The 57,671-nt window shown below is 64.5% G+C and carries 56 protein-coding genes and 1 pseudogene (1 of these 57 cut by a window edge); 44 read left to right on the top strand and 13 right to left on the bottom strand.

Annotated elements, in window-relative coordinates:
- Nucleotides 1–4: 4 nt before the first annotated feature.
- The gene (locus IU452_RS28370) at nt 5–1,210 is read right to left on the bottom strand and encodes a hypothetical protein (RefSeq protein ID WP_195112250.1); all 1,206 of its coding nucleotides are present in this window, start codon (nt 1,208–1,210) and stop codon (nt 5–7) included.
- 1,094 nt (nt 1,211–2,304) lie between these two features.
- Between IU452_RS28370 and IU452_RS28365 the strand changes: the two genes are divergently transcribed.
- From IU452_RS28365 to IU452_RS28345, 5 genes are all read left to right on the top strand, one after another.
- Nucleotides 2,305–3,990 (top strand): long-chain-fatty-acid--CoA ligase, encoded by a 1,686-nt coding sequence (locus IU452_RS28365; RefSeq protein WP_195112249.1) that lies wholly within the window; start codon nt 2,305–2,307, stop codon nt 3,988–3,990.
- A 284-nt stretch (nt 3,991–4,274) separates the two neighbouring features.
- Nucleotides 4,275–6,149, top strand: coding sequence for an acyl-CoA dehydrogenase family protein (locus IU452_RS28360; RefSeq protein WP_195112248.1), 1,875 nt, complete (start codon nt 4,275–4,277; stop codon nt 6,147–6,149).
- 47 nt (nt 6,150–6,196) lie between these two features.
- Complete coding sequence (locus tag IU452_RS28355) at nt 6,197–6,484, top strand: acyl carrier protein (RefSeq protein WP_195112247.1); 288 nt, start codon at nt 6,197–6,199, stop codon at nt 6,482–6,484.
- Between the two features lie 170 nt (nt 6,485–6,654).
- Complete coding sequence (locus IU452_RS28350; protein ID WP_195112246.1) at nt 6,655–8,049, top strand: ISNCY family transposase; 1,395 nt, start codon at nt 6,655–6,657, stop codon at nt 8,047–8,049.
- A gap of 157 nt (nt 8,050–8,206) precedes the next feature.
- Nucleotides 8,207–9,850, top strand: a complete 1,644-nt coding sequence (locus IU452_RS28345) for an MFS transporter (protein WP_195112245.1) — start codon at nt 8,207–8,209, stop codon at nt 9,848–9,850.
- A gap of 496 nt (nt 9,851–10,346) precedes the next feature.
- Here IU452_RS28345 and IU452_RS28340 read toward each other — a convergent pair whose 3' ends face one another.
- The 3 genes and pseudogenes from IU452_RS28340 to IU452_RS38520 all read right to left on the bottom strand — a co-directional run bounded on the left by IU452_RS28340 (nt 10,347) and on the right by IU452_RS38520 (nt 14,739).
- Nucleotides 10,347–12,815, bottom strand: coding sequence for a UvrD-helicase domain-containing protein (locus IU452_RS28340; RefSeq protein WP_324192867.1), 2,469 nt, complete (start codon nt 12,813–12,815; stop codon nt 10,347–10,349).
- Complete coding sequence (locus IU452_RS28335; RefSeq protein ID WP_195112244.1) at nt 12,815–14,095, bottom strand: competence protein CoiA family protein; 1,281 nt, start codon at nt 14,093–14,095, stop codon at nt 12,815–12,817. The genes IU452_RS28340 and IU452_RS28335 overlap by 1 nt, the downstream gene beginning before the upstream one ends.
- A 279-nt stretch (nt 14,096–14,374) precedes the next feature.
- Nucleotides 14,375–14,739, bottom strand: a pseudogene (locus IU452_RS38520) (restriction endonuclease).
- Between IU452_RS38520 and IU452_RS38515 the strand changes: the two are divergent.
- From IU452_RS38515 to IU452_RS28305, 6 genes are all read left to right on the top strand, one after another.
- Complete coding sequence (locus IU452_RS38515) at nt 14,647–14,856, top strand: hypothetical protein (protein ID WP_228818955.1); 210 nt, start codon at nt 14,647–14,649, stop codon at nt 14,854–14,856. The pseudogene IU452_RS38520 and the gene IU452_RS38515 sit on opposite strands and share 93 nt — an antisense overlap.
- Nucleotides 14,857–15,804: 948 nt before the next feature.
- Nucleotides 15,805–16,146: a helix-turn-helix domain-containing protein gene (locus tag IU452_RS39645; RefSeq protein WP_416382378.1), complete on the top strand. Its 342-nt coding sequence runs from the start codon at nt 15,805–15,807 to the stop codon at nt 16,144–16,146.
- 92 nt (nt 16,147–16,238) lie between these two features.
- Entirely contained in the window at nt 16,239–17,546 is a 1,308-nt protein-coding gene (gene cas7u / locus IU452_RS28320; RefSeq protein WP_324192866.1) for a type I-U CRISPR-associated RAMP protein Csb1/Cas7u, read from the top strand.
- A 3-nt stretch (nt 17,547–17,549) separates the two neighbouring features.
- Nucleotides 17,550–19,130, top strand: coding sequence for a type I-U CRISPR-associated protein Csb2 (gene csb2, locus IU452_RS28315; protein ID WP_195112241.1), 1,581 nt, complete (start codon nt 17,550–17,552; stop codon nt 19,128–19,130).
- Nucleotides 19,127–21,904 carry a type I-U CRISPR-associated helicase/endonuclease Cas3 gene (gene cas3u / locus IU452_RS28310; RefSeq protein WP_195112240.1) on the top strand — a complete coding sequence of 926 codons (2,778 nt, stop codon included), beginning with the start codon at nt 19,127–19,129 and terminating at the stop codon, nt 21,902–21,904. The genes csb2 and cas3u overlap by 4 nt, the downstream gene beginning before the upstream one ends.
- The gene (locus tag IU452_RS28305; RefSeq protein WP_195112239.1) at nt 21,901–22,929 is read left to right on the top strand and encodes a hypothetical protein; all 1,029 of its coding nucleotides are present in this window, start codon (nt 21,901–21,903) and stop codon (nt 22,927–22,929) included. The genes cas3u and IU452_RS28305 overlap by 4 nt, the downstream gene beginning before the upstream one ends.
- Before the next feature lie 2,484 nt (nt 22,930–25,413).
- Here IU452_RS28305 and IU452_RS28300 read toward each other — a convergent pair.
- A complete protein-coding gene (locus IU452_RS28300; protein ID WP_195112238.1) occupies nt 25,414–26,481 on the bottom strand; it encodes a dTDP-glucose 4,6-dehydratase in 1,068 nt (355 codons plus the stop codon).
- A gap of 129 nt (nt 26,482–26,610) precedes the next feature.
- Between IU452_RS28300 and IU452_RS28295 the strand changes: the two genes are divergently transcribed.
- From IU452_RS28295 to IU452_RS28255, 9 genes are all read left to right on the top strand, one after another.
- Nucleotides 26,611–26,871, top strand: coding sequence for a hypothetical protein (locus IU452_RS28295; RefSeq protein ID WP_195112237.1), 261 nt, complete (start codon nt 26,611–26,613; stop codon nt 26,869–26,871).
- A gap of 34 nt (nt 26,872–26,905) precedes the next feature.
- Nucleotides 26,906–27,517 carry a hypothetical protein gene (locus IU452_RS28290; protein ID WP_195112236.1) on the top strand — a complete coding sequence of 204 codons (612 nt, stop codon included), beginning with the start codon at nt 26,906–26,908 and terminating at the stop codon, nt 27,515–27,517.
- A complete protein-coding gene (locus tag IU452_RS28285) occupies nt 27,514–28,602 on the top strand; it encodes a hypothetical protein (RefSeq protein ID WP_195112235.1) in 1,089 nt (362 codons plus the stop codon). The genes IU452_RS28290 and IU452_RS28285 overlap by 4 nt, the downstream gene beginning before the upstream one ends.
- Nucleotides 28,599–29,288, top strand: coding sequence for a 7-cyano-7-deazaguanine synthase QueC (gene queC / locus IU452_RS28280; protein ID WP_195112234.1), 690 nt, complete (start codon nt 28,599–28,601; stop codon nt 29,286–29,288). The genes IU452_RS28285 and queC overlap by 4 nt, the downstream gene beginning before the upstream one ends.
- Nucleotides 29,285–29,737 carry a DUF6884 domain-containing protein gene (locus IU452_RS28275; RefSeq protein WP_195112233.1) on the top strand — a complete coding sequence of 151 codons (453 nt, stop codon included), beginning with the start codon at nt 29,285–29,287 and terminating at the stop codon, nt 29,735–29,737. Before queC ends, IU452_RS28275 begins: the two co-directional genes overlap by 4 nt.
- Complete coding sequence (locus tag IU452_RS28270; protein ID WP_195112232.1) at nt 29,734–30,153, top strand: 6-pyruvoyl trahydropterin synthase family protein; 420 nt, start codon at nt 29,734–29,736, stop codon at nt 30,151–30,153. Before IU452_RS28275 ends, IU452_RS28270 begins: the two co-directional genes overlap by 4 nt.
- Nucleotides 30,150–30,893, top strand: a complete 744-nt coding sequence (locus IU452_RS28265; protein WP_324192865.1) for a 7-carboxy-7-deazaguanine synthase QueE — start codon at nt 30,150–30,152, stop codon at nt 30,891–30,893. The genes IU452_RS28270 and IU452_RS28265 overlap by 4 nt, the downstream gene beginning before the upstream one ends.
- Before the next feature lie 7 nt (nt 30,894–30,900).
- The gene (folE, locus tag IU452_RS28260) at nt 30,901–31,551 is read left to right on the top strand and encodes a GTP cyclohydrolase I (protein ID WP_195112231.1); all 651 of its coding nucleotides are present in this window, start codon (nt 30,901–30,903) and stop codon (nt 31,549–31,551) included.
- Between the two features lie 110 nt (nt 31,552–31,661).
- On the top strand, nt 31,662–32,375 hold the full coding sequence (locus IU452_RS28255; protein WP_195112230.1) for a hypothetical protein: 714 nt from the start codon (nt 31,662–31,664) through the stop codon (nt 32,373–32,375).
- Between the two features lie 53 nt (nt 32,376–32,428).
- On the opposite strand, the gene IU452_RS28250 is transcribed toward IU452_RS28255, so the two are convergent.
- From IU452_RS28250 to IU452_RS28215, 8 genes are all read right to left on the bottom strand, one after another.
- Nucleotides 32,429–32,770, bottom strand: coding sequence for a DUF6221 family protein (locus tag IU452_RS28250; RefSeq protein ID WP_195112229.1), 342 nt, complete (start codon nt 32,768–32,770; stop codon nt 32,429–32,431).
- Nucleotides 32,771–32,786: 16 nt separating this feature from the next.
- Nucleotides 32,787–33,200, bottom strand: coding sequence for a hypothetical protein (locus tag IU452_RS28245; protein WP_195112228.1), 414 nt, complete (start codon nt 33,198–33,200; stop codon nt 32,787–32,789).
- Nucleotides 33,201–33,474: 274 nt separating this feature from the next.
- The gene (locus IU452_RS28240; RefSeq protein ID WP_195112227.1) at nt 33,475–33,855 is read right to left on the bottom strand and encodes a hypothetical protein; all 381 of its coding nucleotides are present in this window, start codon (nt 33,853–33,855) and stop codon (nt 33,475–33,477) included.
- A gap of 83 nt (nt 33,856–33,938) precedes the next feature.
- On the bottom strand, nt 33,939–34,268 hold the full coding sequence (locus tag IU452_RS28235; RefSeq protein WP_195112226.1) for a hypothetical protein: 330 nt from the start codon (nt 34,266–34,268) through the stop codon (nt 33,939–33,941).
- A gap of 118 nt (nt 34,269–34,386) precedes the next feature.
- Nucleotides 34,387–34,803: a hypothetical protein gene (locus IU452_RS28230; RefSeq protein ID WP_195112225.1), complete on the bottom strand. Its 417-nt coding sequence runs from the start codon at nt 34,801–34,803 to the stop codon at nt 34,387–34,389.
- Between the two features lie 28 nt (nt 34,804–34,831).
- On the bottom strand, nt 34,832–35,371 hold the full coding sequence (locus IU452_RS28225) for a hypothetical protein (protein WP_195112224.1): 540 nt from the start codon (nt 35,369–35,371) through the stop codon (nt 34,832–34,834).
- Between the two features lie 52 nt (nt 35,372–35,423).
- Nucleotides 35,424–35,831: a hypothetical protein gene (locus tag IU452_RS28220; protein ID WP_195112223.1), complete on the bottom strand. Its 408-nt coding sequence runs from the start codon at nt 35,829–35,831 to the stop codon at nt 35,424–35,426.
- Nucleotides 35,832–35,891: 60 nt separating this feature from the next.
- Nucleotides 35,892–36,074: a hypothetical protein gene (locus tag IU452_RS28215; protein WP_195112222.1), complete on the bottom strand. Its 183-nt coding sequence runs from the start codon at nt 36,072–36,074 to the stop codon at nt 35,892–35,894.
- 238 nt (nt 36,075–36,312) lie between these two features.
- Here IU452_RS28215 and IU452_RS28210 point away from each other — a divergent pair, with 238 nt between their 5' ends.
- From IU452_RS28210 to IU452_RS28095, 24 genes are all read left to right on the top strand, one after another.
- On the top strand, nt 36,313–36,522 hold the full coding sequence (locus IU452_RS28210) for a hypothetical protein (RefSeq protein ID WP_195112221.1): 210 nt from the start codon (nt 36,313–36,315) through the stop codon (nt 36,520–36,522).
- Nucleotides 36,519–36,692: a DUF7427 family protein gene (locus tag IU452_RS28205; RefSeq protein ID WP_195112220.1), complete on the top strand. Its 174-nt coding sequence runs from the start codon at nt 36,519–36,521 to the stop codon at nt 36,690–36,692. Before IU452_RS28210 ends, IU452_RS28205 begins: the two co-directional genes overlap by 4 nt.
- A 657-nt stretch (nt 36,693–37,349) precedes the next feature.
- A complete protein-coding gene (locus tag IU452_RS28200) occupies nt 37,350–37,709 on the top strand; it encodes a sporulation transcriptional regulator SpoIIID (protein ID WP_195112219.1) in 360 nt (119 codons plus the stop codon).
- Between the two features lie 17 nt (nt 37,710–37,726).
- Nucleotides 37,727–39,013 carry a PBSX family phage terminase large subunit gene (locus IU452_RS28195; protein WP_195112218.1) on the top strand — a complete coding sequence of 429 codons (1,287 nt, stop codon included), beginning with the start codon at nt 37,727–37,729 and terminating at the stop codon, nt 39,011–39,013.
- Between the two features lie 305 nt (nt 39,014–39,318).
- Complete coding sequence (locus IU452_RS28190; protein WP_195112217.1) at nt 39,319–39,585, top strand: hypothetical protein; 267 nt, start codon at nt 39,319–39,321, stop codon at nt 39,583–39,585.
- A 10-nt stretch (nt 39,586–39,595) separates the two neighbouring features.
- On the top strand, nt 39,596–41,218 hold the full coding sequence (locus IU452_RS28185; protein WP_195112216.1) for a phage portal protein: 1,623 nt from the start codon (nt 39,596–39,598) through the stop codon (nt 41,216–41,218).
- Nucleotides 41,219–41,229: 11 nt separating this feature from the next.
- Nucleotides 41,230–42,351 carry a phage minor capsid protein gene (locus tag IU452_RS28180; protein WP_195112215.1) on the top strand — a complete coding sequence of 374 codons (1,122 nt, stop codon included), beginning with the start codon at nt 41,230–41,232 and terminating at the stop codon, nt 42,349–42,351.
- A 150-nt stretch (nt 42,352–42,501) separates the two neighbouring features.
- On the top strand, nt 42,502–43,269 hold the full coding sequence (locus tag IU452_RS28175; protein ID WP_195112214.1) for a hypothetical protein: 768 nt from the start codon (nt 42,502–42,504) through the stop codon (nt 43,267–43,269).
- Nucleotides 43,270–43,330: 61 nt separating this feature from the next.
- Nucleotides 43,331–44,263 (top strand): P22 phage major capsid protein family protein, encoded by a 933-nt coding sequence (locus IU452_RS28170; RefSeq protein ID WP_195112213.1) that lies wholly within the window; start codon nt 43,331–43,333, stop codon nt 44,261–44,263.
- Entirely contained in the window at nt 44,263–44,490 is a 228-nt protein-coding gene (locus IU452_RS28165) for a hypothetical protein (protein WP_195112212.1), read from the top strand. Before IU452_RS28170 ends, IU452_RS28165 begins: the two co-directional genes overlap by 1 nt.
- 322 nt (nt 44,491–44,812) lie before the next feature.
- The gene (locus IU452_RS28160) at nt 44,813–45,226 is read left to right on the top strand and encodes a hypothetical protein (protein WP_195112211.1); all 414 of its coding nucleotides are present in this window, start codon (nt 44,813–44,815) and stop codon (nt 45,224–45,226) included.
- Nucleotides 45,223–45,552: a hypothetical protein gene (locus tag IU452_RS28155; protein WP_195112210.1), complete on the top strand. Its 330-nt coding sequence runs from the start codon at nt 45,223–45,225 to the stop codon at nt 45,550–45,552. The genes IU452_RS28160 and IU452_RS28155 overlap by 4 nt, the downstream gene beginning before the upstream one ends.
- A 3-nt stretch (nt 45,553–45,555) precedes the next feature.
- Nucleotides 45,556–45,855 carry a hypothetical protein gene (locus IU452_RS28150; RefSeq protein ID WP_195112209.1) on the top strand — a complete coding sequence of 100 codons (300 nt, stop codon included), beginning with the start codon at nt 45,556–45,558 and terminating at the stop codon, nt 45,853–45,855.
- Complete coding sequence (locus tag IU452_RS28145; protein WP_195112208.1) at nt 45,852–46,313, top strand: XF1762 family protein; 462 nt, start codon at nt 45,852–45,854, stop codon at nt 46,311–46,313. Before IU452_RS28150 ends, IU452_RS28145 begins: the two co-directional genes overlap by 4 nt.
- Nucleotides 46,310–46,726 (top strand): hypothetical protein, encoded by a 417-nt coding sequence (locus tag IU452_RS28140; RefSeq protein ID WP_195112207.1) that lies wholly within the window; start codon nt 46,310–46,312, stop codon nt 46,724–46,726. The genes IU452_RS28145 and IU452_RS28140 overlap by 4 nt, the downstream gene beginning before the upstream one ends.
- A gap of 81 nt (nt 46,727–46,807) precedes the next feature.
- The gene (locus IU452_RS28135) at nt 46,808–47,698 is read left to right on the top strand and encodes an Ig-like domain-containing protein (RefSeq protein WP_195112206.1); all 891 of its coding nucleotides are present in this window, start codon (nt 46,808–46,810) and stop codon (nt 47,696–47,698) included.
- A 37-nt stretch (nt 47,699–47,735) separates the two neighbouring features.
- On the top strand, nt 47,736–48,068 hold the full coding sequence (locus tag IU452_RS28130; RefSeq protein WP_195112205.1) for a hypothetical protein: 333 nt from the start codon (nt 47,736–47,738) through the stop codon (nt 48,066–48,068).
- A gap of 26 nt (nt 48,069–48,094) precedes the next feature.
- The gene (locus IU452_RS28125) at nt 48,095–48,520 is read left to right on the top strand and encodes a hypothetical protein (RefSeq protein ID WP_195112204.1); all 426 of its coding nucleotides are present in this window, start codon (nt 48,095–48,097) and stop codon (nt 48,518–48,520) included.
- Between the two features lie 42 nt (nt 48,521–48,562).
- Nucleotides 48,563–53,206 (top strand): transglycosylase SLT domain-containing protein, encoded by a 4,644-nt coding sequence (locus IU452_RS39305; RefSeq protein ID WP_195112203.1) that lies wholly within the window; start codon nt 48,563–48,565, stop codon nt 53,204–53,206.
- 149 nt (nt 53,207–53,355) lie between these two features.
- The gene (locus IU452_RS28115) at nt 53,356–53,754 is read left to right on the top strand and encodes a hypothetical protein (RefSeq protein WP_195112202.1); all 399 of its coding nucleotides are present in this window, start codon (nt 53,356–53,358) and stop codon (nt 53,752–53,754) included.
- A gap of 92 nt (nt 53,755–53,846) precedes the next feature.
- Complete coding sequence (locus tag IU452_RS28110) at nt 53,847–54,725, top strand: phage tail protein (RefSeq protein WP_195112201.1); 879 nt, start codon at nt 53,847–53,849, stop codon at nt 54,723–54,725.
- Entirely contained in the window at nt 54,722–56,401 is a 1,680-nt protein-coding gene (locus IU452_RS28105; protein ID WP_195112200.1) for a phage tail protein, read from the top strand. Before IU452_RS28110 ends, IU452_RS28105 begins: the two co-directional genes overlap by 4 nt.
- A 45-nt stretch (nt 56,402–56,446) precedes the next feature.
- The gene (locus IU452_RS28100) at nt 56,447–56,893 is read left to right on the top strand and encodes a phage gene 29 protein family protein (RefSeq protein WP_195112199.1); all 447 of its coding nucleotides are present in this window, start codon (nt 56,447–56,449) and stop codon (nt 56,891–56,893) included.
- Nucleotides 56,890–57,671, top strand: partial view of a glycine-rich domain-containing protein gene (locus IU452_RS28095; protein WP_195112198.1) — the 5' portion only. 235 nt of this gene lie beyond the right edge of the window; only the first 782 of its 1,017 coding nucleotides appear in the window; it begins with the start codon at nt 56,890–56,892; the stop codon falls past the right edge of the window. Before IU452_RS28100 ends, IU452_RS28095 begins: the two co-directional genes overlap by 4 nt.

Genomic DNA, 57,671 nt, shown 5'->3' with positions numbered 1-57,671 from the left:
CACTTCAATTGGAGTTGAACGTCGATTCGACACTAGTGCCGTGAGATTGGAGCAGGTCACGTATGGCGCGTACTTCGCGTGTCGCGGTGTCGGCGGGATTGACGCCGTTGAGAATTTGAAGGGCACGCCGTGAGAGCCATCCGATGCGGTACTCCGATGGCAGGCGGTCCCATACGTCCGCGATCACCTGGCAAGCGGAATCCAGTTCCCCGGCTGCCACCTTTGAGGCAGCGTCATCGAGATGCAACAACGCTTGCCCGACCTGATCTTGTCGACTGAACGGCAGCTCAAGAGCCCTGGTCCGCAGCTCGTCGGCCTCCGTATGCGCGCCGACTGCGGTCAAAGCATTGGACTGATGCCAACGCAGTAGATACTCGGTGACGTGGTATCCGTCAGCCACGGTCTCGGGCTCAGGGAGCGCCGTAAACATGCGGTCGGCATGTCGGATAGCTTCCTGGGTCTCGCGGAGGCGCCCCATTCTGGCCTGCACGTCTGCCTCAGCCAGATAGCCGAACACCGCCGCGGCGCTCGGATGCCTACCGTTCGCCGCTTGAGCAATGTGCGCGGCCTCGAGGCCGTCGCTGAAGGAGCCACCAGCACAGGCGCATCCGCTACCGATGTGTCCGGCGATCCACGCCTCCATCGTCGCGTCGTCCGCTCGGCGAGCCGCGCGGCGAGCAACACTGCACCACCAAAGGGCGTCATCCGTCCTCGCCACATCCATGACTCGGATTGCAACGAACTCGGCGTTCTTGGCGAACATCCTGTGCAGCCGACGCAGCAGGTCCGTCGTCCGGATGGAGAGCAAGCCCGCCTCTATGTGCGCGAGATCGACCATGCGCGAAGGTATGAACTCTGTTGGCGCATCGGTGTACAACGAGTATCCGGCCTGCTCGGTGCGCTCTTCGATTCCATTCACGTACGCCAGCGCCGCTCGTCCTCGGTCAGGAACGCAACCGTCATCGGTCAACGGCTCGGTCCTCGCCAACGGTTCGGATGCGCAGCCGATGTTCGCCATTGCAGAGCTCACGAATTCGCCCTGGCCAACGGTTTCCTCAGATCTCGACCAGGGGAATGACTCCGAATCCGAGTAGTCATGCCCGAAGCCGAGTCGGTCGGGTCTGGTGCCGTACAAGGCGCACAGTGCATCGAGAAGACCAGGTGTAGGTACGCCCCAGCCGTTCTCCCACCGCAACAGTTGTTTGTGCACCCGTCCTCGGTATGGCACTCGACGAGATCGCAGTATCTCCTTCAGCTTCTCGGTGGCTTCCATGAGGGTGTAGCCGCAGGCGATACGGTGTGCGCGCAGTAGCGAAACACCACAGTGATGGTGTACGGCAAGAGCTGCATCATAAGTAGAGCCACCGGCTGCCATCACGCCCCGGGCCAAGCGACGTCCGCATCCACTACTGTGCTGAAAGGTCATTGCCTGCTGGCCTTCCTTACCGGATCATGGGACCGTCCGGATCACGATCGATCACCTCGCGGCCACGGTGAACCCGAGCGTATCGTCAGATCTTGAGAAGGTCGACGGCACCGCAATACAATGCAAGCAGCGCTTGCAAAATTTGACGGTACGTAGGGATCGCCCTGATCGTGGCATGTGCGAGCAGGCGTTGGAGCGGTGCCGTCCTTGTCTGCGACGGCTGGTTGGGTCGAAGCTACTCTGTCTTATTGAAATCGACCTTGGCGCAGGTGGCTCGGCCTGAAGTTCTTGCAGGTCGGCACCGTCGGCAGGCATCTTGTAGCCGTCAGGCCGACGATCGCGACACCGGTTCGCGTGCACTGGCAGCGGAGACGACCAATACTGGGAGCTACCGGATTGATTGTATTGATCGTACTGCGGCACAGGCGGCCAGATGATTGCGATCGGTTTTATCCTGATACGGCTCAGTGTTCGGAGTCACGGAATTTGAGCACCGCTGAGGCCGTCTTCGGCGGCGAGTTACGCAGGCACGAAAATATATTCGATGCCATTGATCTTCCTACGCGGAACGGCTGACTACGCCGCACCGAGGGCTCGGCACCGACGCGAGCCCTGGGTGCGAGCGCCCGGCGCAGCACTGACTAATGAGCCCGTCCCATGGTACTGTTGCTAAGTCGAAATTGGCTTAGTTTTGTTCGTGCAATTTGATATCGACAGGGCCTATCCCGTAGGAAACGAGGGTGTAGGTAAAGAACGCCGTGTTTTAAGAAAATCTGTTCGCACCTAAAAGTAGCTTGAATAATTCATCAAGTTGATGCCACTTTCGGCCACCGCGTGAGCCGGTTCAAGCCGGCGATTCAAACAATAAAGGAAGCCGTATGAGTCGCCTGACGCAAATGATATTCGAGAATGTGCAGAGCGGAAGTGGAGAATTTATCACCTGGTGCTCCGGCCGTGAGGTCGTAAAGACTTGGCTGGAGGTGCATAATGAGGCGCGCATAGTCGCGGGGGCACTGAAGGCTCGAGGTATTGGTCCAGGCGCGGCGATCGGGGTGCTTTCGACGTCACCCGTGGAGATGGTGCCAGTAATACAGGGCGCCTGGATGCGGGGTGCAGCAGTGTGTCTAATTCAGCAGCCCACACCAAGAGCTGATCGGGCCGTATGGGCGGAGAACCTTGCTCGGGTGTCGAGAACGATTCGGTTCGCGGCCATCGCGGTCGGCGACACGTTCCGGGATATCAATGACAGACTTCATACTCCACTAATTCCGATTGAGGATCTCGAGAACGGTCCTGACTGTGAACCGGTCACTAGCGGTGAAAGCGACACGGCCTTGTACCAGCTGACAAGCGGATCGACCGGGAATCCGAAGGCTGTTGTCATAAGCCATGAAAATATCTACGAAAACGTAAAATCTATCATCGAAGTATTCAGGATCGACCCACGTCAAGATGTGATCGGCAGCTGGCTTCCACTCTATCATGATATGGGGATGATCGGTGCGCTGACATTGGCAATGTGCACTGGCACTCCATTGGTTAAAGCGACGCCACCTGATTTCATTGCCAATCCCGGCATGTGGCCTGAACTTATATCAAAGTACTCTGTCACGTACACGCTAGGTCCAAACTTTGGGTACGATCTTTTAGTACGGGTTTTGTCTCGGGCGCAAGAGAAATCTTTCGACCTCTCATCGCTCAGATGTGCTATCAATGGAGCTGAGCCTATTAACCCTGCAACTATTACGAAGCTGGTCGAAGCGGGGAAGAGATTCGGTTTGACACCTACTGCCATCCTGCCCTGTTATGGATTAGCTGAAGCTACGGTGCTGGTTTCGGCAAGCTGCCCCGGAGAGGGTGCAAAAGTCGATACTGTTGACATCGCCCAGCTCGAACAAGATTTGTGGGCTGTGTCTACCTATCGAAGTGACGGACGCACATTGTGTACCGTAGGAAGGATAGTGAAAGGATTCGAAGCGCGAATTGTCGATTCTGACGATCACGTAGTTCCAACACGGTATGTGGGGCGATTGAAGATTCGAGGAAGATCGATAGCGCAACACTACTTGACAAAGGATGGCTTCGAGCGGACAGCTGGGAGTGACGGATGGCTCGACACAGGTGATCTCGCGTACTTCACAAGCGACAACAGGCTTGTCGTCTGCGGCCGTAGCAAAGACCTGATTATCGTGGCGGGACGGAACATATTTCCCAGCGATGTAGAGCGCGTAGCGGAGCTGGTCGATGGTGTCCGGCCCGGTAATGTGGCAGCTGTGCCCTATTACGACGAGCACCGAGGTGAGCAGCTCGCAATTATAGCAGAATCTGACAATATCGCCGACGTGGCTGCCGGTGAAGCATTGAAAGACGAGATTGCTAAGAAAGTGATAGACGCACTTGCGATCCGGCCGGCCATTGTCCAGATCGTTGGACGGGGCGTCCTTCCCAAGACTACCTCGGGAAAGCTTCGAAGGAGCGAGGCAGTAAATCTTTGCCGTACCTCGAAAGTAGGCATTGTGGAGCTAGCTGCACTGACGCCGAGTATTGATGAAGATACTGAGTAGACCGATTGGAACAAACCATGTGTCATGATGCCGCAATATGTTCGCTTCGTGGTCTCGACGTACAGGGTCAGCACCGAGCGGTAGCGAATGAAGCACTTGAAGGAAACCTGAGCCCTGCTCTACAGAGAATCTACTGGTGCGCCTACGTTCAGCCGTTGATGAGCTCGCTAGCGAAAGAATCTCACGATTCCAGACAATCGGTTGGATTTGCTTTGCATCCGGATCACAGCCAAGGACTGTTTGGCTCGGACGTCTCAGTCGATTTTTCCCGAAGCTCCGGTGGCATGAGGATAGCAGGCCGTATCACATGTACAGGCCCTGTTGAAGAGTTTTCAAGCCTTTGCATAACCGTGAAGGACGATGATCGAGTCCTGGTCATCCACTTGCCTATAAGTCGAGATGGCCTACAGATTAGGGATAGGCGTGCCTGCCCAATTTCCGGGTTTGTAACCACTGAGGTAGCCCTCAATGACGTCATCCTAGAGGAAACCGACGTACTTCTCGAGGCGCTGCAGGTCCCCGAGTGGATTACCGAGCTGGTCGAGACTACGAGGCTTCTCGTCTGCACAGCGATAGTGGTGTACCTAGAGTCGGCTGTTAGGGCAACAGTAGACTATATGGCTCAAAGAGAGATGGATGGCGTCACGTTAATTGACCATCAAGCTCCTAGGCATCGTCTTGCAGACGTGTCGGCGGATCTGCTCGCGACTTATGCCACGGCCGAGGTAATAGCTTCGTCGACGGACATGAAGGGTAAGTACGGTTCAGTCCTGCTGGCTTACGCATTGACAAGGATAGCACCCAAGGCTGTTTCTGAATGCGCTCAGTTCTATGGCGGTCGGGGCTTTCTAAATGCATACAAAATAGCTTCGGACTATGCAGCAGTCAACGGTGTATCGGGACTGATGGGCAGAAGGGATCTGCTAGCGGCGAAGATATCAGTGGAGCATGCTAAGCTATTCGATTTACACCGATTGCCTCGGGCCGAGTCATTACCGATCGGGATCGAAGAGTTTCGACGAAAGTTGCGGAATCTCCTGGCAAACGAGGTGGCACCTAATTACGCCAACTGGGACAGGGCGCAGGAAATACCGCGGCAGATCTTCAAATTGTTCGGCACTGCTGGTATCACTGGATTGATGATACCGCCGGAATCCGGCGGCTTTGGTGGCACTTTTCTCCATTCGGAGGTCCTGGTTGAAGAGCTAATGCGGTATCCCATACAGGGATTGGCAACAAGCCTGTTCGCTCAATCGCACTCCGTTCTACCTCTTATTGCAAAGCTTGGGACTGCTGCGCAAAAGACTAAGTATCTCATACCATCGATATCAGGAGATCTTGTTTCTAGTATTGCTATAACCGAGCCGGCTGGTGGTTCTGATTTGATAAGAGCTGTTCGGCTGCGAGCAGAACGCGTATCCGGCGGGTGGAGATTGAATGGCGAGAAGCTCTTTATCACCAATGGGCCAATCTCGGATTTTATGATTGTGCTTGCGCGAACAGATGTCGACAGGGGAGCGTTGGGAATGACGCTTTTCATCGTTGACAAAGGTGCGTCAGGTTTGTCTCGATTTGTATTGAACAAATTTGGAATGCCTGCTTCATCTACTGGGTGGCTCAGGTTCGATAACTGCATTGTCTCCGACGGTGCAGTGCTCGGTGAAATTGGTGATGGTTTCAGGCAAGCCATCGACACCCTGGTGGATGAAAGATTAATGGTGTCCCTGATGGCTTCTGAAATGACTTCAACGTGTATCAGATCGTGCTTGGAGCGTTATGGCAATCGCTTTAGAAACCTGCCCGATACTCTCGCCGACATGATGGCAATGACCTATGTTGTGAGCTGCTTTGTCAGGAGTCTTACACGGCAGCGAGAATCCGACGAATTGGCGCCCCATGAAGTAAGCTGCGCAAAATTTAGGGCAGCCGAGTTGCTACTCGAGGTGTTACGCATGTGTGGAGCTGTAGTTGGCTCGGACTACCCGGGTGAATACATAGAGATATGTAATCGCGATGCCCGAATGCTAGGGGTTTTCGCAGGAAGTTCTGAGACCATGCGTGAATCATTCGCCAGTAACCTCGCAATCGGAGCAGGTATTGGAACGGGTGGAACGTTCCCGGGGCTGACTGAACTGGTTTCCCTTATTCCAGAATGCTAGTCGAGAGTTATAGCTCGAAGTAATCAATTCGAAAATGGTGGCTGAAGATGTACCGTGAACATGAAATTCTAGAAGAAATCCGCAACTTACTTGCAGGGCAGCGCGGCGGTGAGCGTAGTGGGATCGACTGGAAGTCGATTGACAAATCGACCCCATTGCGATCACTGCCACTGGATTCAATCATGCTCATTGAACTTATTGATCGGCTAGAGTCCTCATTTGGAGTGAGAATTACTCCCGATGATGTTTACCGTGCTTCATCGCTGTCGGATGTCATTTTTGCGGTGCTTCAGAAGGACTCTGAGGTAAAGTCGGTAACCGAGGGTAGCCAGTAGTTGGGCGCCGGCTGGCGCTGTGGGTGCTGGGCCCAGTAGAGGTTGCTGCGCTGGCAGCAGGCTAACTACTTCGACCTGAAAAAGTGATGTCGGCGTGGCGGCCTCTGGCAGTGCTTCGGGTGCGGGATAATCAGTGAATCCCGTTGTGGTGTACGAGAATTGGGTACCTGATGTTGCGTACGATGGCTGATCAGCCGACGTTGTGGGAGTCGATGCTGCCGCCGGAGGTGCTGCGGCTACCGGCCGAGCTGGCACGGGTGAATGCCCTGTTGGATGATCCGGCGTTCTTCGCGCCGTTTATGGCGCATTTCGATCCGCGGTTCGGGCGCCCGTCGATCCCGATGGAGACCTACCTGCGGTTGATGTTCCTGAAGTACCGCTACCGGCTGGGTTATGAATCGCTGTGCCGGGAGGTGGCCGACTCGATCTCGTGGCGGCGGTTCGCCAGGATCGGACTCGACGGTGCCGTACCGCATCCGACCACGCTGATGAAGATCACTACCCGATGCGGGGATTCGGCGGTGGCGGCGCTGAACGAGGCGTTGTGGGCCAAGGCCTCGGAGGCGAAACTGCTGCGAACCCACAAGGTGCGCGCCGACACGACGGTGGTTCCGGCGAACGTGGTGTATCCGACCGATTCGGGGTTGCTGGCCAAGGCGGTGGGCAAGCTGGCCCGCATCGTGGCGCGCGTGCACGCCGCCGGTGGCGCGGTCCGGACCAAGGCCCAGGACCGACGCCGAGCCGCTGGCAGGAGGATGCGCCAGCTCACCGGTAACCTGCGCACTCGCGCCAAACTCTCCCGAGAGGAGAACACTGCCGCGGTTCACCGGATCGCCGGTGAGCTGGCCGGGCTCGCGGAGAAGGCCGCGACCGAGGCATCGGCAGTGCTGCGCAACGGTTGCCGCGCCGCGGACAAGGTCACCGATGGACGGATGCGCGGCCGACTGGAGCGAGCCCTGGACGAGCTGGCGGTGACCATCGTGCGCACCGGGAGGCTGGTCGGCCAGACCCGCCTGCTGTTGGCGGGACAGACTCCCGCCGGTGCGGATAGGCTGGTCAGCCTGCACGACCCGGATGCGCGGCCGATCCGCAAGGGCCGCATCGACCGTCCGGTCGAGTTCGGATACAAGGCCCAGGTGGTCGACAACGCCGACGGTATCGTGCTCGATTACAACGTCGAGATCGGCAACCCTGCTGATGCCCCACAACTGGCGCCGGCGGTCGACCGCATCACCCGGCGCGTCGGCCGCCCACCGCGCGCGGTCACTGCCGACCGCGGCTATGGCGAACCCGTCGTCGACCGTGACCTGCAGGCATTGGGCGTGCACACCATCGCCATCCCACGCAAAGCCAAAATCGCACCACCGCGACGAAGAGTCGAACACAGCCCCGGCTTCCGGCGACTGGTCAAGTGGCGCACCGGATCCGAAGGCAGAATCAGCCACCTCAAACACGCCTACGGATGGGACCGCAGCCGCTTGGACGGCCGCACCGGAGCCGCCATCTGGTGCGGCTATGGCGTCTTCGCCCACAACCTCACCAAGATCGGCGCCCTCGCCGGGTGACCCGCCACACCGGCGGTGCCACGCCCCCAACAGAATTCAGCTCCCAGCCACCTCGAACTACCCGTCACCCGTTTTTCAGGTCGAAGTAACTAGTGCGGACCGAAGAGATTGTCGTGCGGACCAGTCGGTGGGGTGGCTGTGGGAGGGCGGGACGAGAATGACGACCGAAGACAGCTTTCCTCGCCGTCGTGAACAGAATACCGCTGGATGGACGCTGGTCATTGTATGTATCGCGGCGTTCATGCTCGTCCTCGATATCACGGTCGTTCTCGTAGCGCTGCCGAGCATGGCCGACAGCCTGCACGCAGACCTGCCAGGGTTGCAGTGGGTGGTCGATGCTTACACCCTGGTCCTGGCGGCGCTGTTGCTCACGGCAGGGACGCTGGGAGATCGTCTCGGACATCGAAGGTTGTTCATCGTCGGCACGGCACTGTTTACCCTGGGTTCGCTGACCTGTGGGCTTGCCACAGGAACCGGAAGTCTGATTGCATTCCGTGCGCTGCAGGGGGTCGGAGCGGTGGCGTTGCTGGGGGCTGGGCTTCCGCTGATCGCTGCCGAGTATCCGGTCGGTCGAGCCCGAAATACGGCGATAGCACTTCTTGGTGCCGCCGCGGGGGTCGGCGAAGTTATGGGACCGCTTGCCGGGGGACTGCTCACCGAGGGACTTGGATGGCGTTCAATCTTTTTCGCCAACGTCCCCGTGGGGATGGTTCTGATGGTGGTAGCGCTGTGGCGCGTCAGGGAGACTCGGAACCCAATGGCCGGCCGTGTGGATTGGCCCGGAACGGTCACCGTGTCGATCGGCTGCTTCCTCGTTGTGTACGCAATGATCCGAGGTAACTGGGACGGATGGACAAGCCCGCGGGTTCTTTCTGCGGCAGGGCTCGGAGTTGCTGCGCTTATAGCATTCATTATCGTTGAGCGGCGGCGAGAACATCCGATGCTAGATCTGGCGCTGTTTGCCAACCCCATGTTCTCCGCCAACGCATTTGTCGCCTTCGTTGTGCAAGGGACGCTGCTGGCCGCGCTGGTCTACCTCTCGCTATTCGTACAAAACACCCTCGGGTCCGGCCCGATCGCAACCGGAACGAAGATTCTGCCGCTGAGCATTATGACAGTGGTAGCCGCTGTGACGGCGGGGTGGCTGCTCAACCGCGTGGTGGTGCGAGAACTAGTCGCCGCCAGTGCCGCTTTTTCTGGTGTGGGTCTGCTGGCGATGGCACATTTGGATGCCGAATCCTCTTGGAGCACGTTGATTCCCGGCTTACTGCTCGCCGCGGTCGGTTTGGGCTTTGCATCAACGGTCAACAATGAGGTTGCACTGTCGGCAGTACCAGCCGGGCGAAGCGGGATGGCTGCTGGTGCGCTCAACTCGATCAAACAGGCCGGTGTCGCCGCTGGGGTAGCGGCTTTCGGGGCGCTGTTTTCCGCCTCTGCTACCAGGGCCACCGCTGACCAGCTCCAGCGCAGCGGGCCCCTCGACCCTGCGGCGGTCCAGGCCATCGCGGCCGAGACCGGCAGCGGATCGGGCCTCCGTGCCGCCTCATATGTCTCGCCTGACCTGCAGCCGCTCGTTGCTAACGCAATACGAGTCGGCACCACTTACGGTTTGAACGTATTGCTGATGACAGCCGCAGCATTGGCGGGAGTCGCGACTGTCGTCGGGTACGTCTTTGCGGATCGTCGCCGAACGTTTGCCTCGAACACCACCTGTCCGCTGCCAGGGGAACCGACCACTGGCCGCATCAAAACCCTGCGATACCACGCACTCAGGCGGCGGAGCGACCGCAGGAGCCAGTGAGAAGGGCAGTGTTCCCATGGAACGGCCACTGTGAACCCGCCGCGACGAGGGCGCTGTTGTCGCGGGAGTCGCCGATGAGGTCCGGCGCGAGCACGACCGAATCCGGCGTGAACAGGAGAAGAACAAATCAGGGGGGAGGAGATTGCTGTCACCGCTGTGGATGCGCCACGGGCATTGATGATCCTCAGCAGTCGGCACACTACCGACGTGCCGTTGGCATCGTTGCGGACCGAAAGGGTAAGCGGCCGAGTCGGTTTGGTCCATCCGCGCCCCAGGTATGCGGTGGTCAGGTTGGCATCGAACACGTCACTGACCACCGCAGGCGGCAGTCCGGCGGCGGTTTCGATCGTTGCGGCGTCGTGCGGCGATGGTCGCAGGCCCACGGCGGCACATCATCTGGTGGATACCGCTCACCCTGCGGGGTTGGGTGCGGGGCCGCCAGACGGCCGGTGCCAACGCCGTGAGCGGACGCTTTGCGAACCCGCTGGTAACGTAGCTATATTGCGCTGGGGCGGGATAGGTCGGGAAGTCGTGTCGCATGATTCCGCCATAGAGCGCTCAATTCGTGGTGACCGAACTTGCGTACGTATTCCACCTCGCCGCCCACGAGGGGCAGCAGTGTGATCAGCCGGATGAGTTGGTGACCGGATGGCCCGCGCACGATGCCGAAGTCTGCTCCGAAGTACGGGTGCTCGTCGGCGACGATCCCGTAGACGTCGGTGCCGGCCACTAACGGTGTCTGGCTGACCATCCTGTGACCGGTATCGAGGGTGCGGGACTGGACGAGGATCGTTCTCGCCGTGATATCCAGCAGAGCACGCGCCCAGTCGACCTGGTCATCGTAGACGGTGACCGCGATCTCCGTATCGGGCGAAGATGCGCAGAACCGCAGTCCTGTCGTCGCGACGGTCACCACGGGATACGTCGTGTGACTGCAGACGAGAGTGGTGTAGCCGCTGGTGTTTCCGGAGATATCGCGCGACTCGATGCGATCGATGATGGGACCCGCGTACTGATACAGATGATCGGCCAGATCCTGCGCGGAGGGAAGAGTGTCGTGGACAATTGTTGCGGGAGTGTGCCTCGAGCTTGGCGGAGCTGACGAATGGACCCGCGTTGTCGCGAGTGTGGGGCTGCGGTGGTGGGGTGCGGTCGTCCGGCTGCGGGTGAGGTAGTTGTCGATCCAGCCGAGTCCTGCGCGGTCGAGACGGTGTTTGACGCGGGTGACCGCGACATACGCCAACATGGCGTCGCCGGGTGGTATCGGTCCGGGGGTTCCGTCGTCGTCTTTCGGTGGTTCGCGGTAGTCCTCGGCGATCGTAACCGTATCCCACTCTCGCCCTTTGCTTTTGTGGGCGGTGGAGATCACGACGTCGGCGGTGTCTTCGTCTGCGGCGAGGTTGTCGACGGTGTGCAGGACTGCGTCGACGCCGTGCTCGTCAATGAGATCGACGAAGGGCTTGAGGTCTCGCCCACTGTCCTCGTTCTCGACGTAGTCCTGCACTTCGCCCCAGTTCTTGAAGGCGAACAGTTCCCGGTGACTGGTGCGGCGGCCGCTCTTGAGATGTTGTGCCGCCTCGGCGAGGTTCTTGATCGCACCCCCGCCTCCGACCAGTGCTGGGCGACGCCCGGAGTCGAGGATCTGCATCACCTGCCTGACGGCCTCGGCGTTGGTTCGGCACAGGATCGCGTCCGGGTGCCGGACCGGACCGATCGTCGACTTCAGGTTCGGGTTGCCGATAACCCGTAGCTCCGCATGGAGCACGGTCAACCATCGGTTGGCTTCATCGGCGATGGCTTGCCCGAAGCGCCAGGACTGGCGCAGGGTCAAGCGGACGACGTCGCCTTCCCAGGTTTCGAGTGCGTCGACCGCTCCTCGCCACGAATACAACTGCTGATTGGAATCCCCGACGAGGATCTGCTGCGCATCCTGGGCAGCGATCACCGCGGCGAGGGCGGGATTGGTGTCCTGGGCTTCGTCGAGCATGATGACGTCGAAGGGCAGGCGCGGTTTCGTCAGTGCCCACATCTTGAAGTAGTGGTCGTGCTCGAACTTCAACCGGCCGTTGACATTTCGGATGTCTGCCCAGGCCCGTTGCGCGTACGGGAGCACAATGTCGGCGAGGTAGGCGAGTTCATGCTCGTCGAATCCTGTTTGCCGGGGGACGTGGTGGCGGCCGATCTCCTCGTGCTCGGAGTGGCAGTATCTGGTCACCGTTTCCATCGCGATTCTGGCGAGGTCGGGGGGAAACAGCACCGTGGAGGCCACCGTCGAGGTGAGGGCGGCATTCCCGCGGATGCCGAGGATCTGGGCCTGTTCGTAAGCGCGTTGCCGCTGTGTGTTTTTCAGCCGATCGCGGTAACGCTGAATGTAGTCGCGGGCGAGTGCGTGAGAGGTGGAGCACTGCACATGGATGGGGAAGCGCCCCTTCGCCTCACGTGCGGTGACGCGGTTGTAGGCGATGTAGGCGACCTTCTTGCCGGTGAGGGCGTGGCCGACCATTTCCAGGGTGCTGGTCTTTCCCGCACCGGCGCCAGCCTGGACGATCATGTTCTGCTCGCCTCGGGCGGCGTCGATGACCTGTTGTTGCTCTTGTGTTGGTTCGTGCTTCGGGCGTGAGCGGCCTGTACATGCCGCAGCGACCGGCTTGTTTGTTGTTGATGGACAAGGGCTGTTGCCCGATGGCTGAGAATCCTTGCGCAACTGCGGGTACGACTTGTATCCGAGGTCGCGCATCTCGTAAGCATGACCGCAACCGGCGCAGATCAGTGCGGTGTACTGGAAGGTTTTCCCGTTGCTCTCATAGGGTTTGCGGACTGCATGCAGCGATGTATGCCCTTGCGGGCATGCGACCGTCAGGGTTTCCTCGAATGACCAGCCGGGCTCGGTGAACCTGTCTGCGGCCACAGTGCAGTCGCGAATCCCCCACGCCAACGCCAGATCCGGAACCGTGTCCGCGGCCACTACGCACCCCTCCTTATCGCTCCACCCTTCGACAAGTCGGTCGGACCTGCCGAAATCCCAAGATAGCCCGCACGACCGACACGAACGGCGGGTTCGACTGCGCGTAAGTCCCTGTCAGCCTCGTGATGACCGCACCTCGCAACCGAGCCAGGGCTGAGGTTCGGCGTAAACACCACGCTGCAGAGGGTGCAGCGAACCGCTCGCGGTCGTGCCGGCGGTAATGGCAGGCTGGGAGCGTCGTGGCAGTCGATGACATGTCCGGCAGCCATCACCGCATTCTGGAGCGTGAGCCAATCGAGCTGGGCCCGCGCGGCCGGATCGAGAGGCTTCGGCCCCGGGACCGGCTTCTCGTCAGCACGCGGCGTGGGCCTGGAGGGGGTGGACACGATCGAGAGCCCTGGGGGCGGGCTCGGCAAAAGAAGGGCCCGATTACGTTCGTTCTCTATAGCTTTGGCGCAACGTTGCTCCTGCTCCAGCGCCACTTCCAGACGTGTCTGCAAGCCGGTGGGTATCTCGATACCGGTCGGTGTCAGGGTGAGGTCGGGCAACGAGAACCGGTACGGGTGAAGCTCGTCTCCGATGCACGGTGGCAGGTGTTCGACGCGATGGAAGATGTTGCACTCGGTCGAGATGCCTTGTCGCTGATGCGGGGCACCGACCATGAGCGTGGCTGCACGTTCCCAGGGATCGAATGTCCACAGCTGCTGGGGGTGCTCGGTGTCGCTGAGAACGATCCAGGGGATCGGGCTGTTCGGGTGCCAGAGCCAGACGTCGGTGACACCGTTCTGCTGGTAGTCACGGTGGCGGTTGGTCCACTCGGCATCGGTCATGCGGTAGCCCTGCGCTTCGAGGGCGATCTGGCTGCCGTCAGCGAAGGTGACGCGGACGTCGCACCGGCGTTCGCGGTTCGGCAGCCACACCTCGCTGTGGACGTCAACGACACTCGGTTGTGCCCGAGCCCATGCTTCGAGCGCCATTTTGCTGGCGAGATGCCACATCGACTCCGGCTCATGCGTTCCACCTGCCGGTCCTTGACCGGCGGGGTGTGCGAAGTGCGGCCGTTTTTCGCCGCCGATCCGGCCTCGCACGACGACGGGCACCCAGGTGCCCGGCGGTGCACCGACGCCCGCGTAGCAGAGTGCGCACACCAGTGTCTGGTCACCGGAACAGCTCTTGGCCCGCAGCTCATCCATCAGGGGGTGCGCGGGATCGGCTGGTGCGCAGACGTACTGGTGGTGAACGACGTCTAGCGCGACCGTGAGGTTGTTGGAGGTACCCACCTCGGAACATCCTTCTCGGAATAGGCGGTGGCTTTCCCCGCAGCGGCGGCTGCCGGGGAAAGCCCTTGCGAGGCCGCGCTATTCGACTTTGGATGCGTTAGAGGTCCGGCTCGAAGTTCAGTTTGGAAGAGCTTGATGCCCTGGGAAAATGTCAGTTACGTTGAGCGCCGGGAAGATTGAGATTCACGAGTTCAGTTACGACTACATGCGGCCTGTCACGATCGTACGACGCCTCGGCTTCGATGTCGACCAACCGATCTCGACGAGTCCGTCGTACGGTCACTCCCACGGAGCGGGACCGGTACCAGAATTCCATGCCGCGAGGGCCTTGTTGTCAACCAGGCGGATCCCGTTGCGCGCGGCGGTCTCGCGGGCCGGCTTCGTGAACGACGAGGTCGCGACCAGCACGGCGATGTCGAACTGGTGCCAGGTGAGCAGGCCACCCGCCAGCTGCTGCATCTCTTTTCGCCGACCGCGCGTCTGATGTTGTAGCGCTTGGCCTGCAGGATGAGTCGTCGCCCGTCCGGTGTCAGTGCCTTCACGTCAGCGCCGTGGCCACCGGAGCCACCGGAGACTTCCACCTCGCGGCAGCCGCTAGCCCGGCACAGCGAGGCAAGAGCGTGCTCGAACTGTTTGTCATTCATGTTGTGGAACGGCAGCACCGCCCGCAGGCGATCCTGGTCCCGTTCGACGCGTCGGCGAAGGTGACGCCGCCGCAGCACGAGCGCGAGGACCACGGCCACAACAACCCCGATCACTAGCACCACAATGAGGGCGATGTTGTCGCGGGCGAATCGCGCCAGTGGCGCGAGGACCACGAAGGCTGCGACGCCGCCCATCACAGACCCGCGCCATCGGCGCGGCGACGTCGTCTGACCATGCTCTTTGTCCCCCTGCTGGACGAAACGGTGAGCGAGTGGTGGAGAAACTGTAGCGCGCCACACTGACAACTTGCGGATCGAAGTGCGAAGTCCGGACATGGACTGCCGCCTCTCGATGAAGCGCAGCTGCCGAAGCAACGGCGGCCATGCCCTTGGTCACCATCGATGGTCGCGAGGTTTACATCATGGATGAAGTGCAGTTGCCGAAGCAGCTGCGGCCCGGCGCGAGACCGGCGGCGGTCGTCGCGGAGATCTCTCCTCGATGAAGTGCAGTTGCCGAAGCAACTGCGGCGTAGGCGTATGGGCCGGGATTGTCGGTCAGGACCGGCCTTCGATGAAGTGCAGCTGCCGAGCAACTGCAGCGGTTTCGCGGCGGTGGTGCCGGGCGACGTCAAGGACGACCCCTGATGAAGTGCAGTCACCGAAGCAGCTCGGCCGGACACCCGCGAGACCGTACAACGGTATCTCGGCCCTCCACGAAGTGCAGTTGCCGAAGCAGCTGCGGCGTGTTCGCCTGATCAGTCGTGACGAACGCGACCATCCCTCGATGAAGTGCAGTTGCCAAAGCAACTGCAGCGCAGCGCTTTCAGCCCCTCACCAGAGCCAGTGCTCAGCCCTCGATGAAGTGCAGCTGTCGAGACAGCCGCAGCCCTGAGCCTGCATCGGCTACCCGGTCGGCCCGGTGACCCCTCGATGAAGCGGCAGCTGCGGCGAAGATGATATCCGCCACGTCTTCGGCGTTCTGCAACCCTCGATGAAGTGCAGCTGCCGAATCAACTGCAACCGGTTGCGGATCGCACGCACGCCCGCCTCCAAATCGTCCCCTCGATGAAGTGCAGCCATCGAGGTTCACCCCCGTGTCGGCGCAACGTCGTCGGCACATCCTCGATGAAGGATAGCCGCCGATGCCGACACTCTACTGTGCCCCAGCCGTATTCGATCGACCGCCGAGCTGCAGTAGTTGCCGCCGCACGTCGGGATCGAACCTCACTGCCGCGGGTCGCGCTTGAATTCGGTGTCTCGGTGAGCACTGTGCGCCGATGGCTTGAATGGGACGAACGGCAGAAGCTGCGCGAGCGCAACAAGCAGCTAGATCAGGAGAACGAGATCTGGCGTGGCGCTATCGGCCTCGCGGCCCGAGAGCTGCCTCTAACCTGGCGTGCCCCATAGTCCTGGCCCGTCGCCTTTCTAGGGCACCGCACCGAGGTCAGCCAGAAAGACGGCGGCCCGGCCGAAAAGATCGGCTCCGGGTACTCGGCAAAATGCACCGCCCGTTCGGTTTCGAGCTTGTTGTCGGTGCCGTCGTGCATGCTGCGCAACAGCATTCGTGGCCGTTAGTAACGCAGTTCGAAACCGAAAGGATGAAGGTGTCTGTTCTGTCCTATTCTCAGCTTCTTGCCGCTTGCTCGGCTGGCGGCGCCAGTGTGTTGACGTCGGTGACCGAACTCGAGCCCGCCGGTGGCTGGCACACCGGAGTAGCACCCGCTCGGTATGTGGTCGGCCGGAACTCGACGTTCGCCTACGAGACACGCTATGTCGACGAGCAGGCGTGCACCGCCGTAGTGATCGATCAGAAGCAGAGCCAGCTCAACCGCATCGAAACCGCGCTGATGCACGCGGTTTCCGATGACCACCCGGTCCTGAGTCGGGTCCCGCGAGTTCGTGTGAGCTACGGGGAGGATCGGTTCACCGATCTGGAACTTCCTCACCGGGTCTTCGACGGGCATGTCCGGGCCGGGACGTTCGAGGGCGCCCCGGTTGCGACGCATCCGCGGTACCGAGAAGTTCGTGATGCGTCACCGGCCAACGCGCGCGCTCTTCTGGAATTTGCCCCCACCGGTCTGGTTTTCGGGGCGTGGGATTCCACGCGGAGGACTCGTCAGAGCAGATATCGCAGCGCGCTGGTCGGGGAGATCATCGGTGTGCTGGCGAATCAGGGCGGCAATGCGCGGGAGAATCCCCGTCGTGGGGGCGGTCGTGTGGATCCGGTAGGGATGAGTGTGCAGCTGACCGGCAAGCAGATGTCTGCCGTGATGAACGATCAACGGGATGAGTTGAGTCCGAAGCTGATCGACAAGATCGAGAAAGCAACGAAGAAGAGAGAGGAGAAGGGCAACTCCGGGTCGGTTCTCGGTGTCGGGGGTATCCCGCCGACGTTGGAAAACTTGGGCGTGGTGGCGTGTTCGCGGATCATCCGGACCCATGTGCTGAGCTTTGCGGCGTTGCGGCAGTTGCGTTTCGGCGCGAGCCCGGCCGGTGATGCGGCCTGCCGGGCGTTGCTCGCGGCGTATGCACTGGCGGGGTTGGCGCGGTCGGATTCCGAACTGTACTTGCGAGCCAACTGCGATCTGCGAGAAAGCAGCCCGACCGTAGTGTGGCTGGACGGCCGCAGCGGTGCCCAGACAGAACTGGACGCGTTGTCGATCGAAGAGGCCGATCGTCTACTGGCCGAAGCGCTGCGCGAAGCCGAGAAGGCCGCCGGAATCACCTGGAGCGGCCAGATTTTCGAGGTCACCGGTAATCCGGAGATCGGCACCACGGCGATCGCCGAAGCCGCGGACGAGGAGTGATCAGTGGCAGCGGGAATTAGAGCGACATTTCTGCTCGGGACCTACACCGGTCACCGCGCCGACGGTTCACCCGACCCTGTCCCCGACCCGGCCCGGTTGCACGCCGCCCTGCTCAATGCGGCCGGGCAGGGCATCACCGCAGTAGCCGGAAAGCATGGACTTGAGCCGTCTGCGCAGGCACGAGCCGTGTTGGAATGGCTGGAGAACAACCCGCCCACTGGGGTATTGCTGCCGGCTCGGCGTCCGGTGGCCGACAGCCCGGTCACCGCCTTCCGCAAGGAGGGCGTGCTGCGGAAGGAAGGCAAAGCCGCCAAATGGGTCGACAAAACCACGGCGCGCGCATTCTCCGATGGCTACGCATTGGCTGGCCCAGTCGGATGGTGCTGGGCCAACGGCATCCCCGACGACATCCGCGGCACCCTTGAGAAGCTGTGCGCCGATGTGAGCTGTCTGGGTGAAACAACCAGCCCCGTCCTGCTCACAGTCAGTGAGATCGAGCCGACCCACGAGATCGCTGAGAACGCTGCACTTTTCGATCCGATCGGTGACGACTGGCGTGTCCCCGAGCCCGGACGCACTGCGGCGCTGGAGGCTGGCCACGCCGCCTGTACCGGCAAACCACCGTCGATACCGCGTGACCGGCATTCCTCCAGTGAGATGCCCGCCCCGGCACCGGTGTCGCGGGCGGGTCTGGGCGTGCGACGGTATCGCGCGATTGCACCGGAGCCGTCGACGGCGCCGTGGCCGACCGTGGTCCTGTTGCCGACCACCAGCACGATCCACCCCGACCGTCGGGTCGCCTGGTGTGTGGCGATTCATCGGGCGTTGGTCGAACGCATCGGATTCGGTGCCCCGCCGATGATCACCGGCCACTACGCCACCGGCCTCACTCAACCGGCGAATCGTCTCGCCATCCAATACATCCCGGCCCGCCACCGAAAGGCCGAGGTCTTGGCGCACCACGGAATCGCCTCGGGGGCATTCGCTTTGATGATCCCCGCCGGTGCCGGTGCCGACGAACTGGCCCCCCTGGCCCGAGCACTGGTCAGGTTCCAGGCGGTGAGCCTGCCCCGCAACGATGCTGACGGGACCTACCGGGGATCGGTGAGGTTCGACGACGCGGTGACCGTCGCGGGTGAAACATTTTGGCCGCGGCCCGAAGCGGGGCGTGCGCGATGGTGGGTGACCGACCCGGTGGCGGTTCCCGAAACGGGACGACAGCGTCGTAGCCTGGCCGCCGACGGCACCCGGCGACGGTGGTCGTTGGAGGATGCGGCGCGGGTGTCGGTGGGCCTGGTGTTCCGCGACGCGCTCGGGGTCGAGCGACGCGGCAGCCGGTGGTTCGAGAACCTCGCCGCCAACGCCGCCGATCACGGTGTGCAGGTACGGCACACCGCACTGATGCATCGCTCCGATATCGACAAATGGATCCACAAGGCACCCGCAGGGCACCTGGTGCAGCCCTACCGGGCAACGCTGCGGATGGGCCGCCTCGCCGATGACACGACCCTGCTCGCGATCGGGCAGAGTCGGCACCTCGGCGGTGGGTTGCTGCTTCCGGTCGACGAGGAGGCAATACCGTGAGTCTGACGGTCGCCGACTTCGACGAGTTCTTCCGAGCAGTCAACGACGGTCACCCGCCGTTCCGGTGGCAGCGGCGGATGCTGGCCGAGCTGGTACGCACCGGACGCTGGCCCGACCGGCTGGTGGCACCGACCGGCGCTGGGAAATCCAGCGTCGTCGATATGCACGTCTTCGCGGTCGCGTTGTCGGCCCGAGGAGGTGCGCGGGTCCCGCGACGGCTGGCGGTGGTAGTGAACCGGCGAGGACTCGTCGACAGCCACGAGCAGCGTGCCAACACCATCTGTCACCTGCTCGTATCCGCGTCACCGGAGTCGGTGCTCGGGCGCACCGCCGCAGCATTGATGCAGTTGCGAACCAGCCAGCACGACAACAAGGTTGGTGAACCATTCGACATCGTCAACCTGCGCGGTGGGCTGCCGCCGCAGCGTGACTGGGTGTCCGATCCGAGTGCATGCCAAGTTATTTGCGCCACACCGGACATGTGGGGAAGCCGGGTATTGTTCCGCGGCTACGGCACCTCGTATCTGGCGCGTCCCCGCGAAGCCGGCCTGCTCACCCACGACGCGGTCATCGTGCTGGACGAAGCACACCTGAACCGGCAGCTGTTGCTCACCGCCCGCCGAATCACCGAACTGGCCGCCCCGACAAGCACCCGGATCGGCGTCCCGGCGCTGCAGGTCGTCGAAACAACAGCCACACCCGCCGAACCGGGCGCTACCGCATACACAGAGGCGGGTGTGATCACCGACGACCTCATCGATGATCATGATCCGGCCCTCACCGCGCGGCTGACGACTGCGAAGCCCGTGCGCCGACTGGCCGATCCGAACTGGCCACCGCGGTCGGGCAACTCCCGCACCCGCTACACCGACACACTCGTCAGCGAAGCGATCCGGCTCGTCACGACCTACGGCACGCGGGGAAGCACAGGCCGTACCGTCGGCTGTTTCGTCAACACCGTGCCCCTGGCTGCGGAGGTCGCCGAACGGATGCGAGCACAAGGGTTTACCGTGGAACTGCTGGTGGGGCGGCTGCGGCCCTACGACCTCGACCAGCTACAGACAACCCGGCCCGACCTGTTGACCGTCCGCGGCGACAACACCGTCGACGTGTTGGTCGCCACGCAAACCCTCGAGGTCGGCGTCGACGTCGACCTGGCAGCACTGGTCACCGAACTCGCGCCAGCCCAAGCCATTTCTCAACGCGCTGGCCGCGTCAACCGGCTCGGCCGCGCCGACACCACCGAGATCGTCATCGTGGGCCCCGCACCTGATTCGGATCTGTTCGCCCCTCCACAGGGCAAGCAGTCCCGCCAACTGGTTGTGCTTCCCTACGCGACCGCCGGGGACACCGATCGCTACGAGCAGCTGATACACACCTGGGAATGGCTCGGTGAACGCGAAGCCGACCCGCGAGGACTGGCACCCTGGGCGGTGGCCACAGCGCCGGGACCCCGCACAGGACTGGACCGCACACTGTTGCAACGGCTCGAACCCTACGACGTGGCCTATCTCGCCCGCACCGGGGGTGACTTGTTCGCCGAACCGGATCTCGAACTGTGGCTGCGGGATTCGCTCGACCGGGAGCCCACACCCTGCGGGATAGTCGTCCGATCACACCGGCCCGCCGACCCCAACGCCACAGCCGAGTTGCTCCAGGCCACACCACCGGTCAACGACGAGATCTACCCGGCCAGCATGCACACCACACGACAGGTGATCCGCGCGATCACCGACGACGGCGGCGACGTGTACGTGTACCGCAACGACACAATCGAGATCCTCGAGACCACCGACCCCGAGGGCGGTCGGATACGCCCGGGTGACATCGTGATCGTCGACGAGAAACACCCCATCATCCAGGCCAACGTGGTCACCGAGACACCCAATGCACCCGGCACCGACATCTTCGACGCGGTCACAGAAGGAACGTGCTGGCGATTCGTCGCCGGCATGAGCGACGCGATCGACACGATGCTCGACGACCTCGCCGATCTCGCCGAATCATCGGAGGGACAACCAACCGAACCGGAACTGCGTCAACTGCTTTCGGTCGAGTACGGCGCCGATCAACAGCTCGATTCGCTTCGGGATGCACCGAGACGCGCACGGGTGGAGATCCAACGCGCATGGGGGGCGCTCGACGATCCCGACTCGCGGTGGCTGGTGGTATCTGTCCCCGAGACTGTCGACGACACGATCCGGCAAGTCTGGTCACGCAATCGCGTCCTGCTCGACAACCACAACACCGACGTCGGCGCCCGCGCCCGAGCCCTCGCTGAACGACTCGGCCTAGTTGTGGACCTGCACAAGGACCTCGATACCGCGGGCCGCTGGCACGACAGCGGCAAACGACTTCCCCGCTTCCAGCGAGTTCGCCTCGCCAACCCGAACCCGCACAGCGAACTGCTCGCCAAGAGCCCCGGCCGACGCCAACCACAACTGGTCACCAGCGTCGGCGGGCTCCCGCCGAGCTGGCGCCACGAACAACTGTCCGCCGCCATCGCACGCACCGACGGACACGACGACCTGACTGTCCGCTTGGTCGGCACCAGCCACGGCCACGGCCGCCCCGGATTCCCGCACGTCACCACCGAACTGCTCAACCCCGACGAAGAGACAACCATGCGCCAGGCCGCGGAAGACCTGTTCGACCACGGCGAGTGGGACACGCTCCTCGACACCACACACAACCACTGGGGAGTGTGGGGGTGCGCCTACCTGGAGGCGATCCTACGCGCCGCCGACAGCCAGATCTCTGCGGAGGGACGATGACCATCTTCACACTCCCTGGCACGGTCACCAACGCCGTCACCCATTTCGCGCTCTACGGCCTGGCAGCCATCTACGACCATGAAACCGGCGCTCACCCGCGGGTCTCCTGGAGCAACGAACGCCAGCCCCGAGCGCTCCTCGACATCGGGGATTCGACCAGCCAGTCCCTCGCGCGCGCAGTGCACCAGCACGCCTGTCGACATTCCAAGCCCGACAGCTGGATTCAACACACTCACCAGCACGAAGGTAGGCCTACGGCCACCTTCAGCCCCCGCATCAAGACCCCATCTTCGAACGAGTCCTGGACCGCACTACAACACGCGCGCCACCAGACACTCGATGCCCTCCACCCCGTGCACGGCCACCTGGATTGGCAGATGATCGGCGCGTTGGGCGAGCCCGCCTACTGGCGGACCGACGGCAACGAGCCACGGCCGGATGAGGGCGCCAGCCGCTGGGAAATGAAGACACGCAACCAAGGTGAGGAGTTCGTCGGACAACGGTTGGCGCCACTCGCCGATGCTGTCGCTGCGCGCACCGTCGACCAGGTGCTCAGCGGCCTGCTTGGGGAAACAGTCACCGACGAATCCGGCAAGAACAGCCCCAAATCGCGGACAGCGACCGGTCTGTCCCGCCCCGGCCCGGTCGACAACGCCCTCGCCTGGTGCGCCCTGTGGGGAATCAGCCAGTTCCCCGTGGTCCACCGCCTGAACCGGCAATCCGCAACGGCAGGCACCCACGTGCCCGGTCGCCGTGCAGCCCCCGCCTCAGTGTTCGTACCCGTCCCAGTGCAGCCGCTGTCCATGGCGCGGATGCGGAACGTCCTGGCATCACAGCATCTCGCCGTGGCCGGCGCCAACAGTCGAGAACTTGAGACACAAGCGGCCCGGAAATGGCTCAGCGTCAGGGGTATTCGCGCACTGATCACGTTTCCCGTACGCGTCACCGACAACCCCACCGCACCGGAACGCTATCTGCTGGACGGCATGCCGACCATCCTGGAAACCACCGCTGGCACATACTGACTCCAATGCGATTCGCTTCGGAAGAACCTCCAATCCTGCAGTTGCACCAGCAACTACACTTCATCGAGGGGGATCCCTCGTCGTGGACAACCAGGGACGCAACGCTGGCCGCGGTTGTTTCGGCAACTGCACTTCATCGAGGGCTGATGGCGGCTAAGCCTGCCGAGCGTCGTCGTGTGCCGCAGTTGTTTCGGCAACTGCACTTCATCGAGGGTCACGGATCATGTCGGCCAGTGAGGCGCTGGGGCGAAGGCCTCAGCTGCTTTTGGCAAGTCCGCTTCATTCAGGGCTGACCTCGCATCACCCGAAACGTCATCGGCCCGCCGCAGCTGCTTCGGCAGCTGCACTTCATCGAGGGCACGCCACCGACATCGCGGTTCCGGTACTGGCCACCAGGCCGCAGCTGTTTTGGCAGCTGCACTTCATCGAGGGATCGGCGACTCGATCCGCGCCGAGATCCGCTACGCCGAAGACCGCAGCCGCTTTGGCAGCTGCACTTCATCGAGGGAGCGTCTATGGCCATGTCGTGCCGGAAGTTGTGGCGGCCGCAGTTGTTTCGGCAACTGCACTTCATCGAGGGGATGCGCCGATTGTTCCCGATGTGCTGACCACGTGCCGCAGCCGTTTCGATCGGCTGCACTTCATCGAGGGGGGTAGGCGGCGACCTGCTTCCACCCCGAAAGCTGTTTGCCGCAGCTGTTTCGGCAACTGTGCTTCATCGAGGGTGCTCAGTCGCGAAGGGGCACAACGCCGGTGGCCGGGGCCGCAGCTGCTTCGGCAACTTCATCGAGGGGAGATGCAAGGCACCTATGCCGACCCGACCGCGAGCCGCAGCTGCTTCGGCGGCTGCACTTCATCGAGGGCTCGTGCACCCCGAGTGGGCCTCCTACATTTGGTCCGGCCGCAGCTTGTTTCGGCAACTGCACTTCATCGAGGGTCGGTCACGCCGAGCCCCGACAGCGGGGCCTGCACGCCGCAGTGGTTTCGGCAACTGCGCTTCATCGAGGGTGCCAGCTGGTCGGCGGGGACCCGTGGGAGGTCAACGAGCGCCGCAGCCGCTTCGGCAGCTGCATTTCATCGAGGGAGCGTGTACCCATCGGTGCCGGATCCGGGCGGGCCGCGCCGCAGCCGGTTCGGCAACTGCACTTCATCGAGGGCACCAGCAGAACATCAGCGCGATGCCTTTCTCCGTCCGCGGCTGCTTTGGCGACTGCACTTCATCGAGGGATGCTCATGACCCTGCAAGCCGACGAACCACACCATGCCGCAGTTGTTTCGGCAACCGCTCTTCATCGAGGGATCGGCGAGTCGACCCGTGCGGAGATCCGCTACGCCGAGGCCGCAGCTGCTTCGGCAACTGCGCTTCAGCGAGGGGCGCTGGCGCGCCGCGGATGCGGCGGATCGTGCCTGCCGCAGACGTTTCGGCGGCTGCACTTCATCGAGGGTGGGATCCGATCGAGTGGGTTGTGGGCGTCGGATACGAGTCGCAGCTGGTTTGACAGGCAGCGGTACTTCATCGAGGGACGCGTACCATCGGCCAGACGGGCAGCGAGCTGTACATGCCGCAGTTGTTTCGGCAACTGCACTTCATCCAGGGCACTGCGGTGGCGACGACGGCCACACCTCGGTCGGCGCCGCAGCTGCTTCGGCAGCTGCACTTCATCGAGGGCGGTGGAAGTATTGGATCACTTCGACGTCGCCGAGGCCGCAGCCCCCTTTGGCGGCTGCACTTCATTGAGGGTTCACCGCGGAGAACATCGGCGCGCCAAGCTGGACTGTGCCGCAGCTGTTTCGGCGAGTGCACTTCATCGAGGAAAGACCAGCGTCACGGACGGATACAACCGGCTCACGGCCGCAGCTGTTTCGGCAACTGCACTTCATAGAGGGGCGCTCAACGGAGCCGCCCAGGCTGCCCACGCCTTTCACACCGCGGCTGTTTCGGCAGCTGCACTTCATCGAGGGACCGCCATGTGCGACCTCTGCGGCGACGAATACGAAGCCGCAGCTGCTTCGGCAGTTGCACTTCATCGAGGGCACGCGGCACCCGTCACTTCGGACTCCTGAATGGCCGCAGCCGCTTCGGTGTCGCAGCTGCTTCGGCAGCTGCACTTCATCGAGGGCAGACAGTGCGGCCCAGCCACTGGACGATTAGCACGACGGCCGCAGTTGTTTCGGCAACTGCACTTCATCTAGGAGTCGCAAAGGCCCAGGACAGGGGCCTCGGCAACGAAATGCCGTAGGGGCTTCGGGCGGCTACGCTCTCATCGAGGACGGCCGACGACGTTGCACCGACACGGGATTGAATCAGTCGCAGCCGCCTCGATGGCTGCACTTCATCGAGGGGGGCGTGACATCCCCGGCATCACGATGGGCCGTGATCACCGGCGCAGGTTGTTTCGGCAACTGCACTTCATCGAGGAGACGAAGACTCGGGGGTTGGGCGGCTGGTAACACTCGAAGTGCTACAGGCGATCTCGGTCAGGCTTAACGCGCCGAGGCGGCGGGACCGACCCGGCTCCAGTCGAACCCGAGTTCGCCCTTGTCCGTGATGATCTGCTCCCACCAAGGGCGGTTCTCGACATACCAGGCGACCGTTTCGGCGATCCCGGCGGCGAAGTCATGCGCGGCCAGCCAACCCAGCTGGTTTTCGATCTTCTCCGGGTTGATCAGGTATCGGCGATCGTGATTGGGTCGGTCCGGGATGTGTTCGATCCACTGGTCCGGGTTCAGGCCCAGCTCCGTGACCACCATGTGCGCAATATCGAGGTTGGTGACCTCGGTGCGCGCGGAGATGTCGAAGATCGGCAGCAATCCTGGGTCTGTGGCCATCGCAGGCGGAATCGGATCCATGTCGGCATGCAGCACCCGATGCACTGCAGCACAGTGGTCGGCCACATGCAGCCAGTCCCGGCTCTGCAGGCCGTCGCCGTACACGGGTACCTTCCGGCCGCGCAGCAGGTTCGTCACCGCGAGTGGGATCAGCTTCTCCGGCAGCTGATACGGGCCATAGTTGTTGGCGCAGTGTGTCATCCGGATATTCAGGTCCGGGTAGGTTTGCATGTAGGCGCGCACCATCTGGTCCCCGGCCGCCTTCGCCGCACTGTAGGGCGTCTTGGCGTTCAACGGGGACCGTTCGGTGAACCACTGGTCCCCGGCCGCGAGCTCCCCGTACACCTCGATCGTCGACACATGCACATGCGACCGCACGGGCACCAGCCGACTGCATTCGGCCATCACCTGAGCACCCAGCGCATTGGACCGCATGAACGCCGACGGTCCCAGGATCGCGCGATCGTTGTGCGACTCGGCCGCGAAATTCACGACATAGTCCGGTCGGTATCGGCGGTAGATCGCCTCCATCACCGCCAGGTCGGCGATGTCGGCTTTCTCGAACACGATGCGGTCGATCACCGGATCCAGGTTCGCCAGGTTCCCGGCGAAGCCGATGTAATCGACCGCCACTACTTCGGCATCCGGCTCCCACTCCAGCAGGCGATGCACGTAGTTCGCGCCGATGAAACCCGCGGCGCCGGTCACGAGGTAGACGGACATGGCAGCCGATGCTAGCCGAGACCGCTGGAAGGACACTGCTTCCCGGAGGGCGATGTGCGGCTGATCCGGTCGGCGGGCTGTTGGCCACTTTCTGTACCCGCTGCGGGGTGGCTGGTGACAATCGCGGCCATGACGGCGACCGTGACCAGGATCAACCCCGACTACCGGCCCGCTCGTACCGGTGCGCCTGTAGTCACGCACATGTCCTACGACTCCGCTGACGGCTGGTCGATCGAGATCACCCGACCCCATCAGGCCACCAGCGACGGCGAACCCCCGGTCGCCGCGGACCTGCCTGCCGATATCCGCAGCGCACTAGAAGCCTGGCTCGACGATGACAACACCCCACCAGCGGCAACACGTCCAGCGCAACCAGCGCGCACCGCCTGACCCGCCCCGTCCAGCCTTGAGGAGAACACGCATCGTGACCGACACCGCGCCCGGACGCCGGCATGTGCACCCGTCCGAGTTGAACCTGTTCCACAAGAACCCCCGCCGCGGCAACGTCGCGGTCATCAAAGCCTCCCTGCGCGCCAACGGCCAATACAAGCCCGTCGTCGTCAATATAGGAACCCACACCGGCCGCCCCAACGAAGTCCTCACCGGCAACCACACCGTCATCGCCATCCGCGACCTCGCCGAGGAATACCCGGACGCCGAGCAGTGGCAGCAGGTGCTCATCCACGAGATCGATGTCGACGACGACCGCGCCGCCCGCATCGTCGCCGCGGACAACCGCACCTCCGAAGTCGGCGGGTTCGACGACCGGCTACTGCTCGAACTGCTCAGCGACCTCCCCGATCTGGACGGCACCGGCTACGACGACACCGACATCACCGCGTTGGAAGACATCATCGCTGGAGCCCCCGACCTGGATGCGCTGGAAGACGAAGTCGGTGAACCCGAACCCGACGACCACCTGGTGTCGTTGTCGCTGAAGGTCGAACCGGACCTCCAACGTGCCTGGGCCACCCACCGTAAGAACTTCTCCGACGACTCTGCCGCGCTGTCGGTGCTGTTGGACGACGCCGCGTGATCCCCGCACCCCGCAACGCACTGGTCAGCTTCCACTACTTCGGCAACCACAACCTCGACAAGCTGGCCGGCTTGAGGCTGATCGGTGATTCCGGCGCATTCTCCGCCGCCTCCCAAGGTGTCACCATCACAACCAAAGACCTCGCACGATGGGCGCATCGGTGGCGGCACCGGCTGGCGTGGGTGGCAGCGCTGGATGTGATCGGCGACCCGGCCGCGACCCGCCGCAACTGGCACGAACTCGTGGATGTCCATGGCGTCGCCGCGGTCCCGACGATCCACTACGGTGACGACCCTGCCCTGATGGACTACTACGCCGACCGTGGCGTCGACTTCCTGGGTCTGGGTGGCATGGTCGCACACGGGGGCTCTCGGGCACGCTTGTTGCGCTGGCTGGTGCAGGTGTTCAAACACCAGCGCCGACATTGGCCGCAGGTGCGGTTCCACGGCTGGGGCGTGTCCTCGCCGGAACTGCTCCGGCTGCCGTTCTTTTCCGTCGACTCCTCCGGCTGGGGCTCCGCCTACCGGTACGCGCGGCTGACGCTGCGCGACCCGCGCACCAACGCCCTCATTACCGCCCGCCTCGACGGCCGCGACGTCTACCGCCCCGAGGTCGCCAAACTGCTGCACCGCCACTACGGAGTCGCCCCGTCACAGGTGGCACGCTCCACACCGGCGAATCGTCCTCTGCTGATAAGGATTTCAGCACTGGCGGCGAGTGTGAACGAACAACACATGCGCCGCACCCACGGCGTCATCCCCGCCCCGGCCTGGGGGGACCTGTCCCGCACGGATGGACCTCACCTGCATCTGGCCACCGCCAACAGCGGGATCGCCGACCAACTCGCCCACGACCGGCGTCGAGCCGACGGCCCGCACCTTCACCTCGCCGAAGGTGCCGCCCAAAACCTGGAACTCGTGGCGGCCATGGACGGCCCGCACCTGCATCTGGCCGACACTGACCCCGGCGCACTGGCCGGCATCGCCGAAACCGCCCGAACCCACACCACGACCGGTCCACACCCTGCCGTGTCGGGCCGGTCGCCCGACATCGACGCACCTACCGAGAAACCAGACGCCGCATGACCTACAAACCTGTCGTCCTGCTCTCCGGCGGCATGGACTCCGCTACCGCTCTCGCCTACAGCCTCGACGGCCCCGACGTCGTCGACGCCCTCGCCGTGTTCATCGATTACGGGCAGCGTCACCGCATCGAATTCGAATCATCGAAAGCCGTTGCCGCCCATTACGGTGTCCCGCTGACTGTCCTCGATCTCACCACGTTCGGTGCCAGCGTCACCTCGGCGCTTACCGGTGATGGTGAGATCCCGCACGGCCACTACACCGCCGACACCATGGCCAAAACCGTTGTGCCGAATCGCAACGCCACCATGCTGATGGCCGCCACCGGGATCGCCGCCTCCCACCACATGACCGAGGTTGTCACCGCCGTCCACGCCGGAGACCACGCGATCTACCCCGACTGCCGTCCTGAATTCATCGACGCCATCTCCACCGCCGCCCAGCTGGGATGCGGTGTCCGCATCGGCGCACCCTTCGTGCACCTGTCCAAAGCGCAGATCGCACGCATCGGCAACCGGCTCGGTGTCCCTTACGCGCTGACCTGGTCCTGCTACGAGGGCGATCGGGCCGGGCACTGTGGACGCTGCGGCACTTGCGTCGAACGCGCCGAAGCATTCGCTCACGCCGGTGTCACCGACCGCACCGTCTACACCGACCCCGACTATTGGCGGCAGGTCACGGGCGCGTGAACGAGCCGCCGTGGGTGATCATCAGTTGCGGGGCAGCGAAATTGGATCGACCGGCACCGGCCGGTCAGCTCTACACCGGCGCCCTGTTCGTCAGCACACGACGGTGGGCCTGTTCGGTCACCGACCCGCATCGCGTGCTGGTGCTGTCGGCCAAACACGGGCTGATCAACCTCACCACCCGCCTGGCCTCCTACGACTTGAAGATGGGGCAGCGCGGCTCGATCAGCGTCGACACCGTGGCCACGCAGCTGCGTCGGCGCGGCATCACCGACGCGCTCGCGGTCTGCGGTGCCAACTACCGCCACGTGCTGGGTCCGGCCGCCCGCGCGGCAGGCTGCCGCATCGTCTACCCGTTCGCCTACCTGCCTGACCGTCGCCTCGGATACCTCCGAAGCGCTCTCAACCGCCACTACGGGCGCATCCCATACTTGCCGGAAAGACATTCATGACTTCGTTCATCACCGTCGGCCACAACGCCGAAACCGCCCACCGCATACCCACACTCACCGGGGCGGGCGCGAAATGCCGCAACGTGCACGGGCATTCGTTCTGGATCGAATGGACCTTCCGCGTCGACGATCTCGACGCCGACACCGCCGAGTTCGGCGCAATCAAGACCGTACTCAAGGACTGGGTCGACACCCATCTCGACCACGGGTTCGTCTGCCACCCGGGCGACGACATCGGCGACGTCCTCGAAGCCGCCGGGTTGAAGGTGTATCGGCTCGCTGGCGGCTGGCCGACCACCGAGGCGATTGCCGCCGACATCGCGGACGTGACACGGAAACTGTTGCCGCAGTTGACGTTGACACGCGTGCACGTGCATGAAGGCCGCACCAACCAGGCCAGCTGGGAGGCCCAGTGAGCGGCCCCTCCTCCAGCGGGCGGTTCGCGTTGCCGGTGTCCGAACAGTTCGGGCCCACCATCCAAGGCGAAGGCCCGTTCGCAGGCCGTGTCGCCCAGTTCATCCGCCTCGGCGGCTGCAACCTCTCCTGCTCGTGGTGCGACACCCCCTACACCTGGGACGAAACCCGGTACGACCTGAAACGGGAAAACCCGCCTGTCCCGGTCGATCAGCTGATCCGCGACGCACACCCGGACATGCTGACCGTCCTCTCCGGTGGTGAACCACTGATGCATCAACGCAAACCGGGATGGCAGCAACTGCTGTACGGGCTGACCTCCAAAGGGTGCGCGGTGCAGGTGGAAACCAACGGCACACTGCCCCCCAACGGCACCACAAGGGAATTCACGGCGGCGGCATCGATCTCGCCGAAGCTGCCCAACGCGGGGACCCATCGGCGTGCGCAGAACCCGATGCTGCATCCGGGATGGGTCGACTACGTCAACACCGGTCAGGAACCGTTGGCGCGCAACGCGATCCTGAAGTTCGTCGTCGCCGACGCCACCGATGTCGATCTCGCCGCCGACTACGCCACCCGCGTCGGGTGGCCCCGCGACCGGGTGTGGGTGATGCCGCAAGGCATCAGCACCACTGAACTGCAATCACGCTGGCCCGCAGTCGCACGCCGAGCCGCCGACATCGGCGTGAACGCCACCCACCGCATTCACGTCCTCGCCTTCGGCGACACGAGAGGTACATAAGCATCCGATGACACCGTCCTTTTCAACCCTGGTCGCACACGAAACCCCCACCCCAGCCCCGGCGCCCGGTGCAGGTTGCGCAGTCCTCGACCAGGCCGCCACCGCGGTCACCGACTTGCTCACCGCGTTCGGCATCGACGAAGGCGACCACACCGCCGACACTCCGAAACGCGTCGCCAAAGCCTGGGCGCACAGGCTCGCCGGCTACCGGGAAGACCCCGTCGCACACCTTGACCGCACGTTCCCGGCCCCACACCATGCGGGCCCGGTGATCGTGTCCGGTATCCGGGTGGCCTCCACCTGCGCTCACCACCTGCTGCCCTTCACCGGCACCGCGACCGTCGCCTACGCTCCCGCGCCGCAGTCGCGGATCGTGGGTCTGTCGAAACTGTCGCGGCTGGTGGACGGGTATGCGCGGCGGCTGCAGGTGCAAGAACGCCTCGGCACCCAGGTCGCCGACGCCGTGTACGACAGGCTCACCCCGCGCTGGGCGTGCGTGCTGATCACCGCCGAGCACCAGTGCATGACCCTGCGCGGGGTCGAAGACCCCCATACCGTCACCACAACCCGCACGATCCGCGGTCACATCAGCGACGCCGACCTGCACCTGGTGCTGTCCGCGCACCGTGACGCGACCAGAAAGTCCGCCACCGCGTGACCCGCAATCCTGGCCGCACCGATGGCCCTCCAGTCGCGGATCCGGCAAAGATGTCCGGAACTGGTGCAGGACAACCGATTGCGGGCACAGCCGGTGGTGCGGTCGCGACCGTGACCCACCCGTTGGAGCCGTTACAGCGTGAGACGGTGATGAGCGCGTTAGGGCAGGTTCCTGACTTGCTCGACGACCTGCAGACCACCATCACCCGCACCGACCGCATCCACACTGGCGGCCAGATCAGCGCACGTGGGCGGCATCGTGAACGCGTGGTGCCGTTCAACCAGCGAGCCTCACAGGCGCGAATGACGCTGGAACACGCTTTACGCGCCTACGCGCTACGGGTCGCGATCGTCACCGGTGCCCCTGCCCCGCACAGACCCGCCGCCCACGCCGCCTACCTGGCACGGTGGCTGCCAGCGATACCCGACGATGCCCCGTGCATCGACGGAATCCATGCGGAGATCGTCGGCGCGGTCCAGCAGGCACGTCATGCCATCGACCGCCCAGTCGAGCGGCTGTTCGTCGGTCCCTGCCCGGCATGCCGGACCGACCTGTACGCCATCGACAGCGCCGAAGTTGTCGACTGTGCCGGATGCGGGTACTGCGTACCGGTGCAGCAGCATCGTCGCCTGCTTCTGCGGCAGGCGGAGAACGCTGTGGGCACCGCCGCCGAATTGGCGCGCATCTTGTCATGGTTTGCGGGCAAACCTGTGACCGCAGAACGGATCCGGCAGTGGGCCGCGCGTGGCAAACTCCACGGCTTCCGGTCACCGGCCGGGGTCGTGTACCGCATCGGCGACGTGATCGAGCTGAGCCGCACCTGACCGCTCTTGCCGTGGAACCACGTCTATAGCCGGGGCCGCGCATCGCGGGTGGCTCACTCGGTATCAGTCATCCAACCGGGCTCGTAGTCGGAATGGTCGGACCAGATCGCCGCGATCTCCTTGGTGGTCTTGCCTGTCTTGAGGGCGGTCCGTAGCGCAGCGCACTGTCGTAGTACGTGTGCCGGGTCGTGCCGAATGACGTGAGTTCGGTCGATATCGCGGTCAATCGTGCCAACATATCCGAGGTGGCCGAGTCGCTCCTTATCAGCCGCGATCGCCTTGGCTTCGACATGGACCCAAGGAGGCATCGGGGCCGACCATGGTGCGCCAGCCGCCGCCTGGGCGATCTGTTCGTCTTCCGCCAGCCGAGCCTCGATGAATTCCTCGATAGTCACCCTGTCGATCCTTCCTTCACGGCGTGCAGCCATGCGCAACCGCGTCCTGGATTGCCTGCCGCGCCTGGGATTTTTCCGCCTCGCTTGCACTGATCCAAGCATTGGTTTGTGCCAGCATCTCGAACATCCCCTCGATGGCGTCTTGATCGCTGACCCCGGGGTTGAGTTCGCGGGCCTGAGCGATGAACTCGCGAGTCTGCTGACACAGGTCCCCGGATGTCAACGCCGATGTTGTCGGCGCGGTAGCTGGTGGGGGAGAGGCCGGCGAGGTGGCGGGCACCTGCATGGGGCGAGGCGTCTGGCTGGATGAGACCGCCTCGACCAGGGTGGTCGAGGCGGTCGAACGACTGTTGTCGGGGCCGCAGGCTGTGGAGACGATCCCTATGAGCAGAATCCACCCAATCACTATGGCGGTGCGGGAAATTCGCATTCCCGCACACTATCGACCGATGATCGATCACATGTCCAGGCGCAGCCCGTGGAGCCCGGCGTGGTCGGCTGGGACAACCTCGGGAGACGCGGTGATCCACTACCTGTTACTCAGATCGGGTTTCCTGCGTCCATTCCCCGTAAGGGTCCTTCGCTCGCTCGGCGAGCAGCCGGAGGCAGTCGGGGCACAGCATCCCGCCAGGACCGACCGGGTTCTCGCCGCACCGAACGCATAGCTTTGGTTCGTCTGACACGTCATGGAATCCTACGACCGGCTACAAGGGCATCTCGCGTGTCCCGTACAACCCGAAGTCGTCGCCCTCGAGATACGCGCGATGCTGGGCGTCTGCGCGGGCAGCGATCTCCGCATTCCGTGCGGCGCGTTCCTGTATCCGCCATCGCAGCAGCAGGAACCCGCAGCCCGCCGCGATCCCGAGCCCGGTGAACCCGGCACCGTAGGCGGTTCCGGTGAGGTTGCCGATCCCGCCGGTCAGGCCGAAGCCCACGCCGAACCAGGCGCACAGCCTCGGGTGTGACCTGGTGAAGTTGACGATCTGCTGGACGATCGTCGGCCGCGTGTCCGGTTTCACCCACCAGACGATCACGAAGATAGGCCACGCCATGAGGAACAGCAGGGCCGAGCCGACGATCTTCATGGTGTTTTGCTTTCGGCTTGGGCTGAGGTTGGTTTGTGGTCAACGCCGTGCCCGTCGGAGTGGCCGCGGCGCAAACGATCGAGTCAGAGGATCGTGAGGTAGAGGCCGGTGGTGGTCTCGAACAGTCTGCGCAGTTGTTCGACATGAACGTCGGTGAACAATTCCCGCTGGCGGTAATTGACGCCGCGAACGGTGCCGAACTCCAGACGGTAGGTGTCGTTGGCGTGCAAGCGGATCGAGACGTGGTTGATCTTCGCGGCGTTCCGCATGATCCGGAATTGGATGCCATCGGGCAGGACCACGAAGTCCTTGGCACCGACGGCGGCGATCAGGCGGCGCTGGCTTCCGGCGAGCTGCCGGAAGATCGTCCGGGCGATCTCATAGCTCCGGTCGTTCGCATTATTGGCGGTCATCGGAATTTCCTTGGCACTCTCGGGTTTTGGCGGCAGGCACCGCGCCCGCGACCCGGGCGCGGTGCCACCGAATGATTAGGGTGCGGCGCGGAATGGCCGACGGGATGGGAGCGTCCAATCAGAATGTTTCCGGGTCGACACCCTGTGTCCAGGTGGCCGAGCGCCGGATCAGATCTCCAGCCGGATTGCGATATTCGATCGAATATGTTGCCGACACGGAGCCGCGCACTCGCGCCATTCTCTCGGCACTGCGTTTCAGCTCCGCGTGGCTCGTCGTGGAGTAGCCGTCAATCTGCCCTGGGGTGCTCCGCTTTACCCACATCAGTCGGGGGTCATCGTTGAGCCGGGCGACGATGCCGTCGATGTCGAGTTGCTCCCCGGTGTGATAACCGCATTCGCGGCACCACCGGTACGCCACTGGTGCGACATCGTGCAAAGTGATTCCGCTGTAAGGCACGCCGGGACGACCCCGCATCGTCACATACCAGCGCAGCGGCTCGTTCGGGCATTCAGGGCAGTGTTCGAGTGTCTTCACCGGTTGTGTCTCTTTCGATTCCGCCCATTCACCAATGCTCGATGAGGTCGAACGGCAGCTGCTCATAGCTGTCGGGCGCGGTGTCGCTGATTGTGATGCGATCTCGGGCCCATGTTCCGACGACGGAGAACTCGCCGGATGTTCTGTGTGCGTGCAGGTCACCGCCTCCGCGTCCGTTGCCTTCGACCGTAAGGATCGGCAGCGGATGGATCCGGTAGCCGTGCCTGTTGGCCAAGACGGTCGCCTTGTCGACGTAGAGATGCTTGTCGTGGTTGATGACATAACGGCCGACCGCACAAGCGGGTAGTGGGCTCGCCTTCACCGCCGCCCTCGTCCGGCTGTACAGGTTCGTCGGGCTGATGTTGTCGGGTTCGGCGTCGGCGTAGTCACCGGCCCACACCACGCGTGTCTGTGTGCTCAGCAGTTTTTCGACGGCCTCGACGAATGCGTTGCCGATCCATGAGTGTTCCATCAGCTTGGTGCCGGAGTCGTAGTCCCACGACTCCAGATAGGTGCTGATCTCGTCGGTGTCGTCGGCGAGCAGGACGGCCTTGTAGTACTGGCCCATAGTGGTTTCCTTCCGGGATGTGCGAGCTGGCAGGCTCGTGTTGGGTGAGCGGCTATTTCGGTGCGGACAGCGTGGTGGTGTAGACGCGGACCGGGATGTCGAAGTCGACGCCGTTGTGGGCGCAGGCGTGGCCGTGGTGGAAGATCCACGCGCTGCCGGGCCGGGTGGTACCGGTGTTGGTGAGGCTGGCCAGTGGAATCGAGGGATACAAGGAACCGCTGAAATTCATGTCGCCATTGGGCAGCAGGTAATAGCTGCCGCGGTCTGAGGTTTGTGCGTCTTCGTCGCCCCAGATGTAGGAGATACGGCGACGAATGCCGTCGGCGAAGTCGATCCAGTCGCCGACCAGAGGGGTGGTTGCCTGGTGGCGTTTGTTCAACCGCTCGGTGACAAGAGTGTGATCGCGATCGTCGAATCTTGGATAAGCTGACTTTGGACGGCGGTGTGGGGTGATCGTCATTGGGTTCCTTGCCGATTGAAGGTGGATGGGGCCGCTGTGGCTGTCCGCGCTTGTGGTTGTTCAGGCGGCTGCTTCCTCGTCGGTGAGGATTCGAGGGGTGAGCAGGATGTGGTCCTGGTGGGCTGTGACGCGGCGGCCGGTGGTGAGGGTGATGTCGGCGCGGGATCCGTTGCGGGTCAGCTGATAGCCGGTGATGGCGGCGACTTCGGTGGCGGTGCCGTCGTGGATGAACAGTGCGTGCATCGTGGGGGTCCTTCCGGGGTGGGCGGGGCTGGCAGGTCCCGCACGACCACAAACTTACGCAGGATTACGCACTATGGCGACGATGGTTGCGCAGGCTGATGATGTTGGTCAACACTCCGGTTCTGTCACACATCCTGGGTTAGGCTGCACGCCGTAGGCGACAGTCTGACCCCGATGGTGAGCAGTGGTTGTGCGCAACCCTTGTGGTCGGGTTCGCATATCGGAACCGGAGATTGGGATGCGTATCGTGCCTCAGCCGTTGAAGCTTGGCCGGATCGTGATCGACCGTGTCATCCGCGACGACGGCAGCGACGCAGTTGCGGTGTCAGCGCTCGACGCCAACGGTGATGATCTGCCGCTGATCGAATCGCTGGGGATGCTCGCCTACGGGTTCCTGCAGCTGGCTACCGACGCCGCGCTGCAAGACGAAGACGACGAGGAACTGTGAGCCGCACACGCAGGGCGGGCAACACGCTGACCGGTGAAACCGCCGTCGCGGTCTTGGTCGGCCTGACGCTCGCTCACGAACTCACCGCAGGCGAGGATCAGCTACTGTCGCACGCGTTCGACCGCTGGCTGAACAAGCACCCCGTTCTCACCACGCTGCGGTCGCGGTGACGGCGCTGCATCTGCTGAACGGATTCGAACGCCTGGGCGTCCCCTGGCTGGACCCCTACACCGGGTTCCGGTACGTACCGCCCGTGTGGCGAGCCCTGCACCTGCCCTCGCGACACCGTCCTCGCCCACAACCCCCGCCAGGCGCACCGAACATCGGATTGCGCTGACCCAGACGATGTTTCGATAACTACAGAGACGGGTCGACCACGACGACCATCGCTGTCGGACGACCTTGATCTCACCGAGACTGCGGCATGCCCCCGGACACACAACAATTGCCCTGATTGCCGGGCAGAGCCTGCCGCACCACACCCGCCCGCGACTCCCGCCAGCCCCCGACCCTGCGGCGGTCGCAGTCGCGGGCGCCAGCCCCAACCCCGGACCCGAGTGATTCCGCGCGCACCGTGCCAGCGCTGCGCAAGACGGTGAAGCACCGGAGGAACCGGGGTTGGGGCCTTCGACATCACCCGTCGCCGCACAACCTACCGACCCAACGAATTTCCGGCACCGGGACACACACTCCTCGACCAGAACTCTGAGCACGCCCGCCGCGTTGCTCCCCGGAGCCTGTAGGAGGCGCGCGTCGTGGCACGGTCCAAAACGAGCAGAACAGCGATCGAACGAGCCCAACGCCAGGAAAAGGCACTCAACCTCCGGTTGGCCGGCGCGACGATCCGCGCGATTGCCGACAAACTCGGTGTCTCCAAAACCACCGCCCACCGCGACGTCGCCGAAGCGCTCGCCGAGATCAAACGCGAGCCCGCACAAGCAGTCCTGGACATGGAACTGCATCGCCTCGACGCGATGCTGCTCGGGCTCTACCCCACAGCGGTACGCGGAGACGTGAAAGCTGTGCTGGCGGCGTTGAAGATCATGGACCGGCGCGCGAAATACCTTGGCCTGGACAACACCTCACCAGCAGACACCGGCCACGAGGCGCGCCACGCGCTCGACAGCCTGCACGCTGCGATCGTGTCGGCGGCCGAGCAGATCACCGACACCCCGACACAACAGTGACCGCCCCCTCACCGGGGATGAGCGCCAAGCAGATCACCTCGTATGCGGGCGCGACCGGCCGGGTAAACATGTTCGTCGGCGCGATCCGCAGCGGCAAGTCATTCTCGTGGACCTGGTTGATGCTGAAGAAGATCCGCGACGCCGGACCGGTCGGCGCGATCGTGATCGTTGGCAAGAACCGTGACGCGATCTACCGCAACGTCTTCGAACCGCTGGCAACCCATCCCGCGTTCAGGATGTTCAGCCCACATATCCACTACCGGCAAGGTGCGTCCACGGCAAGGATATTCGGCCGGACCGTCCACATCGTCGGCGCCCACGACGCCAAAAGCGAAAACAAGATCCGCGGCATGACCATCCAGCTCGCGTTCTGCGACGAGGTCACCGTGCTCGACGTGGGCTTCTTCAAACAACTGTTGGGCCGCATGTCCGTTGACGGTGCGCAACTGTTCGGCACCACCAACCCCGACTCACCCAGCCACTGGCTGAAAACCGACTACCTGGACCGGGTCACCGAACTGCCGGACTGGCGGGTGTTCCACTTCACCCTCGACGACAACCCGTCGTTAACCGACAGTTACAAAAGCGCCATCAAGGCCGAATACACCGGACTGTGGTACCGGAGGTTCATCGACGGCGCATGGGTCGGCGGCGATGGCGCGATCTACGACATGTGGAACGACAACCGGCACATCATCAGCTGGGATGCGCTGCCACCCATGCACACGGTGCTCGGTGTCGGCATCGACTACGGCACCACCAACGCCACGGCCGCGCTGATGCTCACCCTCGGTGCGGACGGTGTGCTGTACCTGGTCGACGAATGGCGGTACGAGGCCCGTGACGACCAGGCGCGCTGGACCGACGGCCAACTGTCGCACGGGATTCGCTCCTGGCTGGCCTCGCCGCACCTGCCGGTCGCCTCCAGCCCACACCTCGGCTGTGACACCGTGATCGTCGACCCTGCTGCCGCCAGCTTCCGCGTACAACTGCTCGCCGACGGTGTGGTAACCCATGCGGCCGACAACGACGTGCTCTACGGCATCCGGTTGACAGCCTCCCTACTGGCGGCCGGACGGCTGCGTGTCACGAAGCGGTGCGCAGGCTTCCTCGCCGAGGTCACCGGCTACACCTGGGACACGACGGCGACCGCACACGGCCGCGACGCCCCGATCAAGACCGCCGATCATTCACTCGACGCGGCCCGCTACGTGATCGTCACCACCGAAAAGCGGTGGCGGCCATACGTGGACCTCACCGCACACACGACAGACGGCGCAGCATCCCCGTCACCACCTCGGTGACAGCGACAGCGACAGCAACCATGACTCCCGGAACGGCACCCGGGACGTTCAACTTGTGCCGTGACAACTGAATAGCCGGCCCGCAGGCGGAGTGTCGATACCTCCGCCTGCGGTGCCGGTCCACAGCGACGAAAACAGAGGGGGGATCGGATGCGGAACCGGTTGGCCCGCACATTGTTCCGCCTGGCGCGACGACTCGACCCGACCCTAGGAACACCACCACGGGCTCACCGCCGCGTCGGTGTCGTACCAGCCGTGCCGTCTGTTCCCGTCCTCACCCACACCGGCACCGTGGCGGGGGAGCGATGGTAGCCGGACAGGGTTCGCGGCCAGGAGTCGGTGCCTCGCGCGCGCTCAACGACTACTGGACGAAAGGGAAGGGCCTGGCGAAGTGGGCGGCCAGCCCCACACCGTACACGGCGCTGGTGGCCGCGCTGCGCGAACACGTGCCTGAAAGCCAGGTGCACGGTCTGGCCGCCGAGTACTACCACATGGTGTTCGGCGTATGGCCCGGCCGCAACCACTCCCAACACAACCGACCCAACACATCCCGGCCAACTCCCAAGCGATAAGGAGGCTCTCGTGCCACTGCCCGAGCACGGCAGCACGTGGCCTCCCAAACCATGGGATCGGGCCCAGCGGGATATGGCGGTGTGGAACGCCTGGTACACCGGCAACACCACCGACCTGGAAACCATCTACACCGCACACGGGACCATGCGCCCGGCCCTGGGTGCACGCGGAATCATCGGCCGCATCCAACGCTTCTTCTGGAGCCGCCCCGACATCCAGCAATCCGCCAAACTGCACCTGCCCGCGCCCGCCGACCTTGCCCGCGCCAGCGCCGATCTGCTGTTCTCCCAACCACCGACGTGGATGATCGCCGCCGACGACACCGTCGGTGACCGGGCCGCGGCGCAGAAACGCCTCGACACCATCTTCGCCAGCGACGAAACCGTCTCCACCCTGTTGGAGGCCGCCGAAGTGTGCTCCGCGCTGGGCGGCAGTTATCTGCGCCTGTGGTGGGACACCCAGATTGCCGACCACGTCATGCTCGGCACCGTCGCCGCCGATGCGGCGCTGCCGACCTGGCGTTACAACCGGCTCACCGCCGTCACCTTCTGGACCACCGTGTTCGACGAGGACGGCACCGTGCTGCGTCACCTCGAACGCCACGAACCAGGACGAATCCTGCACGGGCTGTATCACGGTGACCGCAGCCGTCTCGGCCGCCGTATCCCGCTCTCGGAATCTCCCGACACACAGTGGGCGGTCGATGTCGTCGACGCCGACGGCGGTATCGCCACCGGTGTGTCGACGCTCACCGCAGCGTACGTTCCCAATGTGCGGCCGAACCGATTGTGGCGCACCACCCCTGGGCTGACGCAGCTGGGGCGCAGTGATTTCGATCAGCTCGAGCAATGGTTCGATGCGTTGGACGAGACCTACACCAGTTGGCTGCGCGATATCCGGTTGGGTAAGGCGCGGTTGTTCGTTGACGAGAACCTGCTCAAACCCGCCGCACCGGGCCACGGCGCGGAATGGGACAACGAACAGGCAGTGTTCACCACCTTGCGTGCCGGTCTCGGGTCCGCCGCAGACGGTCACGGTGGAGTGCAGGCCAACCAGTTCGCCATCCGCTGGCAAGAACACGCCCAAACAGCTGCTGAACTGTTGAACGTCGTGTTGCGCGCCGCCGGGCAGTCGGCGAACAACTTCTCCGACAACTCCCTCACGGTCGGTGTCATGACCGCCACCGAGGTCAATGCGCGGGAGAAGCTGTCGGAAAAGACGCGGTCGAAGAAGATTTCGTATTGGAAAAGCGCGCTGCGTCCGTTGGCGGCTACCGCGATGCGCATCGATGCCGCCGTGTTCGGCACCGGCATCACCCTCAGCGACGACCCGGAACTGAAGTTCCCCACCCGGTCTGCGCAATCTCCGACGGAGATGGCGGCAACGTTGGCGGCGTTGGCGTCCGCGCACGCGATGTCGACACGCCAGATGGTGCTCGAACAGCATCCGGACTGGTCGACCGAAGAAATCGACGCCGAGGTGGCACGCATCGCCAATGACCGGGCTGCCGCGGCGGTCACCGACCTTCCCTCACCAATGGATTACGGTGCACCACCTGGCGACGGAGACGACGACATCGCAACCAGTGCAACGGTTCCCGCCGACGACGCTGCACCGCCGTTGGCGGCGTGAGGTGGTAGTCGATGATGGAGCCCCGGCAGGTGGCGGGATTGTCTGCTGCTGTCGCTGCGATCTACGCCGACGCCGAGCAGCATCTGGTCGGTTTGGTCGCCCGCCACGCCCGAGCAGGTGTGGACGCCCCGCACTGGGCGACCCGTCAGCGAGCGCAGTTGGTGGCACTCGACTCCGCCGCCCGCACCCTGCTCACCGGTCTGACCCCGAAACTCGCCGCCACCGTCACCGCAGCGATCGACACCGCCGCCGCGATCGGTGACCGCGCCGCGCGAGCCGACCTCGGCCGCCGCGCGGCAGAGCTGTCGGTGCGGCACGCCTCCACTGTCGACCCTGCCGCGGTGCAGGCGCTGGCTGCCGACACCATCCACGTCGTCACCGCCACCCACCCTAGGATTCTGCGGTCCGTCGACGACGGATACCGGCGGATCATCGCCGAGGTCACTGGCCGTGTGATCACCGGGGTGGTCACTGAACGGCAGGCGCTGCAGCAGGCGCTGGACCGGTTCGCCGACTCCGGTATCACCGGGTTCGTTGACCGCGCGGGCCGACGCTGGCACATCGACACCTACGCCGAGATGGCGGTGCGCACAGCGGTATACCGGGCGCTCAACCGCGGCCACACCGCTCGGCTGATCGCGGCGGGCCATGACCTGGTGATCATCTCCCACCACCCCAACCCCGCACCGCAGTGCCGCCCGTTCGAGGGCCAGCTGGTGTCGCTGACCGGTGCGACACCCAAAGGCCCGGTCACCGTCCCCGCACTGTTCGGCACCGGCATGGTGACCAAGACCGTGGTCGCGACCATGGCTGAGGCAGAAGCGGCGGGCCTGCACCATCCCAACTGCCGCCACCGCCACAGCCTGTGGCGTCCCGGCGTAGAACCGCCGCCACCGGCACCAGGCAACCGGCGCGGGTATCGCGACGAGCAACGGCTGCGGGCCTTGGAACGGGCGATACGGGCAGCGCACCGACGCCACGCCGCCGCCATCACCCCGGCCGCGGAAACCGCTGCCGCCGACCGTATTCGTGCCCTGCACGACCAGATCGCAGCCCACGTCGCCGCCACCGGTGTCCGCCGTCGCCGCTACCGCGAACAACCCCGCACCACCGCTGCCATGTCTGCTTCCTGACAGCCGGATCTCTCGGGAAAAGCCAACTCCGCCAAGGGATTCCGGTGGTCATGTTGTCACCGCATGATCCCCGGCGGTCCTCGATGGATCCAGCCGGGGCGCGCCCCTCCTGCCGCCCGATGCGGCACGACGCAAAGGTTGATCCCCGCTATGTCCACCACCGACACCGCCGAGGTCGGCGACACCGTCGCTAGCACAGACACCGCCTCCGGTGCTGAGCCAGAACACGATTCGACGAGCTCGACGGCAACTACCCTGCAGATCGAGGACTCGGCGGGCGAACCCGCCACCGTCGCCCCGGAATCGGAATCCGAACCGGCCCAGCAGGTGTTTCCCGCCGAGTACGTGCGTCAGTTGCGCGCAGAAGCCGCGCGTCACCGCAAGCAATGGCAGGCCGCGGTCACCGAGTCGGAGCAAGCCGCCCGCAGAGCCGCCGAGGATGCTGCGGCACGCACCCGGGAGGAGATCGCCAGCACTCTCGGCAAGGCGTTGGGACTGGTTCCCGACGAGGTGCCCGCCGACCCGGCCGAACTGCTCGCCCAAGCCACCGCGAAAGCTGAACAGGCCCAAGCATTGTCGGACCAACGCGCCACCGAGGCACGCGCCGCCCGCGTCGAGCTGGCCCTGTATCGGGCAGCCGATGCCGCAGGCGCCGACGCGACCACCCTGCTGGACTCGCGCTCGTTCCTGGCCACCGTTGCCGACCTGGACCCGTCGGCGGCCGAGTTCGACGACCACATCACCACCGCCGTCGAGCGTGCCTTGGCCGACAACCCGAAATTCCGCAAGCAATCCGCACCAGCTGTGCGCAGCGGCGGGGACCTGTCAGCCGGTCCCGCTGGCGCGCCCGCGGTCGGCGACGACACGACCGTGGATGCGCTGCGCAAGCTGCGCGCCGACCGACGCGCACGCCGATAGCGCCGACACGCCAGGCCCAGCCTGCGCACAGTCGTTCATAATTTCATAAGGAGCCGCCGCAGTGGCGAATACCCTGCTCACTCCCACCTTGATCGCCCGCCAAGCGTTGGCGACGTTATACGAATCCCTCGTCATGGTTCCGCTCGTTTACACCGATTACTCGGCTGAATTCACGGCCCAGAAAATCGGTAACGTCGTCAACGTCCGCAAACCGGCGGTGTTCGTCGCCCAGCTGTTCGACCGGGGCACCGGCATCAAATTGCAGGACGCCACCGAGGGCAAGATCCCGGTCACCCTCGACCGGATCGCGGACGTCTCGTTCGCGGTGACAACCGAAGAACTCACCCTCGATATCGTCGATTTCGACGCCCAGCTGCTGTCACCGGCGATGATGGCGCTCGCACAAAAGATCGACCGCGACATCCTCGGCTTGCGCAACGACATCACCCAGACTGCGGGCTTGTCGACACAGGTTGGTTTCGAATGGAACAAGCCCGAGGTGTTGATCGAAGCGGCCAGGCAGTTGGATGTCAACAGTGTGCCCGAAGACGGCCGTCACGCGGTGACCGGGCCGACCACGAAGGCGCAGTGGCTCAACTCCCCGGTTCTGAAGAATGCCCAGAATTCCGGAAGCACCGACGCATTGCGCCGCGCCTCGATCGGCGCCAGCCTGTTCGGATTCGACGCCTACCAGACACAGAATGTCGAGCAGCCGCGCACCGATGCCACCGAAGGACACCCGACCACTGAGGTCGGAGTGGCGTTCCACGACACCGCGTTCTGTTTCGTGTCCGCCCCGCTGGAAATCGCTCCCGGATCTTTCGCTGCCGCAGAGTCCTATCGAGGTTTGTCCGTTCGTGTCGCCTACCAATACGACATCAACCGGAAACAAACAATCGTCTCCCTCGACACCCTCTATGGCGTGAAAACCCTCGACCCGAAGCGCGCAGTCCTGATCAAGGGTGATGATACGAAGGGCGGGGGCAAGAGCTGATGCCGACATTCCGTGAAATCAACACCGGCCAAGTCGTGACCGTCGACGAAGACCCCTCGTATTTCACCGTTCTGGCCCGCTGGCAGCGCGTCGACAACCCGACCCAACCCTCGGCCGCACCGAACACTCCGCCAGCGGCGCCCCCGCCCACACCGGCCATCCCCGCTGCACCGTCACGGGAGCCAGCCAAGCCCGCCACCGGCACCAAACCGAGCCCGCCGAAATGACATTCACCGTGCCTGCCAGCGCCGGGATGTGAGCCGATGTTCCACTGGCCTGCGGGAAACGACGCCGCAGGCCAGTGGAACAACCGCCGGGCACATCGAAGGGTGTCCGGCACAACGAAAAAGAGAGAACATCATGCCGCTGTTTCTTCAGCTGATCCTGTGGCTGAACTCCCTGCTCGCACTAGCCACCGGTTCCGCTGGTGCTCCCGCCGACCCGGGCAGCGCCACCGGCAGCTTCTGACCAACACCGACCACGGCACGATGTCCTCCCGGCGCGGCCGGGAGGACATCGTGCCGATCGAGCCGATCGAGACCACACCGGATGCTGATCTACGCCGCCCCAGGCGATCTCGTGCCGGACTGGCTGGCCACAGTGCCCGATGACGTGGCCGTGTTGATCCGCTACGCCAGTATCCGCGTCACCACAGCCACCCGGCTCGCTGTCTACGGCACCGATTCCACTGGGAAGCCGACCGACCCCGACGTCCGCACCGCGATGCGGGACGCGGTGTGCGCGCAAGTCGCCGAATGGGTGACCGCCCACATCAACCCCGTCGCTGGCCCGGCTGGACAGCCCCCGGTGATCTCCTCCCAGTCCGTGCCCGGCGGATCGGTCACCTACGCCACCGGCTCCACCCAGCAACAGATCACCACCGCCGTGACCGGCCTGTGCGACACCGCCTATCGCATCCTGCTCACCGCCGGTCTGATCACCACCGCACCGAGGATGCTGTGACCACAGATCTGTATTTCGCGGCCGGGGCGATGCTGACCGTGCTGCGGGCAGCGCAACTGGACCCGCACGGCGATGGCGAGTTCACCGATCACCACCAGGTTGGGCCTGCCGACATCCCGGAAACCTCGGCCAGCGTTCGCAAACCGGGTGACCCGCGCGCCACACGCAGCGTCCCCGTGCGGATACCGGCGGGGCAGGACATCCGCCACGCCGACCGCGTCCGGCTACCCAACGGCGCGATCTGCACTGTTGTGACCCACCCCGAGACCCCCACCAACCCGTTTACGGGCTGGCGGCCATTCACGTACTTCGTCCTGGAAGGCTGAGCCATGCGTTATGAGGCCCGCGGTGCGGACTTCGACCGCGTACTCGCCACCTCCCCACAACTGCGAGCACTGGTGTGGCGCAAGGCATCGGCCGGTGCCGCGTACTGGCGAGCCAACAGCCGTCGACGCACCGGCTACAACGCCTCCCACGTCCGCGTCCTAGCCCAAACTCGCAACGGCAAGCGGGTCGCCGTCATCTACGCGCACGGCTACTACGCGAAGTGGCGGGAACTCGGAACCAGGTGGAACGCACCCGAAGCCGTTCTGCGACGGTCGATTCCAGCTATCCGGGCGGCCCGATGAGCGCGCCAGAGCGACTGGAATTGGTGCCCGTGTCTTTCGCGGAGGCCAGGAACTTCGTCGCCACGCACCACCGTCACCATCGTCCGCCGCCTGGGCACAAATTCTCGACCGGTGTCGCGCTAGGCGACAGGCTGGTTGGTGTGGCGATCGTCGGCCGTCCCGTCGCCCGGCACCTGCAGGACGGGCGAACCCTCGAGGTCACCCGGACCGCCACCGACAGCACTCCCAACGCCAACTCGAAGCTGCTCGGCGCTGTCCGGCGCGCGGCAACCGCACTCGGTTACCGCCGCCTGATCACCTACACCCAGCACGACGAATCCGGCAGCTCCCTCAAAGCTGCCGGATATCGCTATGTGGCGCACCGAGCCCCGCGCCGCGGCTGGGATTGCCCCAGCCGGCCACGCGTCAACCGCGGCAGCGACGGCATCGAACGAATCCTGTGGGAGGCGTTGCTGTGACCTACCCCGTGCCCGGCGAGTTCCCCGACTTCGAGCAGGTCCTGATCGACTTGCTCACCCCGATCGCCTACACCTGCAGCACGCTGCCCGCCAGCGAACAGGATTTCCAGGACGCCTTGCCGCTGATTTGGGCGCGCCGCATCGACGGCGGTATCGACGCCGACCAGATCACCGACACCGCCATCGTCCAACTGGATGTATTCGCGCACAAACGATCCGACGCGCAAGCCCTGGGCCGTCGCGCCACCGCCGCGGTACTCGGCTGCGGCGGCACCCGTGTTAACGGGGTGCTGATCGACTGGGTGGAGCAGAACTCCGGCGGTGCCGGAGGCCTCGACACTCAAGACATCGACCCCCTCAACCGGGTCGCGCAGGCCCAGTTCCGGATAGACGCCCGCCGCCAATTCCCGTGACCGGCCACCGCGCCGTATCGCCCCGATCGGTGCCCGGTTCATCTGGGCATCCCCCTCTTGTTGAAGGAGCCTCGCGCGACCATGGATTTGTCGCAGCTCAAACAGGCCAAACAGCAGCTTCTGCTCAAACCGCTCGACGCTGTCGTGTTTCTCGCCCCCTGGTACACCGCCCATCCCGACGCGTTCACCAACGACTCCTCCGAGCTTCAACCACTGCCCACCGCCTACCGGTCGGTGGGGTTGATCAGCAAAAAAGACGGGGTCGGGTTCGCGCGCGACGTCGAGACCGACACCATCGAATCATTCGGTGAGCGGGAACCGACCCGCATGGACATCTCCAGCGACTCCACCACGCTGGCGTTCACGCCACAGGAGACGAACAAGACGGTGCTGGCGTTGACCACCAGCACCGACTTGTCGGCGGTCGTCGCGAACCCCGCCTCTGGTGAGGTGTTTTTCGCCCAGCCGACTTCCCCGCAGGTCACCTACTACTCCTGCATCGTCATCGGCCGCGACGGCGACGACGCCAACCCGATCTTCGTGTTCAAAGTGCTACCGAAGGTCGCGCTGTCCAAGGCAGACGGTGAAACCTGGTCCGGCGACAGTGGCGCGTCACAGAAGGTGACTTTGACCGCGTTCCGCGACAACACCGCCGGTTTCGCTGTCGGGCATGGTTTCGGTGGGCGGGGTTGGAAACGCATCGCCGCCGCCGCTGGATTCGAGACCGCCATCACCGCCATCACTGTCACACCGGCGACGATGAAGTTGTCGGAGCAGTCCAAGTCCGGTTCGTTGACGGTGACCGATCAGGCCGGCAACACCGTCACCGGCCGCGCCAGCTTCGTCTGTAGTGACCGAGCCGTGGCCACGGTCGACAACCACGGGGTTGTCACCCGTGTCGCCGTCGGGAAGGCCACAGTGACCGCCAAGGTGGGCGACCAGACCGCCACCTGCGCGCTCACCTGCTCCTGACCCCCATCCCACGTCGGACATTCACCGAAAGAACCGCATGCCCACTCGTTCCCGCTCTTCTGCTCGTGGCTCCGATGAGGGCCGCTTCTTCGAAATCCAGGCCGAGGTCGCCGCCCGCCGCCGCGGCCCGTACGTGCTGACCCCCGATATCGTCATCCAGCCCATCACCCGTGGACAGGCCAAGGCGATGCGCGAGGCCCGCGACGAAAACGAACAACTGCGCATCCTGCTCGGTGAACACGCCGACGCTGTCGAAGCACTGTTCGACGACCGCCCCCTCGATGAATGGGTCGCGTTCCAGCGTGACTTGCAACAGCACTTCTACGGCCAGGGCGCGACCGAGATCCCGGGGGGATCACAGGGCTCGTAGAGTTCTGGGACCGGTTCGGGCCCGAGTTGGAGTACGACCTGCTGGAGCGGCTCGGTCTCGACATCCGCGATTGCTTCGGTGGCGGTCTGGATTGGCGCACAGTGTGGCGGCTCAAAGACCGCCTGCCCCGCGAATCCCACTACAAGACCGCAGTGGCGATGGATGAGCAACTGGCCGAAACCGCCGCCGCCCAGCCCGAACCGGACGCCGACGACTACGAGCCCCCCACCCCACTCGGCTACACCCTCGAGGCGTATCTGCTGTTGACCATCATCGACTGCCTCCAAGGCGTACAGGCAGCAGTGATCGCGTCGACCGGCACGAAACCACCTGCGCTGCAACCGATGCCGCGTCCCCAAACCGCGCTCGACCGGGTGCGGGAACAACGCTGGCGCGACCGCATGCAAGCGCTGGTCGACCTGTTCGCACCGCACGAACACACCGACCCCTGACCAGGGGTGTTCCACAACCACAACTGAATAACGGGAGAACCGGTGGCCGACTACAGCGCCTACGACGCCGGCACCGCCATCCTCACCGTTGAACCCGCACTCGCCGACCGATTCCGCGAACGTGTCGCCGCCGAGGTCGGCGCGATCGACATCAACCTCCCCATCGACGTCGTACCGGACCTGTCCGGGTTCGCGGCCCGCGTCGACGCCGACCTGGCGCTGCTGGCACCGACGGTCACCGTCACCGCCGACCTCGACCTGACGGATGTACGGGCACGGCTGCATGAGCTTGCCCGTGAACGCATCCGCATCCCCGTCGATATCGACGTCGACCGAACAGCGTTGGCGGGCACGGGATTCGGTGACCAGCGAATCGAGGTCGGTGTCGAACTGGATCAAGCCGACGTCGACGCGGTCGAAGCCGAACTCGACGAACTGACCCGTGACCGCACCGTCGTCATAGACATCGACTACGACTGGTCGCAGCTGGCGGAGTTGGACGCCGAACTCGATCGCCTCGCCGACACCCACCGGGTCCACTTCGACATCGACCGGTTCGGGCTGGACGCCACCGCCCGCAGCGCCGCTACCGCACATGACCGGCTGAGCGCGCTGTCGGCGGTGAAGTTCGGCGGTTTGGCGGCCGGTATCAGCGTGATCGTGGCCGGGCTCGGCGGCCTGATCGGCGCAGCCGGTGGCGCCGCCGCCGCGTTGGGTGCGATCGCCGGTGTCGGCGTGCTCGGCTCTTACGGCCTCGGTGATGCGTTCCAGGCCCGGTCTCAGGCCACCGAGTCGGCCGCCGATGACGCCGAATCCGCCTACCAGGCACGCAAATCCGCAGCCGATGCGGTCGCGGACGCGACCTGGACCGTCGAGTCGGCGCAGCGAGCCGTCGCCGACGCAGGTCGCGACGCCGAGCAGGCGCAGCAGCGGCTCAACGACGCCTACCGTGACGCGGGCCGCCAGCTGCGCGACATGAACGCCCAGCTCAAAGACGCTGAGCTGTCACAAGAGTCGGCTGCGATCGCGGTCTCCCGCGCAAGAGAGAACCTGGCGCGGGTCAACGCAGATTCCCGGTCGTCGGCGCTGGACCGTCAAGAAGCCGAACTCCAGGTGCGTACCGCGCAGCAGCGGTACGAGGAGTCGAAAACCAAGACAGCGGACCTACGCGCCGATGTCGCCGACGCCAACGCCAAGGGTGTCGAGGGCTCCGACACCGTGCAGCAGGCCAAGCAAGATGTGGAGACCGCACAGCAGGCGAAGGTCGACGCCCAGCATCAACTCGCCGTCTCGGTGCGGCAACTGGCCGACGCCCAACACCAGCTCGACGTCGCCGGACAAAGCGCCGGGTCCGGGCAGGACAACCTCAACAAAGCCCTCGAGAAGCTGTCGCCGAACGCGCGCGACCTCTACGAGCATTTGGTCGCGCTCGGCCCAGCGTTCCACGACCTGCGAGTGGCCGTCTCGGATGCGTTGTGGAACCAGATCGGTGCATCGATCACAACCCTGACCACCCACCAGCTGCCCGCGCTACGGGCAGGGCTCACCTCGATCGCAGGCGGGTTGAACGCCGCCCTGCGCAACACCCTCGAGGGCCTGGACGCCACCCTCACGCAGCTCGCCGCCAACGGCACCTGGAAACAATTCGTGGACGGCGTGACCGCGTCGCTGGCCGGGATGGCTCCCATGGTGTCGACGCTGACCACAGCGTTCGCGCAGTTCGGAGCCACCGTGGGTCCAGCCTTGGGTCCGCTTTTCGCGCAGCTGGCGGGGGTGATCGCCGCCATCTCCCAGCCGTTGGCCGACCTGGGCAAGGTGTTCGCCGAAGCCCTGACCGCGCTGATGCCCACCCTCGGCGCGTTCGTCGCCGCGCTCGCGGACAACCTCGCACCGTTCCTGCCTGTCGCCGCCGGGCTGCTGGACACGCTGGGGCAGGCATTGACACCGATCCTGCCGCAACTGTCGCAGCTGGTGCAGATCTTCGGCACCGCCCTCGCCGACGGCATCCGAGCGTTGGCGCCCGCACTGCCGCCGATCATGAATTTGTTCGTCGCGATCGCCCGTGCGGTCCAACCGCTCGCGCCGCTGATCACCCAGATCGTGTCGGTTCTGGTGCAGGCGCTCGCACCCGCGTTCACCAGCATCCTCGACGCCATCACGCCGGTGGTGACGCAGCTGGTGCAGCAGATGATGCCAGTCTTCGAGCAAATAAGACCGGTACTGACCCAGGTTGCCACCACCATCGCCGACGCCCTTGTCACGGCGTTGAACCAGCTGGCCCCACTGCTGCCGCCGATCCTGCAAGCCTGGATCGGCCTCGTCCAAGCACTCCTTCCGCTGCTGCCGGTCCTCGTCGACCTGGCAGTGTCACTGCTGCCACCGCTGATACAAGTACTCGTCGCACTGGCACCGTTGATCACCGAAGCGGTCAACGCTTTCACCGGATTGGTGAATCTGCTTGTGCCGGTCCTGATTCCGGTCCTGAACACCCTCGCCGCACTCGTGCGCACCGTCACCGGGACCATCGCCGACGACATCACCTCCGTGATCCACGGCGTGGTCCAACCGGTGCTGACCGCAGTCGTGGACTTGCTGCGCGGTGATGTCGGTGGCGCGTTCACATGGCTGTTCGAGCAGGTCGTCAAACCCGTGTGGGACGGCATCTCCACCGTGGTACAGGCCGGGTGGGACGGCGCGCTCAAACCCGCCTTCGCCGCCGTCACCGCGGGTGTCACCGGCATGCAGGCGGTGTGGGAGGGGATCGGCGCCGCTGTCGGGCGGGTGTGGGCGGGCATCATCGACACGATCAAAACCGCCGTCGGCGCGATCGGTGACCTCCTGGCGAAGATGCCTCACACGAGTCTGATCCCCGGCAGCGAGCAGATCCACGACCTGGGTGTGTCGATGCAGGAGTTCGCGGGCAGAAAAGCGGCCGGAGGACCGATCACAGGGCCTGGCGGACCCACCGACGACGTGATCCCGGTGCTGGTGTCCAACGGTGAGTACATCGTCAACGCCGCCGCAGCCCGCCGCTGGGCACCGCTGCTGGAAGCGATCAACACCGGCACCGCCCCCAAGTTCGCCGCCGGTGGTCCGGTCAACGCACTCCAATTCGCCCGCGACCACCGCAATATCGTCTACCGGTGGGGCGGGTCCAGCCTCGACGGTGCCGACTGCAGCGGATGGGTGGGCATGCTGCAGCAGGTCGCCCTTGGCGTGTCCAACCCGACGACCCGCCTCGGCACGACCGCCGAATTCCTGGCAGGACACTGGCCGAACGTGCTCCCCGGAGCGACCACGACGGACGCGTTCGTAATCGGCGCCAACACCGACCACATGGCCGCGACCATCCTCGGAGTCAACGTCGAAGCCCGAAACCCGGGCGAGACAATGCGTTTCGGGTCGGATGCCACCAGCGCATTCGACCCTCGGTTCACCGCCATAGCCCACGTCGACCCGGCGCAATTTCAGCCCCCGTACACACCCGACGACACTGCGCCCGCCGACGCCGGGCAGTCTGCGTTGAACGCGAAAACCGACGCCCTCGCCGACCAGCCCGCCACCGTCGCCCCCACCCGCCCGCACGCGGGGTCGGTGACGTCAGCGTCGTCGTGGTCGCAGCTGGCGGGCCTCGCTGCCTCCGGGAAACTGGCCGCGACTGGTTCCAACAGTGCGGCCAAACCGGATCCGTGGAAGAAAGCCGCCGACGCTGCCGCCTCAGGGTTCGTCAAAGACGCCTTGACCGTGTTCGGTGTCCCCGACCAGCTTCCACCGGTGCTGACCGCGGCAGCCCAGTACGTTACCGACAACTCCCAACCCACCGGTGACCAGGCGACACCCCGCATTGGTGACCAGACCACACCACAGACCACCACACCGGTACCCGGAACCGGTGAAACTCCGTGGACGCCACCGTCTGACCGGGGTCTCACCTACGGTCTCGGCGACACCGTCACACCCGCCACCCCACCCACCGGCAGCGCACCCACCGCGCCCGCAGGGGAGTGGAAGCCCGGTGGCGGGGTGGCGCAGTGGTCCGGTGTGGTCACCGAGGTGCTCGCCGCTCTCCGGTTTCCCTCCGAGTGGCACGAGCTGACGTCGCGGCAAATGGAAACCGAATCCGGCGGCAACCCGCGCGCGATCAACACCGACGACATCAACGCCCGAAACGGCAACCCGTCCAAGGGGTTGATGCAGGTGATCCAAACCACCTTCGACGCGATGTACCCGAAGTTCGCGGCCCAGACCGGATACCCGAACGACATCTGGGACCCGCACTCCAACATCGCGGCCGGGCTGGAATGGGTCGTGCAGCGCTACGGCGGGCCGGTGGGTGTGTGGGGGCAAGGCCACGGCTACGCAGCCGGTGGCCCGGTCTCCGGTCCCGGTGGCCCTGTCGCTGACGCGATCCCGGCCTGGTTGTCCGACGGTGAATACGTCATCAACGCCCGCTCCGCCGCCCGCAACCGCGCCCTGCTGGATGCGCTCAACACGGACCCGAACTTCCTCGCCCACGTGAGCACACCCATCACCGCCACGCAACCAGCCCTCGCCGCCGGTGCCCGCACCAGTGTCGACAACTCGATGCAGATCCATCTGTCCACCCCGGATGTGGATACCGCGTTCGAGAAGGCCAAGACCTGGCAGGCGCAGCGGGCGCTCACCTACACCGGCCGCTGGAACTAACCCTGATCCCAGCCCAGCTACTCGCCGATCGCCGACGCATCCGGCGAGGCGCTGGAACCACCGAATCGTCCCCTGGCCCAAGGGGATAACACACCTCGCCGGACCGGGCGCCAACCACGCCCGGTCTTGGTGTGGAGAAAGAGGTTCGCATGCGTTTGCGAATCGAGTTCGATTTCGCCGGATCGGCCGATACCGCCGACCGGCTCGACAGATTGGAGAACCTGATGGGCGCTGTGGCCGAGAACCTGGCCGGCGTGCGCGATCAGCTGGCGAAGGCCAAGGAGGAGATCCTCGGCAAGATCGCCGATCTGGAAAAGCAGCTGGAAAACGGCAGCGGCCTCGACGATGCCGATAAGGCCGCGATCCAGCAGGTCAAGCAGGCCGCGCAGGCCCTCGACGACATCGTTCCGGACAAGCCGACCGAGCCCACCGAGCCCACGGAGCCGACTGAGCCCACGGAGCCGACCGAGCCGACTGAGCCCACCGAGCCGACCCAGCCTACGGAGCCGACTCAGCCCGAGCAGCCGACCAACCCGGCGACTGCCTAACACGCGATCGGCCCTCCCCACCCCTCGGGGAGGGCCGCCCGCCCCTGCCAGAACCCAAAACCGAACTCCCACAACTTCATAGAGGACACACCGTGGCCACCGCCGCAGTGATCGAACTCCACGGTGTCGACGGCTCCCACTGGGTGCTGTCCGGACCCGGCCAAGGCGCACAAGGCGTCGAACTCGGCACCAGCCCCACCGGGCTTTACGACGCCCCCGTCAAAACCCTGTGGGTGTCCTCGGCCTTCCAGCCCGGCGCCACCTTCACCGGCGTCAACTGGCTCAAACGAGACGTCGTTTTCGCCGTCAACATCTACGAAACCGCCTCTGCCGGATGGGAAGACGTCGACTCGGCATGGCGCAAAGCGTGGGCCTACGACCGCGACGCCACCCTCACCGTCACCACCAGCCACGGGGCACGCAAACTGCGGCTACGCATGTCCGGGCAACCGGACATCAAACCCAAAATCGACCCCCACATCAAACGATTCAGCCAGGTCACCATGACCTGCACCGCCGGAACCCCCTGGTGGGTCGAAGACGACGTCACCGCCACCGCCGCAACCACCACCGACACCACCGCCCAAGGCGCGTCGCAAACCCTGTGGCTACCGGTCTCCAATCCCACCGACCAACCCATGTACCTGCAATGGGTGTGCACCGCCCCCGGCGTGTGGACCCTGCCCGACTTCTCCTGGCGCGACGACGACCACCGTGACCGCGTCATCACCATGCCCACCCTCACCGCCGGCCAAGACATCACCGTCGACACCGACCCGATGGAAGAACTCGTCGTCGCCGCCGACGGAAGCAGTGCGTGGGCGCGGATGAACGGCAAAATGTTCCTCCACCCCGTCCCCGCCTACACCGCCCAAACACAGCTCCCGGTCACCGTCTCCGGCGCCCCGACCGGAGCGGCAGTGCAGGTTCGGTGCCGCCGCTGCTGGTCACGGCCCTGGGGACTGCAGTGACCGCCCCCGCACCGACCCTCACCACCGACCAAGCCGTCATCGACCGCGTCGAACGCATCTACACCGACGCGATCACCGCCCGCACCGCCCGTAAACAAGCCCGGACCGCACGGCCACTGATCCGGTTGTGGGACGGCGACTGGAACCTCCGCGGCATCTGCACCGCCGAATACTCCGCCCAATTCACCTGGCTCCTCAACGAAACCGGCACCGGCACACTCGAACTCCCCGCCGACCACTACCTCGCCCGCTGGGTGATGGACCCCGCCTCCCGCACCACCGAGAACGTCCACGTGACGGCCGACCACATGGGGGCCCGCTGGTCCGGCCGCATGCGCACCGCCACCCTCCGCAAAACCAGCGACGGCCACACCAGCGTCGTCGTCACCTTCGCCCACGACTACGAGGAACTCAAGTGGATCCACGCGATCCCCAACCCGTTCCTGCCACCGAACCTGATCCAGTTCCCGCGCACATTCTTGCTGGCGGCCCCGTCCCGTTGGGGTCTGAAATTGACGCTGTTTCTGAACCTTCTGCGTAAGGAAGCGAATCTGTGGGCGCTTCCGGACGATCCCCTGGATGCCCGTCAGTGGGTGAATTTGGATCAGTCGACGTGGTCGATGGTGGTCGCGCCCAGTGATTTCGTGTCCGACACGTCGTTGTGGACGGTCATCTCCTCGCGCTGGAAGGTGTGGCACGACCTGGCCAAAGACGTCCTCGACGACGCGCAGTTGATGGTGACTTGCCGCCGCTGGCTCGATGGGGATCCACCGCCGTGGCCGGGCGCGCGGCTGCGGCACGGGTGCTTGGTCGTCGATGTGGTCGACAAGAGTGGCTGGTTCACCGAGACCTCCGGCGGGGGAACTGTGTGGGATGGGTTGCGGCGCACCGCATTCCGCATCGCCGACGACTTCATCGAAGGCACCCTTACCGATGTACCCAACCCTGGTGACGCCGCGGAGTACCTGCAACGGAACTGGATGGGCACCAGCCCGCAGCAGCCATGGGTGGTGTACCGGGACGGGGAGATCACCGGCATCCAAAGCTCGGAGTTCACCCTGCATCCGGCGACGGCGGTGCAGATCAACTGTGGCGGCAAATCCGCCTACGGCATCAACGAGGCCATGTCCGCCATGGTGCAGATGGCCGGCGACGCGCTGGCCGCCGTACCCGGCCTGGTCCCGGTTGGGGGCGCGTTGGAAGTGGCCCTCCGGCCGATCTTCAGCGACACCGTGGGCGCCTGGATGTCGTTCAAAAGCCCTTGGCGCGCACAGCGTTTGGGGTGGTCGCACTACTACGAATACTTCCAGTCCGGTGCCGACCGTGCCTACACGCTGTCGGCGTTGCTGGCGCTGCGTGCCGGGATGTGGGCCACCCGCTCCTATGTCAGCTACAAGCTGACCATCGCCGACGGCGCACCCTACTTCGTCGGTGACAACGGGCACGGTCACTTCTTTCTCGGTGACCGCATCGGCGCCACGATCGCCGGAGCACCGCCCGGGCGGGTGTATGTCGACCAGGTCAACGAGCTGTCGTTGTCGTGGAAACGCGGCCTCGCCCCCGCATGGGAGGTGAGCATCGGCACCGACCACAGCAGCGAAGATCCGGTCGCCCGCGCGCTGCGCTATATCCAAAACATCTTCTCCGACCTGCACGACCTGGGCGTATTCGGCTAACCGGCCCCTGGTGCAGGTGATCCCGATTCACAGAAAGGCGCGCACGTGCCGTTGCGTCTGCAGCACGAATGCAACCTCGACGATCCCTCGGAAGCGTTCGTGTGGGCGTTCGTTTCGCTGCCAGGACCACGCAACGGGCCGCTGCTGGTGCCGCAGCCCGTGCTGGAGAAATGGTCGAAACACTTGTGGGAACTCGGATTTCGTCATCACCCCGATCTCCAAACCCTGGAGTACCAGCCGCCGCCGACACCGGAAGCGCACTGGCTGAACCCGACCGGGGTGTGGGTGCCCAAAGGCACCGCCACCGCACCGGCCGCGACAGTGCCGGACATCTCGCAGATGACCGTCGCGCAGCGGCACGAGCTGATCCGGCAGCTGCAGCAGTCCGGGGAACTGGCGCATCCGGTGGACCGCCGCGACGACCAACCGGATCAGGCCCGCGTCGGCACCGCCCCCGAGATCAGTCCACCAGCAGATGGTGACGGCCGGTGACGTCACCGGATCGGCGGATTCCGGCTGGCTCCTACACCTCCGGTGGCGACAACCCCATCTCCGGGGCCCGCAACTGGACCGAGGAATCGGCCAAAGCCGCGATGACACGAGGCATCCTCACCGCGTTCACCAACGCCCAGAACGTCGCGCACACCACCTACAACAACGTCATCGACGACCACAGCAAGTCGATCACCCAGCTGCGTGAGGCGTTCGACCAGCTGACGTTGCAGGGCAAGGCCCTCGTCTTCACCTCCAACAACAACTACACCCCGTCCGAGAAGGCGGTCAGCATCGATCTCACACTGATCGGTGCCGGAGCAGGGGGCGGGTCCGGACGCTGGGACATCGTGGCCGCCAACCGATCCGGTGGCGGTGGAGGCGGTGGCGGTGGTGTTGTGTTCGTGAACATCCCCATCGACGTCCTACCGAAAGACGCCAACGGCAAGACTCTCCCGATCCCGATCGTCATCGGCGCTGGCGGCGCAGGCGGCCAGTCATCGACCCAACCCGGAAACGGCGGCGGCGACACCATATTCGGCACCGGAGACATCGAGATCCGCGCCAGAGGCGGAAACGGTGGCACATCAACCCCAGGAGGGGCAGCCGGGGGCGCGGGGGGAGTCGGCGTGATCCGGGGCGGGAACGGTGGACGCGGCGCAGCCGCTAACCCATCCACGCCAGGCGGAGACTCGGTATCCCCGCTCGAACTACGCGGAGGCGGTGGAGGAGGCGGTGGGGGAGGCGCGGCACCGATGCTCCAACCCGGCTCCCCCGG

Origin of the sequence: Nocardia transvalensis (genome assembly GCF_015477765.1) — a bacterium.
Taxonomy (GTDB): Bacteria; Actinomycetota; Actinomycetes; order Mycobacteriales; family Mycobacteriaceae; genus Nocardia; species Nocardia transvalensis_A.
The sequence above is the reverse complement of the archived record's forward strand: the minus strand, read 5'-3'. Positions and strand labels throughout refer to the sequence as shown.

Excerpts from the sequence above, each read along its gene's own strand:
- IU452_RS28365 (WP_195112249.1), top strand. The coding sequence starts at position 2,305 with ATGAGTCGCCTGACGCAAATGATATTCGAGAATGTGCAGAGCGGAAGT.
- IU452_RS28360 (WP_195112248.1), top strand. The coding sequence starts at position 4,275 with ATGAGGATAGCAGGCCGTATCACATGTACAGGCCCTGTTGAAGAGTTT.
- IU452_RS28355 (WP_195112247.1), top strand. The coding sequence starts at position 6,197 with ATGTACCGTGAACATGAAATTCTAGAAGAAATCCGCAACTTACTTGCA.
- IU452_RS28350 (WP_195112246.1), top strand. The coding sequence starts at position 6,655 with ATGTTGCGTACGATGGCTGATCAGCCGACGTTGTGGGAGTCGATGCTG.
- IU452_RS28345 (WP_195112245.1), top strand. The coding sequence starts at position 8,207 with ATGACGACCGAAGACAGCTTTCCTCGCCGTCGTGAACAGAATACCGCT.
- IU452_RS39645 (WP_416382378.1), top strand. The coding sequence starts at position 15,805 with ATGAAGTGCAGCCATCGAGGTTCACCCCCGTGTCGGCGCAACGTCGTC.
- cas7u (WP_324192866.1), top strand. The coding sequence starts at position 16,239 with ATGCACCGCCCGTTCGGTTTCGAGCTTGTTGTCGGTGCCGTCGTGCAT.
- IU452_RS28305 (WP_195112239.1), top strand. The coding sequence starts at position 21,901 with ATGACCATCTTCACACTCCCTGGCACGGTCACCAACGCCGTCACCCAT.
- IU452_RS28300 (WP_195112238.1), bottom strand. The coding sequence starts at position 26,481 with ATGTCCGTCTACCTCGTGACCGGCGCCGCGGGTTTCATCGGCGCGAAC.
- IU452_RS28295 (WP_195112237.1), top strand. The coding sequence starts at position 26,611 with ATGACGGCGACCGTGACCAGGATCAACCCCGACTACCGGCCCGCTCGT.
- queC (WP_195112234.1), top strand. The coding sequence starts at position 28,599 with ATGACCTACAAACCTGTCGTCCTGCTCTCCGGCGGCATGGACTCCGCT.
- IU452_RS28270 (WP_195112232.1), top strand. The coding sequence starts at position 29,734 with ATGACTTCGTTCATCACCGTCGGCCACAACGCCGAAACCGCCCACCGC.
- folE (WP_195112231.1), top strand. The coding sequence starts at position 30,901 with ATGACACCGTCCTTTTCAACCCTGGTCGCACACGAAACCCCCACCCCA.
- IU452_RS28245 (WP_195112228.1), bottom strand. The coding sequence starts at position 33,200 with ATGCGAATTTCCCGCACCGCCATAGTGATTGGGTGGATTCTGCTCATA.
- IU452_RS28240 (WP_195112227.1), bottom strand. The coding sequence starts at position 33,855 with ATGAAGATCGTCGGCTCGGCCCTGCTGTTCCTCATGGCGTGGCCTATC.
- IU452_RS28235 (WP_195112226.1), bottom strand. The coding sequence starts at position 34,268 with ATGACCGCCAATAATGCGAACGACCGGAGCTATGAGATCGCCCGGACG.
- IU452_RS28225 (WP_195112224.1), bottom strand. The coding sequence starts at position 35,371 with ATGGGCCAGTACTACAAGGCCGTCCTGCTCGCCGACGACACCGACGAG.
- IU452_RS28220 (WP_195112223.1), bottom strand. The coding sequence starts at position 35,831 with ATGACGATCACCCCACACCGCCGTCCAAAGTCAGCTTATCCAAGATTC.
- IU452_RS28215 (WP_195112222.1), bottom strand. The coding sequence starts at position 36,074 with ATGCACGCACTGTTCATCCACGACGGCACCGCCACCGAAGTCGCCGCC.
- IU452_RS28210 (WP_195112221.1), top strand. The coding sequence starts at position 36,313 with ATGCGTATCGTGCCTCAGCCGTTGAAGCTTGGCCGGATCGTGATCGAC.
- IU452_RS28195 (WP_195112218.1), top strand. The coding sequence starts at position 37,727 with ATGAGCGCCAAGCAGATCACCTCGTATGCGGGCGCGACCGGCCGGGTA.
- IU452_RS28190 (WP_195112217.1), top strand. The coding sequence starts at position 39,319 with ATGGTAGCCGGACAGGGTTCGCGGCCAGGAGTCGGTGCCTCGCGCGCG.
- IU452_RS28180 (WP_195112215.1), top strand. The coding sequence starts at position 41,230 with ATGATGGAGCCCCGGCAGGTGGCGGGATTGTCTGCTGCTGTCGCTGCG.
- IU452_RS28175 (WP_195112214.1), top strand. The coding sequence starts at position 42,502 with ATGTCCACCACCGACACCGCCGAGGTCGGCGACACCGTCGCTAGCACA.
- IU452_RS28165 (WP_195112212.1), top strand. The coding sequence starts at position 44,263 with ATGCCGACATTCCGTGAAATCAACACCGGCCAAGTCGTGACCGTCGAC.
- IU452_RS28160 (WP_195112211.1), top strand. The coding sequence starts at position 44,813 with ATGCTGATCTACGCCGCCCCAGGCGATCTCGTGCCGGACTGGCTGGCC.
- IU452_RS28150 (WP_195112209.1), top strand. The coding sequence starts at position 45,556 with ATGCGTTATGAGGCCCGCGGTGCGGACTTCGACCGCGTACTCGCCACC.
- IU452_RS28145 (WP_195112208.1), top strand. The coding sequence starts at position 45,852 with ATGAGCGCGCCAGAGCGACTGGAATTGGTGCCCGTGTCTTTCGCGGAG.
- IU452_RS28135 (WP_195112206.1), top strand. The coding sequence starts at position 46,808 with ATGGATTTGTCGCAGCTCAAACAGGCCAAACAGCAGCTTCTGCTCAAA.
- IU452_RS28130 (WP_195112205.1), top strand. The coding sequence starts at position 47,736 with ATGCCCACTCGTTCCCGCTCTTCTGCTCGTGGCTCCGATGAGGGCCGC.
- IU452_RS28115 (WP_195112202.1), top strand. The coding sequence starts at position 53,356 with ATGCGTTTGCGAATCGAGTTCGATTTCGCCGGATCGGCCGATACCGCC.